General features: G+C 74.6%; 52 protein-coding genes (1 of these 52 cut by a window edge). 20 read left to right on the top strand and 32 right to left on the bottom strand.

Features of this window, described 5'->3' with window-relative positions; genetic code table 11:
• The 3 genes from BM223_RS00260 to aat form a co-directional block, all read right to left on the bottom strand.
• Positions 1-519: the 5' portion of a hypothetical protein gene (locus BM223_RS00260; RefSeq protein ID WP_038682516.1), read on the bottom strand. The gene continues 99 nt to the left of window position 1, outside the view; only the first 519 of its 618 coding nucleotides appear in the window; it begins with the start codon at positions 517-519; the stop codon falls past the left edge of the window.
• 56 nt (positions 520-575) lie between these two features.
• Complete coding sequence (locus BM223_RS00255) at positions 576-1,013, bottom strand: hypothetical protein (protein ID WP_038682518.1); 438 nt, start codon at positions 1,011-1,013, stop codon at positions 576-578.
• 162 nt (positions 1,014-1,175) lie between these two features.
• Positions 1,176-1,946, bottom strand: a complete 771-nt coding sequence (gene aat / locus BM223_RS00250; protein WP_075018427.1) for a leucyl/phenylalanyl-tRNA--protein transferase — start codon at positions 1,944-1,946, stop codon at positions 1,176-1,178.
• A 23-nt stretch (positions 1,947-1,969) separates the two neighbouring features.
• On the opposite strand from aat, the gene BM223_RS00245 reads away from it, so the two are divergent.
• On the top strand, positions 1,970-2,683 hold the full coding sequence (locus BM223_RS00245) for an EcsC family protein (protein WP_038682520.1): 714 nt from the start codon (positions 1,970-1,972) through the stop codon (positions 2,681-2,683).
• On the opposite strand, the gene BM223_RS00240 is transcribed toward BM223_RS00245, so the two are convergent.
• From BM223_RS00240 to BM223_RS00215, 6 genes are read right to left on the bottom strand one after another with little or no spacing between them, the layout of a single operon-like run.
• The gene (locus BM223_RS00240; protein ID WP_038682522.1) at positions 2,644-3,882 is read right to left on the bottom strand and encodes a hypothetical protein; all 1,239 of its coding nucleotides are present in this window, start codon (positions 3,880-3,882) and stop codon (positions 2,644-2,646) included. The genes BM223_RS00245 and BM223_RS00240 overlap by 40 nt on opposite strands.
• Positions 3,879-5,018 (bottom strand): hypothetical protein, encoded by a 1,140-nt coding sequence (locus BM223_RS00235; RefSeq protein WP_038682524.1) that lies wholly within the window; start codon positions 5,016-5,018, stop codon positions 3,879-3,881. The genes BM223_RS00240 and BM223_RS00235 overlap by 4 nt, the downstream gene beginning before the upstream one ends.
• A gap of 34 nt (positions 5,019-5,052) precedes the next feature.
• The gene (locus BM223_RS00230; RefSeq protein WP_038682526.1) at positions 5,053-6,000 is read right to left on the bottom strand and encodes a hydroxymethylglutaryl-CoA lyase; all 948 of its coding nucleotides are present in this window, start codon (positions 5,998-6,000) and stop codon (positions 5,053-5,055) included.
• Entirely contained in the window at positions 5,997-7,796 is a 1,800-nt protein-coding gene (locus BM223_RS00225; protein WP_038682528.1) for an ATP-binding protein, read from the bottom strand. Before BM223_RS00225 ends, BM223_RS00230 begins: the two co-directional genes overlap by 4 nt.
• A gap of 8 nt (positions 7,797-7,804) precedes the next feature.
• Entirely contained in the window at positions 7,805-9,355 is a 1,551-nt protein-coding gene (locus BM223_RS00220; RefSeq protein WP_235319075.1) for an acyl-CoA carboxylase subunit beta, read from the bottom strand.
• Between the two features lie 57 nt (positions 9,356-9,412).
• Positions 9,413-10,576: a ScyD/ScyE family protein gene (locus tag BM223_RS00215; RefSeq protein WP_052139135.1), complete on the bottom strand. Its 1,164-nt coding sequence runs from the start codon at positions 10,574-10,576 to the stop codon at positions 9,413-9,415.
• A 90-nt stretch (positions 10,577-10,666) separates the two neighbouring features.
• On the opposite strand from BM223_RS00215, the gene BM223_RS00210 reads away from it, so the two are divergent.
• Together BM223_RS00210 and BM223_RS00205 are read left to right on the top strand one after the other, a co-directional pair.
• Positions 10,667-11,146 carry a hypothetical protein gene (locus BM223_RS00210; protein ID WP_052139136.1) on the top strand — a complete coding sequence of 160 codons (480 nt, stop codon included), beginning with the start codon at positions 10,667-10,669 and terminating at the stop codon, positions 11,144-11,146.
• A gap of 38 nt (positions 11,147-11,184) precedes the next feature.
• On the top strand, positions 11,185-11,754 hold the full coding sequence (locus BM223_RS00205; RefSeq protein ID WP_038682530.1) for a TetR/AcrR family transcriptional regulator: 570 nt from the start codon (positions 11,185-11,187) through the stop codon (positions 11,752-11,754).
• Between the two features lie 251 nt (positions 11,755-12,005).
• Here BM223_RS00205 and BM223_RS00200 read toward each other — a convergent pair whose 3' ends face one another.
• Positions 12,006-13,637 (bottom strand): acyl-CoA dehydrogenase family protein, encoded by a 1,632-nt coding sequence (locus BM223_RS00200; RefSeq protein WP_038682532.1) that lies wholly within the window; start codon positions 13,635-13,637, stop codon positions 12,006-12,008.
• Between the two features lie 56 nt (positions 13,638-13,693).
• Here BM223_RS00200 and BM223_RS00195 point away from each other — a divergent pair, with 56 nt between their 5' ends.
• Complete coding sequence (locus BM223_RS00195) at positions 13,694-14,413, top strand: PaaX family transcriptional regulator C-terminal domain-containing protein (RefSeq protein WP_038682534.1); 720 nt, start codon at positions 13,694-13,696, stop codon at positions 14,411-14,413.
• Here BM223_RS00195 and BM223_RS00190 read toward each other — a convergent pair.
• Positions 14,371-14,940 (bottom strand): hypothetical protein, encoded by a 570-nt coding sequence (locus tag BM223_RS00190; protein WP_052139138.1) that lies wholly within the window; start codon positions 14,938-14,940, stop codon positions 14,371-14,373. The genes BM223_RS00195 and BM223_RS00190 overlap by 43 nt on opposite strands.
• A 38-nt stretch (positions 14,941-14,978) precedes the next feature.
• Here BM223_RS00190 and BM223_RS00185 point away from each other — a divergent pair, with 38 nt between their 5' ends.
• Positions 14,979-15,581, top strand: a complete 603-nt coding sequence (locus BM223_RS00185; protein WP_038682536.1) for a TetR/AcrR family transcriptional regulator — start codon at positions 14,979-14,981, stop codon at positions 15,579-15,581.
• 25 nt (positions 15,582-15,606) lie between these two features.
• A complete protein-coding gene (locus BM223_RS00180; protein WP_235319076.1) occupies positions 15,607-17,193 on the top strand; it encodes a phospholipase D family protein in 1,587 nt (528 codons plus the stop codon).
• A 16-nt stretch (positions 17,194-17,209) separates the two neighbouring features.
• Here BM223_RS00180 and BM223_RS00175 read toward each other — a convergent pair whose 3' ends face one another.
• The 5 genes from BM223_RS00175 to BM223_RS00155 form a co-directional block, all read right to left on the bottom strand.
• The gene (locus BM223_RS00175; protein ID WP_052139139.1) at positions 17,210-17,905 is read right to left on the bottom strand and encodes an SWIM zinc finger family protein; all 696 of its coding nucleotides are present in this window, start codon (positions 17,903-17,905) and stop codon (positions 17,210-17,212) included.
• Positions 17,905-20,745: a DEAD/DEAH box helicase gene (locus tag BM223_RS00170; protein WP_038682540.1), complete on the bottom strand. Its 2,841-nt coding sequence runs from the start codon at positions 20,743-20,745 to the stop codon at positions 17,905-17,907. Before BM223_RS00170 ends, BM223_RS00175 begins: the two co-directional genes overlap by 1 nt.
• 71 nt (positions 20,746-20,816) lie before the next feature.
• Positions 20,817-22,028: a hypothetical protein gene (locus tag BM223_RS00165; protein WP_038682542.1), complete on the bottom strand. Its 1,212-nt coding sequence runs from the start codon at positions 22,026-22,028 to the stop codon at positions 20,817-20,819.
• A 48-nt stretch (positions 22,029-22,076) separates the two neighbouring features.
• Positions 22,077-23,135, bottom strand: a complete 1,059-nt coding sequence (locus BM223_RS00160; RefSeq protein ID WP_038682544.1) for an NAD(P)H-dependent amine dehydrogenase family protein — start codon at positions 23,133-23,135, stop codon at positions 22,077-22,079.
• Between the two features lie 60 nt (positions 23,136-23,195).
• The gene (locus BM223_RS00155; RefSeq protein ID WP_038682545.1) at positions 23,196-25,325 is read right to left on the bottom strand and encodes a RecQ family ATP-dependent DNA helicase; all 2,130 of its coding nucleotides are present in this window, start codon (positions 25,323-25,325) and stop codon (positions 23,196-23,198) included.
• A gap of 62 nt (positions 25,326-25,387) precedes the next feature.
• On the opposite strand from BM223_RS00155, the gene BM223_RS00150 reads away from it, so the two are divergent.
• The gene (locus tag BM223_RS00150) at positions 25,388-25,972 is read left to right on the top strand and encodes a hypothetical protein (RefSeq protein ID WP_038682547.1); all 585 of its coding nucleotides are present in this window, start codon (positions 25,388-25,390) and stop codon (positions 25,970-25,972) included.
• Here BM223_RS00150 and BM223_RS00145 read toward each other — a convergent pair.
• Positions 25,961-27,598: a LuxR C-terminal-related transcriptional regulator gene (locus BM223_RS00145; RefSeq protein WP_038682549.1), complete on the bottom strand. Its 1,638-nt coding sequence runs from the start codon at positions 27,596-27,598 to the stop codon at positions 25,961-25,963. The two genes, BM223_RS00150 and BM223_RS00145, sit on opposite strands and share 12 nt — an antisense overlap.
• Before the next feature lie 102 nt (positions 27,599-27,700).
• Here BM223_RS00145 and BM223_RS00140 point away from each other — a divergent pair, with 102 nt between their 5' ends.
• A complete protein-coding gene (locus BM223_RS00140) occupies positions 27,701-28,273 on the top strand; it encodes a hypothetical protein (RefSeq protein WP_038682551.1) in 573 nt (190 codons plus the stop codon).
• Between the two features lie 12 nt (positions 28,274-28,285).
• Here the strand turns inward: BM223_RS00140 and BM223_RS00135 are convergent, their stop codons facing one another.
• Both BM223_RS00135 and BM223_RS00130 read right to left on the bottom strand, forming a co-directional pair.
• A complete protein-coding gene (locus BM223_RS00135; protein ID WP_038682552.1) occupies positions 28,286-28,600 on the bottom strand; it encodes a DUF2470 domain-containing protein in 315 nt (104 codons plus the stop codon).
• A complete protein-coding gene (locus tag BM223_RS00130) occupies positions 28,597-30,570 on the bottom strand; it encodes a M13 family metallopeptidase (protein ID WP_038682554.1) in 1,974 nt (657 codons plus the stop codon). Before BM223_RS00130 ends, BM223_RS00135 begins: the two co-directional genes overlap by 4 nt.
• Before the next feature lie 97 nt (positions 30,571-30,667).
• On the opposite strand from BM223_RS00130, the gene BM223_RS00125 reads away from it, so the two are divergent.
• The 3 genes from BM223_RS00125 to BM223_RS00115 all read left to right on the top strand — a co-directional run bounded on the left by BM223_RS00125 (position 30,668) and on the right by BM223_RS00115 (position 32,383).
• Positions 30,668-31,198: a CAP domain-containing protein gene (locus BM223_RS00125; protein ID WP_075018426.1), complete on the top strand. Its 531-nt coding sequence runs from the start codon at positions 30,668-30,670 to the stop codon at positions 31,196-31,198.
• A 121-nt stretch (positions 31,199-31,319) separates the two neighbouring features.
• Positions 31,320-31,850, top strand: coding sequence for a CAP domain-containing protein (locus tag BM223_RS00120; protein WP_052139141.1), 531 nt, complete (start codon positions 31,320-31,322; stop codon positions 31,848-31,850).
• Between the two features lie 44 nt (positions 31,851-31,894).
• Positions 31,895-32,383 carry a CAP domain-containing protein gene (locus tag BM223_RS00115; protein ID WP_052139142.1) on the top strand — a complete coding sequence of 163 codons (489 nt, stop codon included), beginning with the start codon at positions 31,895-31,897 and terminating at the stop codon, positions 32,381-32,383.
• A gap of 21 nt (positions 32,384-32,404) precedes the next feature.
• Here BM223_RS00115 and BM223_RS00110 read toward each other — a convergent pair whose 3' ends face one another.
• Positions 32,405-33,367: an NADPH:quinone oxidoreductase family protein gene (locus BM223_RS00110; protein ID WP_038682556.1), complete on the bottom strand. Its 963-nt coding sequence runs from the start codon at positions 33,365-33,367 to the stop codon at positions 32,405-32,407.
• A 58-nt stretch (positions 33,368-33,425) separates the two neighbouring features.
• Between BM223_RS00110 and BM223_RS00105 the strand changes: the two genes are divergently transcribed.
• Entirely contained in the window at positions 33,426-34,955 is a 1,530-nt protein-coding gene (locus BM223_RS00105) for a hypothetical protein (protein ID WP_038682558.1), read from the top strand.
• On the opposite strand, the gene BM223_RS00100 is transcribed toward BM223_RS00105, so the two are convergent.
• Positions 34,945-36,291: a GH1 family beta-glucosidase gene (locus tag BM223_RS00100; RefSeq protein WP_038682559.1), complete on the bottom strand. Its 1,347-nt coding sequence runs from the start codon at positions 36,289-36,291 to the stop codon at positions 34,945-34,947. The two genes, BM223_RS00105 and BM223_RS00100, sit on opposite strands and share 11 nt — an antisense overlap.
• A gap of 62 nt (positions 36,292-36,353) precedes the next feature.
• Here BM223_RS00100 and BM223_RS00095 point away from each other — a divergent pair, with 62 nt between their 5' ends.
• Positions 36,354-37,049: a pirin family protein gene (locus tag BM223_RS00095; RefSeq protein WP_038682561.1), complete on the top strand. Its 696-nt coding sequence runs from the start codon at positions 36,354-36,356 to the stop codon at positions 37,047-37,049.
• A 12-nt stretch (positions 37,050-37,061) separates the two neighbouring features.
• Here the strand turns inward: BM223_RS00095 and BM223_RS00090 are convergent, their stop codons facing one another.
• The 4 genes from BM223_RS00090 to BM223_RS29600 all read right to left on the bottom strand — a co-directional run bounded on the left by BM223_RS00090 (position 37,062) and on the right by BM223_RS29600 (position 40,983).
• Complete coding sequence (locus BM223_RS00090) at positions 37,062-37,529, bottom strand: MarR family winged helix-turn-helix transcriptional regulator (RefSeq protein WP_038682563.1); 468 nt, start codon at positions 37,527-37,529, stop codon at positions 37,062-37,064.
• A complete protein-coding gene (locus BM223_RS00085) occupies positions 37,526-38,203 on the bottom strand; it encodes a GTP cyclohydrolase II (protein ID WP_052139144.1) in 678 nt (225 codons plus the stop codon). The genes BM223_RS00090 and BM223_RS00085 overlap by 4 nt, the downstream gene beginning before the upstream one ends.
• A 273-nt stretch (positions 38,204-38,476) precedes the next feature.
• Positions 38,477-39,394 carry a YegS/Rv2252/BmrU family lipid kinase gene (locus BM223_RS29605; RefSeq protein WP_038682565.1) on the bottom strand — a complete coding sequence of 306 codons (918 nt, stop codon included), beginning with the start codon at positions 39,392-39,394 and terminating at the stop codon, positions 38,477-38,479.
• Positions 39,391-40,983, bottom strand: a complete 1,593-nt coding sequence (locus BM223_RS29600) for an FAD-binding oxidoreductase (RefSeq protein WP_235319077.1) — start codon at positions 40,981-40,983, stop codon at positions 39,391-39,393. Before BM223_RS29600 ends, BM223_RS29605 begins: the two co-directional genes overlap by 4 nt.
• 17 nt (positions 40,984-41,000) lie before the next feature.
• On the opposite strand from BM223_RS29600, the gene BM223_RS00070 reads away from it, so the two are divergent.
• Positions 41,001-41,597 carry a TetR/AcrR family transcriptional regulator gene (locus BM223_RS00070; RefSeq protein WP_038682567.1) on the top strand — a complete coding sequence of 199 codons (597 nt, stop codon included), beginning with the start codon at positions 41,001-41,003 and terminating at the stop codon, positions 41,595-41,597.
• Positions 41,594-43,156 carry a glycerol-3-phosphate dehydrogenase/oxidase gene (locus BM223_RS00065; RefSeq protein WP_038682569.1) on the top strand — a complete coding sequence of 521 codons (1,563 nt, stop codon included), beginning with the start codon at positions 41,594-41,596 and terminating at the stop codon, positions 43,154-43,156. The genes BM223_RS00070 and BM223_RS00065 overlap by 4 nt, the downstream gene beginning before the upstream one ends.
• 28 nt (positions 43,157-43,184) lie before the next feature.
• Here BM223_RS00065 and BM223_RS00060 read toward each other — a convergent pair whose 3' ends face one another.
• A complete protein-coding gene (locus BM223_RS00060; protein WP_038682571.1) occupies positions 43,185-43,757 on the bottom strand; it encodes a TetR/AcrR family transcriptional regulator in 573 nt (190 codons plus the stop codon).
• 148 nt (positions 43,758-43,905) lie between these two features.
• Between BM223_RS00060 and BM223_RS00055 the strand changes: the two genes are divergently transcribed.
• From BM223_RS00055 to BM223_RS00040, 4 genes are all read left to right on the top strand, one after another.
• On the top strand, positions 43,906-44,838 hold the full coding sequence (locus BM223_RS00055) for an NAD-dependent epimerase/dehydratase family protein (RefSeq protein ID WP_038682573.1): 933 nt from the start codon (positions 43,906-43,908) through the stop codon (positions 44,836-44,838).
• Positions 44,839-44,929: 91 nt separating this feature from the next.
• The gene (locus BM223_RS00050) at positions 44,930-45,955 is read left to right on the top strand and encodes a sigma-70 family RNA polymerase sigma factor (protein WP_052139467.1); all 1,026 of its coding nucleotides are present in this window, start codon (positions 44,930-44,932) and stop codon (positions 45,953-45,955) included.
• A gap of 5 nt (positions 45,956-45,960) precedes the next feature.
• Positions 45,961-46,542, top strand: a complete 582-nt coding sequence (locus tag BM223_RS00045) for a TIGR03086 family metal-binding protein (protein WP_052139145.1) — start codon at positions 45,961-45,963, stop codon at positions 46,540-46,542.
• Between the two features lie 15 nt (positions 46,543-46,557).
• On the top strand, positions 46,558-47,811 hold the full coding sequence (locus BM223_RS00040) for a low temperature requirement protein A (protein WP_038682575.1): 1,254 nt from the start codon (positions 46,558-46,560) through the stop codon (positions 47,809-47,811).
• 3 nt (positions 47,812-47,814) lie between these two features.
• Here BM223_RS00040 and BM223_RS00035 read toward each other — a convergent pair whose 3' ends face one another.
• The 6 genes from BM223_RS00035 to BM223_RS00010 form a co-directional block, all read right to left on the bottom strand.
• Complete coding sequence (locus BM223_RS00035; protein ID WP_235319078.1) at positions 47,815-49,134, bottom strand: MFS transporter; 1,320 nt, start codon at positions 49,132-49,134, stop codon at positions 47,815-47,817.
• The gene (locus tag BM223_RS00030) at positions 49,131-50,603 is read right to left on the bottom strand and encodes an NAD-dependent succinate-semialdehyde dehydrogenase (RefSeq protein WP_038682577.1); all 1,473 of its coding nucleotides are present in this window, start codon (positions 50,601-50,603) and stop codon (positions 49,131-49,133) included. Before BM223_RS00030 ends, BM223_RS00035 begins: the two co-directional genes overlap by 4 nt.
• A gap of 437 nt (positions 50,604-51,040) precedes the next feature.
• Complete coding sequence (locus BM223_RS00025; RefSeq protein WP_038682578.1) at positions 51,041-51,544, bottom strand: STAS domain-containing protein; 504 nt, start codon at positions 51,542-51,544, stop codon at positions 51,041-51,043.
• A gap of 116 nt (positions 51,545-51,660) precedes the next feature.
• Positions 51,661-53,598 carry a penicillin-binding transpeptidase domain-containing protein gene (locus BM223_RS00020; RefSeq protein WP_038682580.1) on the bottom strand — a complete coding sequence of 646 codons (1,938 nt, stop codon included), beginning with the start codon at positions 53,596-53,598 and terminating at the stop codon, positions 51,661-51,663.
• Positions 53,599-53,638: 40 nt separating this feature from the next.
• A complete protein-coding gene (locus tag BM223_RS00015) occupies positions 53,639-54,448 on the bottom strand; it encodes an SGNH/GDSL hydrolase family protein (RefSeq protein ID WP_038682582.1) in 810 nt (269 codons plus the stop codon).
• A 45-nt stretch (positions 54,449-54,493) separates the two neighbouring features.
• Entirely contained in the window at positions 54,494-54,934 is a 441-nt protein-coding gene (locus BM223_RS00010; protein WP_075018424.1) for a MerR family transcriptional regulator, read from the bottom strand.
• A 63-nt stretch (positions 54,935-54,997) separates the two neighbouring features.
• Here BM223_RS00010 and BM223_RS00005 point away from each other — a divergent pair, with 63 nt between their 5' ends.
• On the top strand, positions 54,998-55,933 hold the full coding sequence (locus BM223_RS00005) for an NAD(P)/FAD-dependent oxidoreductase (protein WP_038682586.1): 936 nt from the start codon (positions 54,998-55,000) through the stop codon (positions 55,931-55,933).
• The last annotated feature ends 207 nt before the right edge of the window (positions 55,934-56,140 follow it).

Here is a 56,140-nt window from a genome sequence, read left to right as displayed (position 1 = left end):
GGTCGGGAGACCGTCGGTGGGCAGGCCGTCGGTGGGCAGACCGTCGGTCGGCACCTCGGTCGGCACGTCCGGGGTCGGGACGCTGTCCGCGTCGGAGCAGGTCTCGGACTCGTACTTGGTGTACGCCTCGACCTTCTTCTTGTCGTCCTTGGAGATCTTGTCCTCGAACGGGTCGGAGTCGCCGTTGGACTCGAAGGCCTTCTTGACGTCGTCGCCGTCGATGTCCTTGATCGCGTCGAGCTGGATCTCGAAGCCCTCACGCGCGTCGTCGGAGATGTCCTTCGGCGTGCCGACCTCCTCGACCTTCTCGGCCTGCTCCTTGAACAGGTCGACGATCTTGTCGTAGTCCTTGTCCTCGAGGGCCTTGGCGAACGCCTCGTTGTTGGTGTCGCCGCGGACGGCGTCGCAGTAGTCCTTGACGGACGCGTCGCTCGGCGAGTCGCCGCCGCAGGCGGTCAGCGAGAGGGCCAGCAGGACCGCGGCGCCGGCGGTGGCCAGCGGGCGCTTGGGGAGAAGCATGATGTGTTTCCTTCCGGTGGAGCTCAGGGTCTGGGGGGTGGCCGTGCCGGGGAGGGTCAGCTGCCGGAGAGGGCGTCCGCGCACGTCGTGCCGACGTACTTGGTGAACTTCTCGATGTTGTCCTCGTCGTCCTTCGAGACGCCGGGCACCGAGCTGGAGCCGTCCTTGTCGCCGAAGGCCTTCTTGGCGTCCTTGTAGTCCAGGCCGGAGATCGCGTCGACCATGGCCTCGAAGCCCTTGCGCTCGTCGTCGCCGATGCCCTTGGGCGTGCCGACCTCACCGAGGTCCTCGTAGGACTTCTGGATCTTCTTCCACTCGTCCTCGTTGGGCTCGTCGCCCTTGACGGAGGTCGTCGTGGAGACGATGTCCTTGAAGCTGCCGCAGAAGTCGTCCTTCGACGCGTCGGTCGGGGAGCTGCCACCGCAGGCGGTGAGCGTCAGGCCCATCAGGACGGCGGCGCCGGCAGCGGCCAGCGGGCGCTTGATGGAGGTCATGTCGGTTCCTTTCCTAGGGGTGCGGCACCCACACGTGCCGCCAACAGGGCGCTTCCGAGCCGGCGACCCGGGGGTCACCCTGCCCTGTCGCTCTCAGACTATTCACAGTGAAGGCGAACTGCTGGTAGCCGGACCGTGACGCGGACGGGTGCCCGGCGTCGCTCAGGACGGCCAGCAGGCTGCCGGGGGGACCTCGACCAGGCGGGCCAGGCGGGCGGCGTACTCGGCCCGGGTGATCTCGCGCACACCGAGTCCGGAGAGGTGCCGGGTGGCCCACTGGACGTCGATCAGGCGGCGTCCCGCGGCACCGTCGGCGTCGCCGGAGAGGCTCTCGACCAGGCCGACGAGCGCGACCTTGGAGGCGTCGGTGACGTGGTGGAACATCGACTCGCCCGCGAACAGACCGCCCACGGCGACGCCGTACAGGCCACCGACGAGACGCCCGTCCTGCCACGTCTCGACCGAGTGCGCCCAGCCCAGACGGTGCAGATCGCCGTACGCGCGGGCGATCCGGCGGTCGATCCACCCGTGCGGACGGCGCGGGTCGGCGCAGGCGGCGACGACCTCGTCGAACGCGGTGTCGATCCGGATCTCGAAGCGCCGCACCGAGCGCCGCAGGGAGCGCGAGACGCGCAGCTCGTCGAGGGGCAGCACGCCGCGGTAGGCCGGGCACCACCAGCCGATCGAGCGGCCTTCGGGCATCGGGAAGAGCCCGGCGCGGTAGGCCGCCAGGAGGGTCCCGGGGGCGAGGTCGGCGCCGATCGCGACGAGGTCGCTGGCGTCGTGCGTGCCGTCGTCGGGCTGGTCCAGACCGCCGGGCTCGTCATCGGGCTCGTCGGGCTCGTCGTCGGGGTCCGGGCCGACGACGGGCAGCGCGGCGAGCTCCGCACGGCTCGGGAAGGCCCAGGGTGACGCAGGCGGCTCGACGGGCATGGACCGAATCCTAGGATTGAGCCATGGCACCGCGTCTCAAGCCGTCCGGACTCACGAAGGGCCTCGCCGTCGAGGCCGCCCGTCAGCTCGCGCCGCGCGCGGTCCAGCTGGCGCCGGGGCTGACGCAGTCGTTCGTGCGCGAGGCGCTGCACCGCGCCATCCAGGGGGTCGGGCCGCTGCCCCCGGCAGCCGCGGCGGCCGACGAGCAGCTGCGCGAGCAGCGCGGCAACGTCGACAAGGCGATCCGCGAGGTGATCGAGAACCACGTCGCGTACGCCGGCGTCGAGGGCCTGGCGACCAACCTCGGCGGCCTGATCACCGCGACGGTCGTGGCGCCGGCGAGCATCGCCGGCCTGGCGCTGATCCAGTGCCGGATGGTCGCCGGGATCGCCCACCTGCGCGGACACGACCTCGACGACCCGCGGGTGCGCAACGCGATCCTGGTCTGCATCCTCGGCGAGGACGTCGTCACCAAGATGGTCAAGCGGCACCAGGTCCCGGCGCCGCCGATGGCGATCGCGACCGCGCCGCACCACGACCCGACGCTCGACCGCACGGTGTCGGCGGTCCTCGCGGGCGAGCTGGTCGGCCGGGTCGTCGGCAAGCGGATGGTGACGACCATCGGCAAGCGGGTGCCGCTCGTCGGCGGCGCGGTCGGCGGGGTCGCCGACGCGTGGAGCACCTGGCGGGTGGGGCGCTACGCCGGGCGCGAGTTCCTGCCGCGCGCCGCGCGGTAGGCGCCGAGCGCCTTGCGGCCGGGCGGGCTGGCCTCGAGCCGCTCGACGGTCCACTCCATCGAGCGGAGCAGGCGCGGGGTGCGGGCCCGGACCAGGTCGCGGCGAGCCTCGTCGAGCTTGGCGCGGAGCCGCTCGTTCTCGGTCTCGGTCTTGGCGTTCTCGAGCAGCAGCGCCCGGATCGCGTCGACGGCGGCCGCGGCCACCTGACGCTCCGGCGGGGCGTCCGGGTCGACCCACTTGCGGGTGGGCGCGGGGGCGCCGCGCAGGTCCTCGAGGTCGCCGACGACGTCGTACCCGCGCTCGGTGAGCTCGGTGATCCAGCTGTCGGTGAGCGCGTGCACCCAGGGGAACTGGTCGGGCGGCAGGCCCAGGCGCGCGGACTTGGTGCGCTTCGAGAGCGTCTGGTGGGCGAGCAGCTCGCGCACGAGCGGGCGGTAGTGCTGGGGCGGCAGGTCGCGAGCGGCGACGCGATTGATCCGCCGCAGCAGCGCCGACTCGGGGACGCCGAGGCTCGGGTTGGCGCGCTCGGTGGTGAGCTCGAGGTCGAGCCGGTCGAGGTCGAAGGCCTCGCTGAACCGGCGCCAGAGCAGGTCGGGCGGCCCACCGGCGGGCGGCACGGTGACCAGGTGCACGCGCTCGGGCGGCAGGTCGGCACCCCAGCGGGCGAGGATGTCGGGGATCTCCTGGACGCCCCAGAACCACGCGCCCACGCGGTGCCCGCGGTCGGGGTCCTGGATGAGCTCGAGGAAGCGGCCGAAGCCGAAGCCCGCGCGGTGCTTGACGTTCTCCTGCCACTCGGCGGGGATCTGCCGGACCAGGTCGCGCACCGAGACGATCAGGTGCACCTCGGTGCCGCCGTCGCTGGTGTCGCCGCCAGGACGGTGCCCGAGCGAGGCGAGCGCGCGGGCCACCTGGGTGCGCGAGGCCGTCGCGAGGATCTCGTGGCTGATGATCGACGTGCCGTCGTGCTCGCGGACCTGGGCGGCGAGCCGGTCCCAGGAGCCGACGGCCTCACCCTCGAGCCCGCCCCAGCGCAGCCGCATCAGGTCGAGCGCGGCGAGGAAGTGGGCGTCGAAGCGGTCGGCCGGGTAGCTCACGCCCTGCTTGAGGAGGCGCGGCCGGTTCTGGAACAGCACGTCCTGGAGGTACGACGTGCCGGTCTTCGGCGTACCGACGTGCAGCAGGACCCGCCGACTCACCCTTCCTCCTGCACCGGCGCCGTCACGGGGGTCAGGAGCAGTCCCAGCGCCAGGGAGAGCACCTCGGCATCGACCGGGAGGACGCCGTCGGTCCCGAGGGGACGCGGCAGCAGCTGGTCGAGGTCGCCGAGCACAGGGTAGCCAGCCGCGGCGATCTCGTGGCGCGTTCGCTCGGCCTCCGAGCTCAGCCAACCGGCCCAGCGCGGCGTCACGGTCGGCGCGGGACCGCCCTGGCCGGCCAGCCGGACGCCGAGGGTGTCGAGGAGCAGACCGGGACGGGCGTCGTTGGCGACGAGCAGGCCGAGCGGCTCGCCGACGCGGCGGACGAGGTCGACGGCGTGGGCGCCGAGGTGGGGCGGTCCGGCGATGGCGCGCACGCCGAGCTCGTCGGCGAGCAGCGCGGGGTCGAGGACGACGCGGACGTTGCCGGCGCCGTACTTGTGGGCGGCGGAGCGGGCCATCCGGGCCAGGTCGGCGCGCGGAGGCAGGTGCCCGGCACCGGCGAACGAGCGCAGGAAGTGGCGCCAGGTGACGCCGCCCTGGTCGAAGGAGCGCGCGGTCCAGGCCTGGGCGAGGACGGTGCCGAGGTCGTCGGCGAGCAGGTACGCCGTGGGCCGGCGCCCGCCCGGACGGTGCCCGTGCGCGACCAGCTCGGCGCGGACGGCGTCGGCCCGCCACTGCATGCCGACGATCACGAACGAGCGCACCCACGGGCGGCGGACCGCCCGGGCCCGCTCGATCAGGGACCGCTCCGGCGCGGGCTCGCCGGCCGTCGCGGCGACGTCGTCGGCGATGAGCGCCGAGGCGACCCGCAGCAGCTCGTCGTCGGGGAGGGTGTCGGGGTCGACCGGGCGCGGGCCGAAGCGCTCGTCGTCGACGCCGGCGATGGGCAGGTCGCTGCGGCCGCGTCCGGAGACGCCGGCCGCGAGGATCCGCGCCGCGGTCGCGGCCGGGACCGTGCGGCCGGCGGCTGCGGCGTGGACGTTGAGCCGGCGCAGCAGCGCGAGCTGCTGGGCGCCGGGAAGTCGTTCGGCGAAGGGCTCGCCGACGCCGTCCTCGGCCCAGGCCTGCCACGGGGTCGTCGAGCCGCCGCGCAGCGCGGCCGCCCACCCCCAGGCCCTCCCCCGTCCGCTCATGCGGTCAACCGTAAGGGGGCGGGGCGAACGACCCTCAGCCGGGCGTGCCGCCGAGCGCCCGCACCACTGCGGAGGGGCTGGGCCGCCCGAGCTGTCCGGCCATCCAGACACTGGTGCCGACGACGGCGTCGAGGTCCACGCCGTGCTCGATGCCGAGCCCGGTGAGGAACCAGACGAGGTCCTCGGTGGCGAGGTTGCCGGTCGCGCTCTTGGCGTAGGGGCAGCCGCCGAGGCCGCCGGCGGAGGCGTCGAAGGTGGTGATCCCCGCCTGCAGGCCGGCGTGGACGTTGGTCAGCGCCTGGCCGTAGGTGTCGTGGAAGTGCAGCGCGAGCCGCTCGCAGCCCACGCCCGCGTCGGCGAACGCGGCGACGAGGGACCTCACGTGGCCGGCGGTGGCGACGCCGATGGTGTCGCCGAGGCTGAGCTGGCCGACGCCGAGGTCGAGCAGCCGCTTGCCGACGGCGACGACCTGCTCGACGGGCACGGCGCCCTCCCACGGGTCGCCGAAGCACATGGAGACGTAGCCGCGCACGTCCATCCCGGCCGCCAGCGCGGCCGCGATGGTCGGCTCGAACATCTCGAACTGCGACTCCAGCGTGCGGTTGAGGTTCTTGCTCGCGAAGGTCTCGGTCGCCGAGGCGAACACGGCGACGTGGCGCAGGCCCAGCTCGACGGCGCGGTCGAGGCCGCGCTGGTTGGGCACCAGGACGGGCAGCTGGCGGGCGGCGTCGCCGAGCTCGGCGGTGAGGCCGGTCATCAGCTCGGCGGCGTCGGCGAGCTGCGGCACCCACTTCGGGTGCACGAAGCTCGTCGCCTCGACGATCGGCAGGCCCGCACCGAGGAGACGGCGGACGAACTCCGCCTTGACCTCGGTCGGGACCGACGTCTTCTCGTTCTGCAGGCCGTCGCGGGCGCCGACCTCGTAGATCGTGACCTCGGTGGGCAGCCCCGGCTCGGGGACCACCATCGGCAGCGCGCTCATTCCGCGGCCTCCTCGACGACGAACAGCACGGCGCCGAGCGCGACCTGCTGGCCGGTGCCGGCGGTGACGCTGGTGACCACACCCGCGTAGGGGGCCTTGAGCGCGAGCTCCATCTTCATCGCCTCGACGACGCCGAGCACGTCGCCCTCGGCGACCTGCTGGCCCTCGGTGACGCGGACGTCAAGCACCGTGCCGGGCATCGGCGCAACGACGGTGCCGTCGCCGGCGGCCGCGCCGTGGTCGGTGCTCGCGTCGGGGCGGACGAAGACGTGGCGCTGGCCCTGGAGGACCAGCTCGACCTCGTGGGCGCTCACCCGGGCGACGACGCCGTCGGGGACGCGCGCGGCCGGCGTGGCCTGCTCGTCGAGCTCGACGGTCGGGACCGCCGCGGGCCCACCCATCCGGAAGCCGTCGCCGGCGAACGGGCCGTGGGTCGCGGTGTTGGCGTCGAGCCACAGGCGCGCGGCGATCGCCCGGGCGGGCGCCGGATCGGGCGGGGTCAGCTCGGTGCGGTCGAGCCACGCGGTGTCGATGCCGCCGGGCTCGGCGAACTCCGGGCCGGCGGCGAGCGCACGCAGGAAGCCGGTGTTGGTGGTCAGCCCGAGGATCGCGGTGTCGTCGAGCGCCGCGACGAGCGCCCGGCGCGCGGCCGTGCGGTCGCGGCCCGACACGATCACCTTGCCGAGCATCGGGTCGTAGGAGGTGCTCACGACCTGACCCGACTCGAGCGCGTGGTCGACCCGGGCCGACGCCGGCCAGTGCACGACGCTCGCCGTGCCGGCCTGCGGCAGGAAGCCGCCGAACGCGTCCTCGGCGTAGATGCGCGCCTCGATCGCGTGGTCGTAGAAGCGCAGCCCCGACTGGTCGAACGGCAGCGGCTCGCCCGCGGCGACCGCCAACTGGGCCTGCACCAGGTCGATTCCTGCATGCAGCTCGGAGACCGGGTGCTCGACCTGGAGGCGGGTGTTCATCTCGAGGAAGTAGAAGTCGCCGGTGCTCGCGTCGAGCAGGTACTCGATGGTGCCGGCGTTCTCGTAGCCCACCGACGCCGACAGCGCGACCGCGGAGTCGTGGATCCGGGCCCGCAGGTCGTCGTCGAGCGCCGGGGCGGGCGCCTCCTCGATGACCTTCTGGTGGCGGCGCTGGACCGAGCACTCGCGGGTGCCGAGGTGGACGACGTTGCCGTGGCTGTCGCCCAGCACCTGCACCTCGATGTGGCGGCCGCGCTCGACGTACTTCTCGATGAGGATGGTGTCGTCGCCGAACGCGCTCGCCGCCTCGCGCTTGGCCGCGGCGATCGCGCCCTCGAGGTCGGCGGCCGCGCGGACCACGCGCATGCCCTTGCCGCCGCCACCGGCCGCGGCCTTGACCAGCACGGGGTAGCGGAACCCGGCCGGGTCGTCGTCGAGCGCGTACGACGGGACGACCGGGACGCCCGCCGCGACGGCGAGGTCGCGGGCGGCGTCCTTGCGGCCCATCTGCTCGATCACCTTGGGCGTGGGGCCGACCCAGGCCAGGCCGGCGTCGGTGACGGCCGCGGCGAAGCCGGCGTTCTCGGAGAGGAAGCCGTAGCCGGGGTGGATCGCGTCGGCGCCGGCCTCCTTGGCGGCGGCGAGCACGGCGTCGGCGTCGAGGTAGCTCGGGACCCGGACGGCGACGTCGGCGTCGCGCACGTGGAGCGCGTCGGCGTCGAGGTCGGTGTGGATCGCGACCGTGCGGATGCCGAGGTCGCGGCAGGTGCGGAAGACGCGGCGGGCGATCTCGCCGCGGTTGGCCATGAGGAGCGTGGTGATCATCGGGTGACTCACATCCGGAAGATGCCGTAGGAGGGGTCGGGCGTGGGCACCGGCGCGACGACGTCGAGCGCCATGCCGAGCACCCGGCGGGTGTCGGCGGGGTCGATCACGCCGTCGTCCCAGAGCCGCGCGCTCGCGTAGTAGGGCGAGCCCTGGCGCTCGTACTGCTCCTTGATCGGGGCCTTGAACTCCTCGTCGTCCTCGCGGCCGGCGACGGTGGCGAGGACGCCGGCCGCCTGGTCGCCGCCCATCACGGAGATCCGGGCGTTGGGCCACATCCAGAGGAAGCGCGGGTCGTAGGCGCGCCCGCACATGCCGTAGTTGCCGGCGCCGAAGGAGCCGCCGATGACGACGGTCAGCTTGGGGACGACGGAGCAGGCGACCGCGGTGACGAGCTTGGCGCCGTCGCGGGCGATGCCGCGGTTCTCGTACTCGCGGCCGACCATGAAGCCGGAGATGTTCTGCAGGAACAGCAGCGGGATGCCGCGCTGGTTGCACAGCTCGACGAAGTGGGCGCCCTTGAGCGCCGACTCGCTGAACAGGATGCCGTTGTTGGCGACGATGCCGACCCGGTGGCCGTGGATGCGGGCGAAGCCGCAGACGAGCGTCTCGCCGTAGAGCTGCTTGAACTCCTGGAACCGGCTGCCGTCGACGAGGCGGCGGACCACCTCGCGGACGTCGTACGGCGTGCGGGTGCTGGTGGGCACCACGTCGTAGAGCGACTCGGGCGGCTCGAGCGGGTCCTCGACCGGCGCCAGGTCGGTGGCGCGCGGCTGGTCGGGCAGCGTGGCGACGATGCCGCGCAGGATGCGCAGCGCGTGCGCGTCGTCGTCGGCCAGGTGGTCGACGACGCCGCTCTTGCGGGCGTGGACGTCGCCGCCGCCGAGGTCCTCGGCACTGACGACCTCACCGGTCGCGGCCTTCACCAGCGGCGGGCCGCCGAGGAAGATGGTGCCCTGGTTCTTGACGATGACGGTCTCGTCGGACATCGCCGGCACGTAGGCACCGCCGGCGGTGCACGAGCCCATCACCGCGGCGAGCTGCGGGATGCCGCGCGACGACATGTTGGCCTGGTTGAAGAAGATCCGGCCGAAGTGCTCCTTGTCGGGGAACACCTCGTCCTGCATCGGCAGGAAGGCGCCGCCGGAGTCGACGAGGTAGACGCAGGGGAGCCGGTTCTCGGCGGCGACGGTCTGCGCGCGCAGGTGCTTCTTGACCGTCATCGGGTAGTAGGTGCCGCCCTTGACCGTCGCGTCGTTGGCGACGACGAGGGTGTTGCGGCCCTCGACCCGGCCGATGCCGGCGACGACGCCGGCGGCGGGGACGGCGTGGTCGTCGCCGTCCCCCTTGCCGTACATGCCGTAGGCCGCGAGCGGCGCCAGCTCGAGGAAGGGGCTGCCCGGGTCGAGCAGGCCGTCGACCCGGTCGCGGACCAGCAGCTTGCCGCGGTCGGTGTGCTTGGTGCGCGCCGCCTCGCTGCCGCCCTGGCGCACGCGCGCCAGGCGGTCGCGGAGGTCAGCGGCGAGGTCCCGGAGGGTGGGCTCGGCGTTGTCGGACACGCACCCCAGGTTAACGATCGTTAACCTGGGGTGCAAGAGCCGCGCGGCGGTGAGGTGTCAGCGCAGGCGCATCAGCGCCCCGGGGCCGAACAGCGGGCCCACGACGTAGACATGATCGCTCACGTCGACGCCACCGGGAAGCATCAGCTTTCCGGGGACGAGCTCACGGACCCGCGGGTGCTGTCCGGGCCGGCGGACCAGGAACAGCCCGCCCTCCTGCGCGCCCGGCAGTCCCAGCTCGAAGCCGAGCCAGCTCTTCTTGGACAGCTCCAGCGCGTAGATCCCCTTCGGGCCGGCGGCCAGGTCGGTGATCGAGGTGAAGCCGTCGGCGTACCGCTTGCAGGCGCCCTTGCGCGGGTGCAGCGGGTCGCAGGTGGCGTTGCGGGTGCCGGGCTTGATCCGCCAGATCTGCGAGGTGCCCGGGGTGGCCGGGAAGCCGCGCAGCTCGCCGACGTACCAGTAGCCGTCGGCACCGACCGTCACCGAGGTCGCGACGGGCTCGGACAGGATCGGCGTCCCCGCGGGCGGCAGCGGGCCCCCCTCCTCAGGCGGGACGTCGGGCAGTCCGGCCGGCACGCGCACCAGGCGGGGCATGAGCCGGGCGACGGTCTTGATCCTGCCGGTGCGCGGCCAGACCCGCAGCAGGTCGTTGCCGGCCGCGTCGGAGACCAGCACGGTGCCGTCGCGCAGGGCGACCAGACCGAACGGGTTGCTGTCGGCCGGGAAGCCCTCCTGGTCCCACGGGTCGGGGTCGTGCGCCTGGTAGGCGCTGATGTCGGCCACCGGCCTCGGCGCCTTCCAGCCCGGGCGCCACTTGAAGAGCGTCGTGCCCGGCGCCGGCGTCGGCGCCGCGGCCGAGCGCGCCAGCAGGCGCGGTGCGGTGCGGTCGGACGGCGGCGGTCCGGAGGCCCCCGTCAGCAGGTAGATGGTGCCGTGCGGCCCGCGGGAGATCGCGGGCGGGAAGTCGGTGGGCAGGTTGCCGAGCCGGATCACCCGGGCCGGCTTGTGCCGGCGCTCGACGACCAGGCTGAAGTCACCGTTCGTCTCGGTGACCAGGGTGCGGCCGTGGCCGAGGGCGTCGATGCCCCGGGGACCGTTCAGGGGCGCGATGGTGCGCAGGGTGTGATGGCCGTGCGTGTCGCCCGCGAGTGCCGGGGTCGTGGCAGCCGCCAGTGCGACGGCGACCACCCCGATCCCGAGCCGTGCGGTGATCTTCCACATGTCGTCTCCTCTGGGTGGGCGGTGCATTCCTCCCCGTCCTAACAGCGCCCGCTGGCCGGGTCATGACCAAACTGGGCGATACTCGGGCGCATGCGCCGCCCCCACGCAGCCCTCGGAGCAGTCCTCACGCTCCTGCTCTCCGTGACCCTCACCGCCTGCGGCAGTGACGGCAGCGAGCCGGGCGCGGCGCCCCCGACCACCTCCCCCACGACCACCGCGAGCGGTCAGAGCGAGGCCGAGGCCCTCGACGCCGCCGCCGCGCAGTCCGGCTTCGCGATGGGTGCCGACGTGGCGTCCTTCTGCACCGCCATGCAGGATGCCGACGACGCCGTGGACGGCGCCCGGCCCGGCAACGCCGGCGACTGGAAGCGCGTCGTCGCCGCCCTCGACCGCATCTACGAGGTCGGCGTCCCCGAGGACTTCCCCGCCGCCGCGCTCACCGAGCTCGACGTCCTCGACCGGCTCGTGCGCGCCAGCTCGTCCATCGACGACCTCGGCGCGGGCGTGAAGAAGGAGCAGGCCGGCACCGGGGCCATCGACGCGTACCTCACCGAGGCCTGCACGGCCTGATCCGCGGACGCTCCCGCGCGGTGCCCTAACCTTCGGGGGTGACCGAGACCAGCAGGCGGGAGCAGATCCTCGCCACCGCGGCCGAGATGTTCGCCGCCCGCGGCTTCCACGGCGTCTCCGTCGCCGACCTCGGTGCCGCGTGCGGCATCTCCGGACCGGCCCTCTACAAGCACTTCTCCTCCAAGCAGGCGATGCTCGCCGAGATGCTCACCTCGATCAGCGAGCGGCTGCTCTCGGTCGGCCAGGAGCGGGTCGCGGCCGGCGCCGGCGACCCGGCCGCCGCGCTGCGCGGGCTCGTCGACTGGCACGTGGAGTTCGCGCTCTCGCACCGGCCGCTGATCGTCGTCCAGGACCGGGACTGGGAGTCCCTGCCCGCCGACGCCCGCGAGCAGGTGCGCCGGCTGCAGCGCTCCTACATCACCCTCTGGGCCGACCAGCTCCGCGCCCTGCGCCCCGGCCTCGACCGGGCCAGCGCCCACGCGGCCGCGCAGGCGGCGTTCGGGCTGCTCAACTCCACGCCCCGGGCCGGCCACGCCATCCCGGACGGCGCGCTGCGCGACCTGCTCGCCTCGATGGCGCTCGCCGCGCTCGACGTCCCCGCGGCCTGAGCCGGGCCCACCGCGCCCTCCCGCGCGGCAGGCCCGACCCGGACCCGGGTGCGGGGGCGCGCGGCGTACGGGGAGGTACGGGCGCGGCCCCCGCCGGAGTGGTCCGGACCGGATTCTTGGGGACACCGTCCGGACCTGCGGCAGCCGGTGGTCGAGCGCAGGAGAGCTCGGCTCGAGCCGCGGCCACCCTCCGCCAGGAAGGACACCGCGGCGCCCATTTCCTTACGGTCCCGGTGGCGGCCCCGCCGGTCTCAGAAGCCGGGCTCGGTCCGCTCCAGGAGCGGAGCGAGGTCGAGCCCGGCCGGCATCGTCCCGAACGCGCTGCCCCAGTCGCGCGCCAGCCGGGTCGCGCAGAAGGCGTCGGCGACGGCGGTGGGCGCGTGGCGCAGCAGCAGCCCGGCCTGGAAGACGACGGCGATCTGCTCGACCAGGCGGCGGGCGCGCAGCTCGATGTCGTCGAACTGGGTGAGCTCCTTCTTGAGCGACGACACGGCGTCGTCGTAGCGGGCGTCGGCGCCGAGCGCGAGCTCGGCCTCGCCGAAGAACGCGTCGAGCGACTCGGGCTCGCGGCCGATGGCGCGCAGCGCGTCGAGGGCGGCGACATTGCCGGAGCCCTCCCAGATCGAGAGCAGCGGCAGCTCGCGGTAGATGCGCGCGAGGTCGAAGTCCTCGATGTAGCCGTTGCCGCCGAGGCACTCGAGGGCCTCGTTGGCGAGGACCGGCCCGCGCTTGCACACGTAGTACTTGGTGGCGGCGAGCGCGAGGCGGCGCAGGGCGGCCTCGCCGGTGTCGCCGTGGATGGCGCGGTCGTTGGCGCCGGCCAGGCGCATCATGGCGGTGGTCGCGGCCTCGGACTCGACGGCGAGGTCGGCGAGCACGTTGCGCATCAGCGGCTGGTCGATGAGCAGCTTGCCGAAGGCGGCGCGGTGGCGGGCGTGGTGGGCGGCCTGGACGAGCGCGCTGCGCATGCCGGCGGCGCTGCCGATGACGCAGTCGAGGCGGGTCATGTTGACCATCTCGACGATGGTCTTGACGCCCTTGCCCTCGTCGCCCACGAGCCAGCCGACGGCGTTGTCGTACTCGATCTCGGACGAGGCGTTGGACTTGTTGCCGAGCTTGTCCTTGAGCCGCAGGAAGCGGATCGGGTTGGCCTCGCCGCCGGGCAGCACCCGCGGCAGCAGGAAGCAGGAGAGGCCGCCGGGCGCCTGGGCGAGGGTGAGGAACATGTCGGACATCGGCGCCGACGTGAACCACTTGTGGCCGACGATCCGGTAGGTGCCGGGCTCGCCGGCGACCGGCGTCGCGGTCGTGGTGTTGGCGCGGACGTCGGAGCCGCCCTGCTTCTCGGTCATCGACATGCCGGCGATGAGACCGCGCTTGGTCGCGGGGTCGCGCAGGCCGAAGTCGTACTCGCGGTTGGTGAGCAGGGGCTCGAAGCGGGCGGCGAGCTCGGGGTTGGCGCGCAGCGCCGGGACGACGGCGTAGGTCATCGAGATCGGGCAGCCGTGGCCGGCGTCGACGTTCCAGGCGTAGAACTTCGCGGCCCGCGCGACATGGGCGCCGGGCCGGTCGTCGGCCCACGGGGCGGCGTGGATGCCGTGACCGACGGCCGTCTCCATCAGCCGGTGGTACGCCGGCGTGTACTCGACCTCGTCGACCCGCCGGCCGTACCTGTCGTGGGTGTGCAGCCGCGGCGGCACCCGCTCGGCGAGCCGGCCCAGCTCGATCGCCTCCGGCGTGCCGGCCAGGCGGCCGACCTCGTGGATCTCGTCGAGGGCCCAGCCGGCGCCCTCGCGCTCGATGCCCTCGAGCAGGGCCGGGTCGGCGGCGGTGTCGTGGCCGACCAGCGGGGGGACCTGGTTGAAGACCTCGTGCGTCGTCATGGAGCGATATTACGATTTGCTCCACAACCGTGTCTAGATGTGTAGCATGGTCGCCCGTGGAGGACCTGGCCCCGCTCTCGGCCCGCTCGGTGATGCTGAGCCTGCTGCTCGGCTCGCACCCGGACCGGATGTCGGCCGCCGAGCTGGTCCGCGCGGGCGAGCACTTCGGCATCCCCGCGGCGACCGCGCGGGTCGCGCTGACCCGGGCGGTCGCCGCGGGCGACCTGGAGCGCGACGCCGGCGACTACGTGCTCGGCGCACGGCTGGCCGCCCGCCAGCGCCGGCAGGACGAGGCGGTGCTCGACGCCGAGACCGGGTGGGACGGCGGCTGGGAGATGGCGGTCGTCGTGGTCGCCGGACGCACCGGCGCCGAGCGCGCGGCGCTGCGGGACCGGCTCGCGTCGTACCGGCTGGCCGAGCTGCGCGAGGGCGTGTGGACCCGGCCCGCGAACCTGCGCCGCGCCCGGGAGTACGCCGACGACGAGGTGCTGAGCACCTTCCGGGTCACCCCCGACGAGGACCCGGTCGCGCTCGCCGCGCGGCTGTGGGACCTCGGGGCGTGGGCCGCGGAGGGTCGCGCCCTGCTGGCCCGGCTGGCCGCCACCCCGGAGCCCGCCGCGCGGCTCGCGGTGGCCGCCCACGTCGTCCGGCACCTGGCGGCGGACCCGCTGCTGCCGGCCGCGCTGCTGCCGGCCGGCTGGCCCGCCGGTGAGATGCGGACCGCCTATGCGGGCTACCAGGACGAGCTGCGCTCGCTCTCGGTCGGCGTGCGCTGACGAGGCGTGAGCAGCTCCCAGACGGGTCCGAAGACGAGCCAGAGGCCGACGAGCGTCCAGGGCGGGCGGATCCAGGAGATCAGGGCGGGGTCCTGGCTGTCGTCGGCGACGAGCACGACCAGGCCGAGCATCACGACCGAGGCGATCGCGGCGGCGAGGACGACGCGGAACCACTCGCGCCACAGCGCGGCCAGCCGCTCGGGGCCGTGCTTGGGCAGCTTGACCGGGGCCGGCCCGCCGGCGAAGCGGTGGGCGAACCGGACGTCGGCCCAGCGCACGATCGCAGGACCGAAGGCGAGCGAGAAGCCGAGGTAGAGCCCGGCGATGCCGTGCGTCGTCCCGGCCTCGGCGCCGCGGTGCAGGTCGAGCGCGACCGCGCCGACCAGCAGCGCGTCGAGGACCGGGATGAGCGCGAGCGTGACCGTGCTCGCCCGGCGCCGGCGGAAGACGTAGCGCAAGGCCAGGCCGAGCCCGAGCAGCACCCAGAGCCCGATCTCGGAGGCGGCGATGAAGGCGGCGACGAACACCCGATTGACGTTAGCACAGTCGTGCTAATATCGCCCTCGTGCCCCGGACGATCGACCACGAGGCGCGGCGCGCCCGGATCGGCGAGGCCGTGTGGCGCCTCGTCCTGCGCGAAGGGGTCGGCGCGGTGTCGTTGCGCACGGTCGCTGCCGAGGCCGGTCTGGTGCTCGGCTCGCTGCGGCACAGCTTCCCGACCAAGGCCGAGCTCCTCGCCTTCGCGATGGGCCTGGCCCACGAGCGCGCGGCCGCCCGGGTCGCCCGGCACGATGCCGAGCCCGACCCGCGCCGCCGGGTCGACGGCGCCCTCCACGAGCTGCTCCCCCTCGACGACGAGCGCACCGTCGAGATGCGCGTCCACCTGGCGCTGATGGCCGAGGGCCCGCGCCACGCCGAGCTGACCGCGCTCTCGGACGCCGCCCACGACGCGATCGCCGGGCTGTGCCGGCGCTGCCTCCACGAGCTGCGCGAGGCCGGACTCGTCGCCGGGCGCCGCGATCTCGCGCGCGAGGCGGTCGCCCTGCACGCGCTGGTCGACGGGCTGGCCCTGCACGCCATGCAGGACGCCGCGCGCCGCCCGGCCGCCGTCCGGGCGCTCGCCGACCACCTCGACGCGCTCGCGACCGAACCCCCGCGCCGACCCTGAACCACCGATGGTGTTGTCTACCGGGGTGCACGGCGACCATGCCTCCTGGTTCCTCAGCTCGGTCGAGCGGGGCAACCGGCACACCGTGCTCGACGCCGGCAAGCCCGGCGCCACCGCCTGGTCGCTCGGCAACCGGGCGACGCCGCTGGTGCACGGGGCGACGTACTTCGCCGAGCTGGCCGCCTGCCTGGCCCGGACCGGGCCGGGCGACCTGGTCCTCTTCACCGACTGGCAGGGCAACGGCGACGAGCGCCTGACCGGTGCCGCGGGCAGCGAGCTGGTCGCGGTGCTCGGCGCGGCGATCCGGCGCGGCGCCGACGTCCGGGCGCTCATCTGGCGCTCGCACACCGGCCTGTTCGGCTACAGCGCGGAGGACCACCTCGAGCTCGCCGACCAGCTCCAGGAGCTCGGCGCCGACGTCCAGCTCGACATGCGCGTGCGGCCTGCCGGCGCCCACCACCAGAAGTTCGTCGTGATCCGGCACCGCGACGACCCGGCCCGCGACGTCGCCTTCGTCGGCGGCATCGACCTGTGCCACGGCCGCCGCGACGACGGCACGCACCACGGCGACCCCCAGGCCATCGACATCGCCGCCGAGTACGGCGCCACGCCGCCCTGGCACGACGCCCAGGTCGCCCTCCACGGGCCCACGGTCGCCGACGTCGAGACCGTCTTCCGCGAGCGCTGGGAGGACACCAGTCCCACCACCCGCAACCCGGTCCGCCGGCTCCGCGACGCCCGGGCCGGCCACGACTCGTCCAACCGGCCGCTGCCGGCGCAGGCACCGCCGCCCCCGCCGGCGGGCACCCACGCCGTCCAGCTGCTGCGCACCTACCCGCGGCTCGGCATCGGCTGGGCCTACGACTTCGCGCCTGCCGGCGAGCGGTCGGTGGCGCGCGGCTACACCAAGGCGCTCGACCAGGTGCAGTCCCTGGTCTACCTCGAGGACCAGTTCCTGTGGGGCGACCAGATGAGCCGGGTGCTGGCCGACGCCCTCGAGCGGGCCCCCGACCTCCACGTCGTCGCCGTGCTCCCGATGCACCCGGACCAGGAGGGTGCGCTGAACCGCGACCCGCAGCTGCTGGGCCGGCAGCGGGCCATCCGGCGGCTGCGCGCGGTGGCCCCGGACCGGATCGCCTTCCTCGCCCTGGAGAGCCCCGCCGGGACGCCGGTCTACGTCCACGCCAAGGTCTGCGTGCTCGACGACGACTGGGCCACCATCGGCTCGGACAACTTCTGCCGGCGCTCGTGGACGTGCGACTCCGAGCTGACCGTGGCGGTGCGCGACGACGCCGACCTCCCCGCGGGGACCGGGTACGCCGCGCGGCTGCGCGCGACCCTCGTCGCCGAGCACCTCGATCGCTCGCCCGACGTCGAGGCCGGACCGCTCGACGGGCGCGCGCTGTTCACCACGCTCACCGAGGCCGCCGACGCGCTCGACGCCTGGCACGCCGGCGGTCGGCGTGGCCCGCGTCCACCCGGCCGGCTGCGCCGGCTGCCCGAGCCGGTGGTGCCGCGCTGGCGGCGTCCCCTGGCGGGCCTGCTGTACCGCTTCGTGCACGACCCCGACGGGCGCCCCTGGCGGGTCCGCCTGCGCGGCCCCTTCTGGTGACCGCCGGCGCCTTGCGTCAGAGCAGGGGCTCGGGCAGCTCGGCGCCAGCCTCGAACAGCGGCAGCAGCCGCTGGGCCCGCAGCGCCGCCTCGACGACGAGCTCGACGTCGTCGGCCAGGTCGGCGGTCGTGGCCGTGGTCGGCACCGTGGCGGCCGTGACGACGGGCGCGGTGCGGGCGTGCAGGGCGGCGAGGAGCGCCTCGCGGTCGAGGCCGCGCAGCGCGAACAGCACCAGCGGGTCGGCGTCGACCAGCCAGCCGGTCTGGAGGAGCAGCGCGAGCGCGTGGGAGCACGGCGCGAGGTAGTGCGGGCACGTGCAGGTGGCGACCAGCTCGCCGCCGTAGGGCAGGAGCTCGACGCCGACCTCCTCGGCGTGCTCGACCAGGTCGTGCGGGAGGTTGCCGGCGAGCAGCTCGGCGATCCGGCCCGCCTCGGCGGCGATCACCTCGACCAGCGCGGCGCGGGTCTCGTCGTCGAGGGTCGGGACGGCGACCTCGACGGTCCACGCGTCGTCCCCCTCGCGGACGGCGGCCAGCAGGCTGCCGCTGTCGACGCTGATCCCGCCCACGTCACCGCGCCGGGCAGCGGCGCGGCCCGGGCGCAGCTCGGCCTCGGAGTAGGCCGCCTCCTCGACCGCCCGCTGCCACGCCTTGCCCCACCAGGACCGGATGCCGCGCGAGGGCTGGGTCTGCCGCGCGAAGGTGACGCGCATCAGTCGTCGTCCTCGGCGAGGAGGGCCGCGTCGCGCTGCTCGCGGCGCAGGGTGACCAGGTCGCGCAGCTCCTCGTTGCTCAGCTCGGTGAGCGCGGCGTCGCCGCGCGCGAGGACGGCGTCCGCGAGCTGGCGCTTGCGGTCGAGCAGCTGGGCGACCCGCTCCTCGATGGTGCCGCGGGTGACCATCCGGTGCACCTGGACCGGGCGGGTCTGCCCGATCCGGTAGGCGCGGTCGGTCGCCTGCTCCTCGACGGCCGGGTTCCACCAGCGGTCGACGTGGACGACGTGGTCGGCGCGGGTCAGGTTGAGGCCGGTGCCGCCGGCCTTGAGCGAGAGCAGGAACACCGGGACGGCGCCGTCCTGGAAGCGGCGCACCATCGCCTCGCGCTGACCGACCGGCGTGCCGCCGTGGAGGAACTGGTGCGGCACGCCCGCCGCGGTGAGGTGCTGCTCGATGAGCCGGGCCATCGCGACGTACTGGGTGAAGACGAGCACCGCGCCGTCCTCGGACAGCACGGTGGCGACGAGCTCGTCGAGGAGCTCGAGCTTCTCGGAGCGGCCGGCCAGCCGGATCGCGCCGGACTGCTTGAGGAACTGCGCCGGGTGGTTGCAGATCTGCTTGAGCCCGGTGAGCAGCGCGAGGACCAGACCGCGCCGGGTCTCCTCGTCGGCACGCTCGATCCGCTCCATGGTGTCCTTGACGAACGCCTCGTAGAGGACGACCTGCTCGCGGGTCAGCCCCAGCAGGTGGTCGGTCTCGGTCTTGGGCGGCAGCTCCGGCGCGATGCCCGGGTCGGACTTGCGCCGGCGCAGCAGGAACGGCCCGATCAGGTCGGCGAACTGCCGCGCCTTCGTCGGCTCGGCACCGGACTCGATCGGCGCGCCCCACACCCGGCGGAACGCCTGCCGGCTGCCGAGCAGACCCGGCACGCACCAGTCGAGGATCGACCAGAGCTCGGTGAGGTCGTTCTCGACCGGGGTGCCGGTGAGCGCGACGCGCGCCCGGTGGGGCAGCTGGCGCAGCGCCCGGGCGGTCGACGTCCGGGAGTTCTTGACGTGCTGGGCCTCGTCGGCGACGACCAGGTCCCAGTCGACCGCGGCCAGGGTGGCGACGTCGCGGCGCAGGGTGCCGTAGGTCGTCAGCACGAAGCCGCCGCCATGCTGGTCGAGCCTGTCGAGCCGCTGGTCGAGCCTGTCGAGACCCTCGAGCGAGCGTGCGCCGCCGTGGAAGCGCCGGACCGGGACGCCGGGCGCGAACCGCTCGATCTCGGCCTCCCAGTTGCCGAGCAGGCTCGCCGGGCACACGACCAGCGTCGCGCCCTCGCGGGTCGCGGGCTGGGCGCGGCGGTGGAGGTGGAGCGCGATCAGGGTGATCGTCTTGCCCAGGCCCATGTCGTCGGCCAGGCACGCGCCGAGGCCGAGCCCGGTCAGGTCGGCGAGCCAGGTGAGCCCGTGGCGCTGGTAGTCGCGCAGCGTGGCGGCGAGGCCGGGCGGCTCGGGGAGCGGGTCGCGGGTGGCCGCGGCGAGCACCTGCTCGCGCACCTTCAGCAGGCTCGCGCCGACGACCACCTCGGCGCTGACCGCCTCCTGGTCGGCGCTCGTCGGTACGTCGGTCACCCCGGTCAGCGCCGCAGCCAGCGCCTGCGCCCCGCTCGCCTTGCGGATCAGCCGCTTGCGCGCCCGCCGGGCCGTCGTCGGGTCGACGACCGTCCAGGCGCCACGGAGCTTGATGATCGGGCTGGCCGCCGAGGTCAGCTCGGCCAGCTCGGCCTCGCTCAGCGCCTCGCCGTGGAGCGCGACCTGCCACGAGAACGAGAAGAGGCCCTCGGTCGAGAACGGGCTGTCCTGCAGGGGGAGCTCGTCGCCGCGCTTGCTGCCCTGGTCCTTGCTGCCCTGGTCCTTGCGGCGGTCGAGGACGGCGCGGGTGGTCAGCTCCGGCCCCAGCGCGCGCGGCCAGTGGACGTCGACCCGGACGTCGCGCAGCGCCCCCACGTGGTCGAGCAGGCTCGCGATGTCGTCGCCGTCGAGGGTCAGCTGGTCGGGGACGGCGAGCGCGAGCAACCTGTCGAGCACGGGCCACGCGTCGGCAGCCGCCCGCAGCGCGATGCTCGCGTGGATCCGGGCCCGCCCCCCGAAGCCGTGCTCGGCCGGGCCGGCCGTCCACAGCAGCGCCGCGTCGCACACGTGCAGCGGGTCGCGCTCGTCGTGGACCTGGAGGACGATCCGGACCGCCCCCGCGATCAGCTCCTCCTCGTCGGCCTCGACCCGCAGCGAGATGTTGACCAGCTCGGGCAGCACCGCGTCGTCGGCCCCGCGGTCGGGACGATCGCCCGCCCGCTCGGCGAGCCGGCGCCGGACCCGGTCGGCGAAGTCGTCGGGTGTGCGGGCCGCGGACGTGCCGGGTGCGGACGCCGGCGCCGGCGCCGGTGCCGGCGCCGCCCGGGGCAGCGTGGCCGCGACCGCGTCGAGCACCTGCCGGACGAGCACCGCGGCGTCGGCGGCCGGCAGGCCGTCGTACGCCCGGGCGTGGGCGAGGCGCTCGACCGCCTCGGTGTCGCGCTCGTCGAGACCGTCGACCCGCCAGGTGGGCACCGGGTCGGAGGCCGGCGCGACCTTGCCGGCCGCCACCAGCCGCAGCCCCAGCAGAGCGGCACCGCCGATCAGCGCGACGCTCGGATGGACGTCGTCGGCCCCCCGCGCCCGGCTCAGCACGGGGAGCGCGGCCGCCACCGGCAGCGCGACCCGGCGGCGCCCGGCCGCGTCGGTGAACTCGATCGTCGTCGGCTCACCCGCTCTGACCTGCAGGGCCGCTGGTCCGGAGACGGGAACGAAGCTCACAGAGGGACGCTAACGGCCGACGCCGACAGGGAGTTCCCCGGCCGCTCTCAGCCGTCGCCCCCGGCGCCGCCTCAGCCGCCGTACGCCGGGCGGGTCAGCGCCTGCCCCCGCCGCCGGGCGACCGCCGCGCCGCCGAGCAGCAGGACGCCGCCGCTCGCGGCGAGGACCGCCGCCCACCACGTCGGGTGCTCGACCGCGAGGACCGCGCTGGCCAGCGGCGCGATCACGATCGGCGCGGCGAGCGCGAGGAGGGCGAAGCCCGAGTGGTTCGACACCACCGCCGCCAGCGCCCACCCGACCGCGAGGACCCCCACGAAGCCGATCGTCCACCAGACGTCGGACTCCCGGAAGGACGTGTCGACGTCCGCCGCCATCCCCATCGGGCCGGAGCCGAAGGGCAGGTCGGCGAAGAAGCCGCCGATCAGGCGCAGCACCAGCATCGACAGCAGGATCACCGCATAGGCGACCAGGCCGGCCACGCCGACCGCGACGCCGGTGATCGCGCGGCTCGGCAGCAGCCAGCCGACGACGGTCACGGCGACGACGAAGACGGCGACCGCCGCCCCCACGACGACTGACGTGCTCTCGTCGCTGAGGTTGTCGGCGACGAGGTCGTTGAACGCGAGGGCGTAGAGGATCGCCAGGCCCACGATCGCGGTCACGGCGAAGGCCGCCCGGCGGGACGCCGCGTAGCCGGCCGCCGCGAGCACCACGATCACCGCGCCGATGAGGTAGCCGAGCCACTCGTCGTCGGAGTGGATCCCCACGTCGAGCATGAGCGCGACCCCGAGGATCCCGACCACCCCCGGCCAGGTGACCAGGTCGGTCCGCGCCCGGCTGCCCTCGCGGCGCCCGGCGGTCGCGGTGCCGACGAGCGCGATGAGGAGCAGCACCGCCGTCGCCCCGAGCCCGACGCCGAAGTTCGACCAGTCGAGGTCGCCGTCGGAGCGGCTCCGGGCCCGCGAGATGACCACCGCCGCACCCAGCAGCCCCGCGCCCAGCGCGACGAGCCCGCCGGTGAGCCCGGTCCGCCCGGCCTTCGCCGCGGCGCCCGGGTCACCGGGTCCGGGCGCGTCGAAGCCCGCTCCGGGCGGGGCCGGCGGACCGCCGTACCCCTGGCCGGCCGGCTGGGGGTCCGGGGCCGTCGCCACCACGGTCGCGCCGGGCGGCGGCAGGTCCGGGTCGGGGTCGCGGGGGCGCTGGACGGTCTGGTCGGGCTGCGGACCGCCGCCGGGCTGGTCCGGAGCGTCCGGGGTGCCGTTCGCGGGAGCGTCGTCGGTCATGTTCGGACTGTAGGACCGATCGCGCCCCGATCGCGGGAGGTGCGCGCCTCAGGCGCGGATCCGCCCGGTGATCGGCGGCAGGTCCGCGAGCGTCACGATGCCCGGCTCGGCCGCGACCACGTACGGCACGGCGTTGGTGACCGGCAGGGCGGTGTAGATCATCCCGAGGCCCATGTAGCCGGGCTCGGCCCAGTCCTTCGGCGGCAGGCACTGCACCACGGTGCGCATGTTGGGCCGGCCGAACACCTGGATCACGTGGCCGTGCGCCAGCGGCTTCGGCGGGTCGACGTGGCTGCCCATGGTCCAGTTGAAGCCGACGCTCACCACGTTGCGCTCCCCCACCCAGCCGCGGTGGTAGCCCATCACGCCGGCCACCGTGCCCTCCGGGATCGTCATGAAGCCGAGGTCGGAGTCGCCGGTCGCCGCGGTGAAGGTGACGTCGAAGGTCATCCGGTCGAGCCTCGCGCCCATCGCGTCGGCCATCATCGCTGCGGACTCGGCGAACACCTCGCTCTCGCGGCGCACCGACTCCGCCAGCCCGGGGGTGGCCGGGTCCTGGGAGAAGCCCATGGCGATCTGGGTCCCCGCGGACTCGTACGTCGAGCAGTCGACCGACTCGGTGATCCGGACCTCGTCCACGTGCTCGCACGACCCGCTGAGCACCATGCCCACCAGGTTGGTCATGCCCGGGTGGGCACCGCTGCCGAAGATCGAGGAGCCGCCACGGGCGCAGGCGTCCTCGATCCGGGCGCGATCGGCCGGGGACTGCTTGCCGCCGGTGATCCAGGCCGCGCTCGTGCAGACGTTGACGCCGTTCTCGAGCAGCCTCACGAGGGTGTCGACGTCCGGCCAGAGCGGGTTGTAGCAGCAGGCGTCGGGCTCCAGCGCGAGCAGCGCCGCGAGGTCGTCGGTCGCGCGGACGCCGGTCGGCTCGGGCCAGCCGCACAGCTCGGCTGCGTCCCTGCCGACCTTGTCGGCGCCGTGGGCGTAGACGCCGACCAGCTCGAGGTCGGGCCGGGACAGGATCGCGTGCGCCGACCGCCGGCCGATATTGCCCGTCGTCCACTGGACGACGCGGAGGGGACGGTCGAACCGGGGTGCGCTCATGCGGGCGAGACTAGAACGCGTTCTATTTTGTTGTCGAGGGGTCGTGCCCCGGAGATCAGCTCATCCGCTCACCCCCAGCACCAGCGGAAGGACGGCGGCAGCACCCGCCGCGTGGAGCGCGTCGGCCCCGAGCGTGAGCGACCAGCCGGTGACCAGCCGGTCGTCGACCAGCAGCACCCGGCGCTCGCGCACCGCGTCGGGCTCGTCGAGCTGGAGGGCGCAGCGCCGGCTCACCGCGGCCACCCGCTGCGCCGAGTTGGTCGCGCCGCGGTCGGGACCGACCGAGAGGTCGACCACGGCCCAGCGACCGACCACCGGGACGCCCAGGAAGCGGGACAGCCCGGCGGCGAGGTCGGCCACCAGCTGCGGCTTGCGCTCGGACTCGGCGACGACGATGGCGTCGACCTGGGGCTGCCAGTCGCGGAGCATGGTCACCATCGCCTGGGCGAGCGGCACCGGGACCGGTCCGTCGTCGGCGTCGGCCGCGAAGAGCCCGCGCAGGGCCGCGCCGTGGCCGAGGTCGGTGAGCCGGGCGATCGCACGGCCCTCGCCGGCCGGCTGCTTGATCTTGCCCGAGCGGCTGACGCCGATGGCGGCGAGGCCGGTGGGCCACAGCTTGCGCGGCTCGACCGGGACGCCGGGCCGGGCGAGCCGGTCGGCGGCCTGCTCGACGGCGTCGGCGGAGATCTCGGTGGGCAGGGAGAGTCCGCCGCAGTTGTCGCAGCGTCCACAGCGCCAGTCGAGGTCGGCGAGCACCTCGGGGTCGTCGAGCTGGGCGCGCAGGTAGCGCATGCGGCACTCGTCGGTGGCGAGGTAGTCGAGCATCGCCTGCTGCTCGGCGGCCCGGGACGCGGCGACCCGGGCGTAGCGGTCGGCGTCGTAGGCCCAGGCCTCGCCGGTGGACTCCCAGCCGCCCCGGACCCGCCGCACGGCGCCGTCGACGTCGAGCACCTTGAGCATGGTCTCGAGGCGGGTGCGGGAGAGGTCGACGCGCGGCTCGAGCGCGGCCGTGCTGAGCGCCCGTCCCTCGTCGGCGAGCGCGGCGAGGGTCTCGCGGACGACCTCCTCGCGCGGGAAGGCGAGCGAGGCGAAGTAGGCCCAGATGTCGCGGTCCTCGGTGGCCGGCAGCAGCACCACGGAGGCACCCCCGGCCGGCAGGTCGTGGCCGCGGCCGGCACGACCGACCTGCTGGTAGTAGGCGACCGGGCTGCTGGGTGCCCCGAGGTTGACCACGAAGCCGAGCGAGGCGTCGAAGCCCATGCCGAGCGCGCTGGTCGCGACGAGCGCCTTGACCTCGCCGTCGATGAGCGCCTGCTCGAGCGCGAGTCGCTCGGTCTGCTCGGTCTGGCCGGAGTAGGCCGCGACCTGGTGCCCGCGGGAGCGGAGGTAGTCGGCGACCTCCTGGGTGGCGGCGACGGTGAGGCAGTAGACGATGCCGCTGCCCGGCTGCTCGGCGAGGTGGTCGGCGAGCCAGGCCAGCCGCTGCTCGGCCGTCTTGAGACGGACCACGCCCAGGCACAGCGACGCGCGGTCGAGGCTGCCGCGCAGCACCAGCGTGTCCTTGCCGAGCTGCTCCGCCACGTCGTTCGTCACGCGCTGGTTGGCCGTGGCCGTGGTGGCGAGCACCGGGATGCCGGCGGGCAGGTCGTCGAGCAGCGTGCGGATGCGCCGGTAGTCGGGCCGGAAGTCGTGACCCCAGTCGGAGATGCAGTGCGCCTCGTCGACCACCAGCAGGCCGCAGGTCTCGGCCAGCCGGGGCAGCACCTCGTCGCGGAAGCCCGGGTTGTTGAGCCGCTCGGGACTGACCAGCAGGACGTCGACCTCACCGGCGGCGATCGCCCGGTGCACCTCGTCCCACTGCTCCATGTTGGTCGAGTTGACCGTGACCGCACGGATGCCGGCCCGCTCGGCGGCCGCGATCTGGTTGCGCATGAGCGCGAGCAGCGGCGAGATGATGACCGTCGGGCCGGCCTGCTCGGCACGCAGCAGCAGGGTCGCGACGAAGTAGACCGCCGACTTTCCCCACCCCGTGCGCTGGACGACGAGGGCCCGGCGCCGCTCGACGACCAGGGCGGCGATGGCGGCCCACTGGTCGTCGTAGAGCCGGGCGTCGGGGCGCCCGACCAGGGCGCGCAGGTGCTCCTCGGCGCGGGCGCGGACGGCGGCGTCGGTGGGTGCCTCGGAGGTCATGCCGTCGTGTCTACCAGCGGGGCCCGACGCAACCCTGCGAGGGCCCCGGCACAATCGGGGCCATGACCGACCCGAGCGCCCCGCCCGAGCCGCCGGCCCCCTGGCTGGTGCGCTGGCCCGCGCGGGTGGTCGCCGTCCTCGTGGTGCTGCCGGCGCGCGCGCTGTGGGACGGCTTCGGCGCGGCCGCCGGTCTCGTCGAGCGGTTCTGGGACGGCGTCGTGACCCGGCCGTGGCTGGCGTTCTGGCGCTTCGTCGGGCGGCTCCTGCGCCCGCTCGGCCGCCTCCTCCGCGCTCCCCTGCACTGGTTCGTCCGGTACGTCGTCCGACCCGCCGGCCGCGTCCTCGACCGGCTCTGGCAGCACCTCGTGCTCACCCCGACCCTCTGGCTGTGGCGGGTGCTGGTGGCGCCGTTCGGGCGCGGGATCCTCGCCCCGATCGGCCGCGCCCTGCGCTGGGCCTGGGAGCTCGCGGGCGGCGCGCTGCGTGCACTCGGAGGGGCGCTCACCGCACCCTTCCGCTGGGCGCACCGGACCCTCGTCGCGCCGGCGCTCCGCTGGGCACGCCGCGCGGTCGTGGCACCGGTGCGCCGGGCGCTCCGCGAGGTGCGCGAGCAGGTCCGCCGGGCCCTCGGCGGCTCAGCCCGCTGAGCCCGCCCACCAGATCCGGGCGATCTCGAACCGCGAGCCCGCCTCCCACCGCAGCAGCACGTCGCCGACGTGCTTCTCGACGCCCTTGACCGAGATCCCGAGGGCCTCGGCGATCTGCTGGTTGGTCCGGCCCGCCGCGACGTGCTCGGCGACCTCGGCCTGGCGGGGGCTGAGCCGGGCGCCCGCGGGCGCACCGGCAGCACCGGCAGCGCCGGCACCGCCCGCACCACCGACGGCCGCCAGCAGGCCGACCCGGGTGGCGACACCGAAGGCGCACAGCACCCGGGAGACGTGGGCGCGCACGGTGCTCGGCGAGAGGAACAGCCGGGCCGCGATCTGGTCGACCTCCAGGCCGGCGAGGACCGCCCGGGCGACCTCGGCCTCGCGCTCGGACAGGACGTCCCAGCCGGCGCCGGCCACGGGGGGCAGGCGGCGTCCGGAGGCGGCGAGGACGGCACCGGCCGCACGGCGTACGGCGGCATGGCCGGTGCGGTCGCTGCCCGCGACGAGCGCGCGCAGGGTGCGGGAGGCGGTGCCGAGGTCGTGCTGCTGGATCCGGGCCCGGGCGAGGAGGATCTGGCCCTCCGCGGCCTCGACCCCGCGGTCCTCGGCGAGGCAGCTCTCGACGCTGCTGGTGAGCAGCTCGACCGCGGTGCCCGCGTCGCCGGCGTCGAGCGCCGCGCGGCCGCGCGCCCGCTGCACCGACGGACGGGTGATGGGGTGCTCGGCCAGCTCGGCGAGCGTGCCGAGCCAGACCGCGACCGCGTCCGGGTCCTCGGCCAGGAGCGCGGCGTGGAGCAGGGTCTCGAAGGCGAGCGCCCGGTCGATGAGCGTGCAGCGGCTGAGCTTCTCGTCGGCGCCGGCACGGAAGACCAGGTCCGCGGCGGACGCGACGTCGTACCCGGCGATCGCACCGAAGGAGAGCAGCAGCAGGACCCCGCGGTCGATGAAGTCGCGCGGCCGGCGCGGGACGTGCTGCAGGATCTCGGCCGTGGCCCGGCCGATGTCGGCGTCCCCGGCATTGCCCTGGACCAGGACGGCGACCGCGCCGGCCACCGGGGCGACCCGGCTGCCCGGGACGACGGCCGCGCTGATCACGCCGAGCACCTCCCGGGCCTCCTCGATCCGCCCCGAGAAAGCGGCGATCCGCGCCTGGCAGACCCACATCAGCGGCGCGAAGGGGTGCCCCTCCCAGGCAGCCCCCGGTGGCGGACCGGCCGCGTCGAGCGCCGCGGCCTCCCGGATCCGGGCGCTGACGAGGGCGGCCTCCGCGGCGACGTACCGGACCGCCGACCACCACCGCGAGCCCGGCTCGTCGGCATCCGCGAGCAGCCGGCTCAGCAGTGCGCGGTCGGGCGGCGGGGCGTCGAGGTCCCCCGCCGCAGCCAGCACGGCGGCCGCGAGGCACCACGCCCGCGCGCGGTCGTCCTGAGCGGCGGCCAGTCCCGCGGCCGCCTGCGCGGTCGCCTCCGCGAAGTCGCCGAGCCAGAAGCCGGCGAGCGCCGCGAGACCGTGGGCCGCCGGGTCACCCTCGCCCGCGGCCACGAGGGCCATCTCGTGGCCCACCTCGGCGGTCCCCTCGGCGAGGTGCCGGAGCACCTCGGCCAGCAGCACCTCGCGGTCCATGCCGGGAACGTTCCCACGCCGGCGGCGTCCGCGCGCGCGGATCGCCGATTACGCACGATCCCTACCGACGCGGGCGGGGCCGCTCGGGGAGAGTCCGGTGCTGTGACCGTCTCCCGCGTCCTCGCCACCCTCGCCGGTCTCGTCCTGGTCGCCGCGACCGCCGCCGGCTGCGGGGAGGACGACCCGGCACCGACCGGCTCCGGCAGCACCGCCGGCAGCACCGGCAGCACCGGCAGCACCGGGCCCGCGGCGCTGCCCCGGTTCTGCGACCTCCTGACGCCCGCGCAGGTCACCGCCGCCGTGGGGGCGGCGGTGACGCTCGAGGCCGGCCCGCTGGACAGCTGCGAGTTCGGCCAGGACGACGACCCGCGCGCGGTCAGCGGCACGCTCGGCGCGGTCGAGGTGGACACCGGCAACGGCGGGTTCGCGGCGTACCGCACGGGCACCGCCGGGTCGCTCGAGGACGCCGTGGAGCACCCCGTCGCCGGCGTCGGCGACGAGGCGTTCGTGGCGACCGGCACGTTCGCCGGCGGCGAGAGCATCCAGGCCGCCGGCGCCGTCCGTGTGGGCGGGACCGCCTACACCCTCGCCCTCGCGCAGGGCGCCGGCCTCAGCGAGGAGGAGCTGGTCGCCGTCGGCGAGAGGCTCCTCCGGCTGATGGCCGACGCGGCCTGAGCTGCGACCGCCTCAGTGCGGGCGGGGCTCCTCGCCGAGCGCGACGCACGCCGCGTCGTACAGCGCGACGACCTCGCGGCGGATCTCGGCCCGCTCGGTGATCGGCCCGCCCGGCCACCGGATCCGGCGCTCGCCGAGCGGCCCCTCGGGGCCGATCACGGTCCACGTGCCGGCCTCGCCGTCGGCGTCGCTCATCGAGGCCGCGGTGGCCTCGGGCACCGCGTGCGCGCGGACGATGAGCAGGTTGTCGTCGAGGTGGTCGCTGTTCATGTGCGCGAGCACCGCGTCGACGACCTCGGGGTCGAAGGCGTGCGGGGCGGTGCTCACCAGATCCGCACCCGGTCGGCCGGGTCGAGCCAGAGCCCGTCACCGGGGGCGGTCGCGAACACCTCGTGGAACTCGTCGAGGTTGCGCACGATGTTGGCGCGGAACTCCGGCGGGCTGTGCGGGTCGATCGTGAGGTACTGCTGCTCCTGCTCGAGCCGCCGCTTCGTGCGCCACACGTAGGCCCAGTTGAAGAAGAGGTTCTTGCGGTCGTCGTCCGAGGCCTCGCGGCCGGCGGCCGCCTCGGCGATGAGGAACGCCGTGTGGGCGATCGTGAGCCCGCCGAGGTCGCCGATGTTCTCGCCGACGGTGAGCGCGCCGTTGACGTGCTCGCCGGGGAGGTTGCGCGGGGCGAAGCCGTCGTACTGGGCGATGAGGGCCTTGGACTTCACCTCGAAGGCGGCCTTGTCGTCGGCGGTCCACCAGTCGTTGAGGTTGCCCTCGCCGTCGTACTGGGCGCCCTGGTCGTCGAAGCCGTGGCCGACCTCGTGGCCGATGACGGCGCCGATGCCGCCGTAGTTCTCGGCCGCGAGCGCGTCGGGGCTGAAGAACGGCTTCTGCAGGATGCCCGCCGGGAAGCAGATCTCGTTGGTGCCGGGGTTGTAGTACGCGTTGACCGTCTGGGGCAGCATGAACCACTCGTCGCGGTCGACCGGCGAGCCGATCTTGGCGAGCTGGCGGTCGGTCTCGAAGCCGGCCGCGGCCTGCGCGTTGGCCACCAGGTCGTCCGGGACGACGACCAGCGCGCTGTAGTCGCGGAAGCGCTCCGGGTAGCCGATCTTGGGCCGGAACGTCTCGATCTTCTCGTAGGCGCGGAGCTTGGTCTCGTCGGTCATCCAGTCGAGCTTGCTGATCGACTGGCGGTAGGCCGCGAGCAGGTTGGCGACCAGCTCATCCATCATCGCCTTGGACGTCGGCGGGAAGTGCCGCGCGACGTACTCCTTGCCGACGGCCTCGCCCATCGCCCCCTCGACGAAGGAGACCGCGCGCTTCCAGCGGGCCCGCAGCTCCGGCGTCCCGGAGAGGGTGCGGCCGTAGAAGTCGAAGTTGGTCTGCACGAACTCGTCGGCCAGGTAGGGCGCCGCCGAGCGCAGCACGCGGGAGAGGAACCAGTCGCGCCAGGTCTCGATCGGGGTCGCCTCGAGGACGCCCGACAGGTGCTGGAGGTACGACGGCTGGCGCACCACGACCTCGGCGATCGTGGCGTGCTCGCCGTCGAGGTGACCGCCCAGGTTGGTGATGTAGGCGTCCCAGTCGAACGCCGGGCACAGCGCCTCGAGCTCGTCGGCGGTGAGCCGGTTGTAGGTCTTCTGGACGTCGCGCGTGTCGGCGCGCTCCCAGTGCCCCTTGGCGAGGTCGGTGTCGAGCTCGAGGATCCGCTGCGCCGCGCCCGTCGGGTCGGCATGACCGCCGAGGGTGAGCAGGCGGGTCAGGTAGCCGACGTACGCCTCGCGGATCTCGGCGAACTTGTCGTCGCGGTAGTACGACTCGTCGGGCAGGCCGAGGCCGCCCTGCGCGAGGTGGAAGAGGTAGCGGTCGGACTGCCGGTCGTCGGTGTCGACGTACGAGCCGAAGAGGCCGTAGCCGCCGATCCGCTCGAACTCGCCGAGGAAGGCTGCGACGTCGCGGACGTCGCGCAGCCCGGCGACGGCGTCGACCATCGGCTGGACGGGCGCGAGGCCGGCGGCCTCGACCCGCTCGGTGTCCATGAAGGAGTTGAAGAGGTCGGCGATCTTGCGCGCGTCGTCTCCGCCATCGGTCGCGCCGGTCGAGACCCCCTCGGCCAGCTCGGTGATGATCGCCTTCACGTCCTCCTCGGCCTGGTCGGCCAGCTGGACGAAGGGTCCCCAGCTGGAGCGGTCGGACGGGATCTCCGCCTCGTCCAGCCAGGTTCCGTTGACGTGACCGAAGAGGTCGTCCTGCGGACGGATGTCGGGGTCCATGCCCGGGCGGGCGTCGTCGAGGATGCTCACGGGGTCGAGCCTAGGACGTGGGTCAACGACCGGGACTTCGGTCCTGATTTCGCGCGGGTGGCTCGGATCCGGCGCGCCGCTCGCCGATGCCTGGTTCATGAAGCCCTCTCTCGGACTCCTTCCCGGGCTCGCCCTGTGCCTGACCTTGGGACTCACCCTGAGCATCGGCCCCGGCGCCCCCGCACCCGCGAGCGCCGCGCCGGTCTCGACAACGCCCGGCGTCCCGGCGCGGCTGCTGGTGCAGCGGCTGCTCGAGGACCGGGTGCTCGCGCTGACCAACCAGCAGCGCCGCAAGCACGGCTGCGGCGCGCTGCGGAACTCGGCCCCGCTCCGCAAGGCCGCCCGCGGCCACACCGTCAGCATGGCGCTGGCGGGGACGATGTCCCACCAGCTGCCCGGCGAGGCGCGGTTCTCGAGCCGGATCACCCAGTCCGGGTACAAGGGCTGGCGAATCGTCGCCGAGAACATCGCACGCGGCTTCTCCACCCCCAACGACGTCGTCGCGGCCTGGATGCGGAGCCCCAGCCACCGGCGCAACATCCTCAACTGCCGGCTGCGCGACCTCGGCGTGGGCGTCGTCCTGCAGAGCGGCCAGCTCTGGTGGACCCAGGACTTCGGAGTGCGCTGAAGAAAGTCCGGGCGATCCGCGTAAGGCAGCCGGACGCCGTGTCGCGATAGTCCGATCGGACTACCGGACGCCGCCCGGAGCGCCGAGGCGCGCGGGTGGGGTGAGATCCGAGGATTTCCGCATGCCGCGCCGCCGCTCCACGGGACTCCTGGCCGGGGTCCTCAGCCTGCTCACCGTCCTCGCCACGCCCTGGCTCGCCGCGGGGAGCACGGGCACGGCGCCGGCGGCGCCGGCGTCCCCCTCCGGCCGGGGGTACGCCGTGGACACGTCGTTCGAGGCGCGGGTGATCACGCTGACCAACCGTCGCCGGGAGCGCGCCGGCTGCCGGCCGCTGCGGCTGAGCCTGCCCCTCCAGGCCGCCGCGCGCTCGCACAGCGGCGCGATGGCGCGGGCGACGACGATGGCCCACGAGCTGCCCGGTGAGCTGGGCCTGGTCCGGCGGGTCGTCCAGGCCGGCTACACGCCGTGGCGCCGGCTCGCGGAGAACCTCGGCGCGGGATTCGTGAGCCCGCGCAGCGTCGTCCGGGCGTGGATGCGAAGCGCCGGGCACCGGCGCAACCTCCTCGACTGCCGGCTGCGGGAGGTCGGGGTGGGCGTGGTGCGCGCCGGCTCGGGTCAGCTCTGGTGGACCCAGGACTTCGGCCGCCGGTGAGCCAGGGGGTGTCGCGCGCCGCGCCGGACCGCCATGATGCAGCCGTGCGTCTCGCCGCCCTGCTCCCGACCGCGCTCGCCGCGGCCCTGCTCCTGGTCCCCACCCTCCCGGCGCACCCCGCCGACGCCGGTCCGTCCGCGACCGCGGCAAGCCCGCTCGAGCAGCGCCTCGCCGCCCACGTGAACCGCGCGCGGAGCCGCCAGGGCTGCCGTCCCCTCAAGCACCAGGCCGCCCTGCACGGGTCCGCCCGCGCGCACAGTGCCCTGATGGCCCGGCACCGCCGGCTGAGCCACCAGCTCCCCGGCGAGGCAGCCCTCGGCACCCGCCTCGCGAACGCCGGCTACCCGGGCAGCCGCCGGATGGGCGAGGTCATCGCGGCCGGCCCGATGAGCGCCCAGCGCACCCTGCGGATGTGGCTCGGCAGCCCGCCGCACCGCCGGCTGCTGCTCGACTGCCGGTTCCGCCTGCTGGGCGTGGGCGTCGTCGAGAGCGGCCCCGGTCAGCGCTGGTGGACGATCGACCTGGTCCGCTGACCGGGGACGGCGAGGCGCGGCTCAGCGCACGCTGACGACGAGCTTGCCGAGCGCGGCGCGGGCGTCCATGTCGAGCAGCGCCTGGCCGAACTCCTCGAGCGGGTAGACCTTGCCGACCGGCGGCTTGACCGCGCCCGACTCGATCATCGGGACGAGCTGGGTCCACTGCTCCTGCAGGTAGCCGGGCCGGACGAAGGCGTAGGCGCCCCAGCCGACCCCGCGCACGTCGATGTTGTTGAGCAGCAGCCGGTTGACCTTGACCTCGGGAATGCCCTCACCGGCCGCGAAGCCCACCACCAGGAGCCGGCCCTGCGGGGCGAGGCTGCGCAGCGAGTCGGTGAAGGCCGAGCCGCCGACGACGTCGAGCACGACGTCGACGCCCTTGCCGCCGGTGAGCCCGGCGACGGCGTCCTTGAAGCCGTCGAAGAGCACGGTCTCGTCCGCACCGGCGGCCTTCGCGAAGGCGGCCTTCTCGTCGGTGCTGACCACCGCGATGGTGCGAGCACCGAGGCCGCGCGCGACCTGCAGGGTGGCGGTGCCGACGCCGCCGGCGGCGCCGTGGACGAGCACCGTCTCGCCCGGGCGGACGCCGCCGCGCTCGTCGAGGGCGAACAACGCGGTGAGGTAGTTCATCGGGAGGGCGACGGCCTCCTCGAAGGTGATCGAGTCGGGCAGCGCGAACACGGAGTCGCGGTGGCCGGCGACCAGCTCGGCCGCGCCGCCGTACCCGCCGACGCCGGCGACCCGCTGGCCCGGCTCGAAGCCGGGACCCGACACGACGACGCCGGCGTAGTCGACGCCGAGCGTGAACGGCGGGTCGGGGCGCAGCTGGTACTCGCCGCGGCTCAGCAGCAGGTCGGGGAACGAGACGCCGACCGCGTGCACCTCGACGAGGACCTCCTCGGGGCCCGGCGTCGGGTCCGGCACCTCCTGGACGACGATGTCGGCGGGACCGGTGGTGGTGACGACCTGGACTGCGCGCATGGCGGGCAGGCTACGCCCGTCCGTTTCGCCCGGCGCCGGCGAGGGCAAGGAACCAGCCGTGAGCGACTGGACCGACTGGAAGCAGAACCGGCGTCTCGAGGAGACCGAGGCACAGCTGGCTGCCGAGCGCAGCGCACGCAGCCGGCTCGCCGACCAGATGCGGACCCAGCAGGGCAACCTCCAGGGCCAGATCGACCGGCTCACCCGCGCCTTCGTGGCGCTCGTCGAGCACGAGGACATCCGCGCCGAGCTCGGCCAGTACGCCGACGCGGCCGCCTGCCGGCGCTACGCCCGCGAGGTGGTCTCGACCGTGGTCGCCACCGGGACGGCGGCGCTGCGCGGGTCGGCCGAGCCCGACGACGTCCCCGGCTACTGGCTGGCGCCCGCCGCGCGCGGCATCGTCCGGATCGCGCAGGGCGAGCCCGGCGGACCCGAGCTCTTGGCCGAGGCCACCCACCGCGACCCGCGCCGGACCACCCTCCTGCTCACCCTCCTCGGCGCCCTCACCCGCGACCCGCGCTGGACCGGCGGGCAGGACCTGACCCGGGTGCTGCCCGACCGGCCCGAGGTCAGCCACGCCCAGCGGCAGGTCTGGCTCGCCGTCGCCGACGGCCGGGTGGCGCCCGACGGCGACGCTCTCGTGACCGCGCTGCGCACCCAGGTCGCCGCAACGGGCAGCGCCGGGCTCGACGAGGTCGCCGCGTGGCTCGAGGAGATCGCCCCGCCCGACAGCCGCCACCTCGCCGTCGAGCGCGCCACGGCCCAGCTCGCGGCGCTCCAGCAGGTGCTGCAGACCGGTGGCGCGACGGCGCAGGCCCCGACCGGCGACCCGATTGGCGACCAGACCGACAACCAGGCCGACGAGCCCGCCGAGGACCCCCTGGCCGACTGCGTGCGCTCGCTGGTCGACGAGGGCTCCCCCGGCGAGGCCGAGATCCTCGACCGGATGGCGACCGTCCGCGCCGACCTGGGCTTCATCGACGAGCGCACCGCCTCGCTGGCCCCGGCGTGGTCCGGCACCGCCGGCGACGTCGTCCGGCTGCTGCTCGACGACCTGGCCCAGCCGGCCGGCAGCCCGCGCCACACCCTCGCCCAGCAGGTGCTCGCGCCCACGCTCGGGGCGATCGGGGACGAGCTGGCCGCGCAGGCCGCCGTCCCGCCCCCGGAGACGCGGACCGTCGAGGTCGCCGGCGAGGTCCTCACCGTCACCCGGGACGGCGTGGCCGGCGACTGGCAGGCCCGCGTGGGTGCCGCGCTCGAGCGGCGCTACCCCGTCGACCGGCGGCTGCTGCCCGGCGGCGGGGCCCTCCTGGCGCTCGCCGTGGTGCTCGCCGGGCTGGGCTTCGTGGCCGGCGGCTGGTTCGTGCTCGCCGCGGCCGCCCTCGTGGGCGGTGGGGCACTGGTGGGCACCGCGCTGCTCAAGCGGCGCGCGCTGGCCGAGAACCGGACCTCCACGATCGCCGCGACCGAGCGCCGGATCGCCCAGGAGCGGGTCACCCTCGACCAGCACCGCGAGCGCAGCATCACGGCGTCGACCCGGGCGCGGGAGCTGCACCGCGGGGTGGGGACGGCTGCGCTCAGGTCGTGAGCCGGGCGTGCTCGGCGACCAGGTCGGCGTACCAGCTGAAGGACCGCTTGGGCGTGCGCTTCTGCGTCTCGTAGTCGACGTGGACGAGGCCGAACCGCTGCGTGTAGCCCTCGGACCACTCGAAGTTGTCGATGAGCGACCACGCGTAGTAGCCGCGGACGTCGACCCCGCGCTCGATCGCCTCGGCCACCGCGGTCAGGTGGAGCGCGTGGTAGTCGACCCGCTGGTGGTCGTCGACGACGCCGTGCTCGTCGGGTCCGACGGCGTAGGAGCAGCCGGACTCGGTGATCACGATCGGCGGGACGGCGGCGCGGAAGCGGGCGCGGAACATGATCAGCCACTCGCGCAGGGCGTCGGGGACCACGGGCCAGCCGAAGTCGGTCACCGGGTAGCCGAGCACCTCGCGGAACTCGAAGGGCAGCTCGGCGTTCTCGTCGGCGGCGGCGATCCGCATCGGGTTGTAGTAGTTGACGCCGTAGAAGTCGAGGGGCTGGCGCATGGTGGCGAAGTCGCCGTCGCGCACGTGCTGCTCGAGCAGCATCATCAGGTCGTCGGAGTAGCGGCCCAGCAGCATGCCCTCGAGGTAGTGGCCGTTCCAGAGCGCGTCGAACAGCTTGGCGGCGCCGACATCGGCGGGGTCGTCGCTGGCCGGCCAGATGGGCGCGTGGTTGTTGGCGCAGCCGACGCTCGTCGCACCGGCCGCACGCAGCGCGATCGCGGCGCGGCCGTGGGCGACGAGCAGGTGGTGGCCGACCGGGAGCGCGTCGAACATCAGCGAGCGGCCGGGCGCGTGGAACGGGACGGCGTACCCCATCAGGGTGACGACGCTCGGCTCGTTGACCGGCACCCAGTCGACGACCCGGTCGGCGAGGCGCTCGCCGACGATGGCGGTGTAGTCGGCGAAGCGGTCGATCGTGGCGCGGTTGAGCCAGCCGCCGTCGTCCTCGAGGGACTGGGGCAGGTCCCAGTGGTAGAGCGTGGCCATCGGCTCGATGCCGGCGGCGAGCAGCCCGTCGACCAGCCGGTCGTAGTAGTCGAGGCCGGCCTGGTTGACCGCGCCGCGGCCGGTCGGCTGGATCCGCGGCCAGGCGATCGAGAAGCGGTAGCCGGGCGCACCGAGGCGCCTCATGAGCTCCACGTCCTCGGGCCAGCGGTGGTAGTGGTCGCACGCGACCGCGCCGCTCGAGCCGTCGACGATGCGACCGGGCTCCGCCGTGAAGGTGTCCCAGATGGAGCGGCCGCGGCCGTCCTCGTCCGCCGCGCCCTCGATCTGGTACGCCGCCGTGCTGGTCCCGAACCGGAATCCGGCCGGGAACCGACCAGCGAGATCTCCCACCCTGTCTCCCACAGGCTCACCCTCGCATGCCGCAGTCCGCTGACACCGGCACAATCTGCCACGTGAGTGTGGAGATCCGCAGAGGTTCGGCCAGGTTCCTCGAACGCGCCCCGGGCCGGCTCAGCCAGCACGGGTTCTCGTTCGGGGCCCACTACGACCCCGAACGGCTCTCGTTCGGGCCGATGGTGTGCCACGACGACCACGTGCTGGGCCCGGGGACCGGGTTCGAGGAGCACCCCCACGAGACGCTCGAGATCGTCACCTGGGTGGTCTCCGGCGCGCTCGTGCACCGCGACGCGACGGGGACCGACGAGACGCTCGGGGCCGGCGCGTGCGGCGTGCTGTCGGCCGGCAGCGGCACCCGGCACTCCGAGATCGCGAGCGCCGACGGCCCTGCCCGCTTCGTCCAGGTGTGGCTGACGCCGGACCCCGACGCGGCCGACGCACCACCCCGCTACCGCCGCGCGACGGTCGACGCCGCGCCCGGTGCCGGACCGGTCCGGCTCGTCGGGGACGGCGGCCCGCTCGCGGTCGGCGTGCGCGGCGCGGCGCTGGACGTCGTCCGGCTGGCGGCGGGCGAGACCGTCACCCTGCCGGCTGCCGCGCGGATGCACGCCTTCGTCACCACCGGCGCGCTGCTGCGCTCGTCGCTGGCCGAGCCGCTCGCGGCGGGCGACGCCTTCTGCATGACCGACGAGGGCGCGCACGACGTCACCGCTGCCGTGCCGACCGAGCTGCTGGTCTGGACCTTCGCCTGAGCGACCGCCGGCTCAGCCCTCGCCGAGCTCGTCGATGCCGCCGACCAGTGCGCCGGCGATCTCGCCGAGGCTGCGCACCTGCTCGGGGGTGAGCCGGTCGAAGACGAGCTCGCGCACCTGCGCGAGGTGGGCCGGCGCGATCCGCTGGAGCAGCGCGAGGCCCTCGTCGGTGAGCACCGCGAACTGGCTGCGCCGGTCGTTCGGGCACTGCCGCCGGGTCACCCAGCCACGCCCCTCGAGCACCGAGATCGCGTGGGTCAGGCGGGACGGGCTGGTCGCCGTCAGCCGGGCCAGCTCGCCCATCGTGAGGGTGCGGTCGGGTGCGGCGGACAGGTTGGCGAGCATCGCGTAGTAGGTGTGCGTGATGCCCGCCTCCTCGCGCAGCCCCCGGTCGAGCGCCTGCGGCAGCGCCTGCACGAGCCGGACCAGCGGCAGCCAGGCCGCCAGCTCGTCGTCGTCGAGCCACCGCGGTTCGCTCACGCGATGTCCAGCGTGTGCGCGGTGTGGTCACGCTTGACGGTCAGGTAGCGCCGGTTGGCCGCCGACAGGTGGACACCGGTCGGCACCCGCTCGTCGACCGCGACCCCGTGCTCCTCGAGCTGCGCGGCCTTGTCGGGGTTGTTGCTCAGCAGCCGGATCCGGTCGGCCCCGACGGCCAGCAGCATCTGGACCGCGGCGCTGTAGTCGCGCTCGTCCTCACCGCGCCCGAGCGCACGGTTGGCGGCGTAGGTGTCGAGGCCGGCGTCCTGGAGGGCGTAGGCGTCGAGCTTCTCGTACAGCCCGATCCCGCGCCCCTCCTGGCGCAGGTAGAGCAGGAAACCACCCTCGGCGGTGATCCGCTCGACCGCCTCGCGCAGCTGCGGACCGCAGTCGCAGCGCTCCGACCCGAACACGTCCCCGGTCAGGCACTCGCTGTGCGGCCGGACCAGCGGCGCATCGCCCCCGAGCGGCAGCTGCGCGACCCGGGCGCGCCAGTCGCCGAGGCCGAGCAAGAGGTGCTCCTTGCCGTCGACGAGGTGGTGGAAGGTGAGCACGTCCGCGGTCGTCGCGTACCCGTCGGGGAAGCGCAGCGGGATGACGACCTGGGTGCGCACCTCGGCGCGCGGCAGGCGCGCGGCGTCGGGCCGCCGCAGCTGGAGGCAGTGAGTGGTCATCGTCGGTCCTTTATTTCAAGTTTGAAACGATAACCACTCAAGGCGTGCGGGGGGCGGGGCATTCCGGGTTGGGGGAGATTTCTTCCGGCGGGGGCGTGGTGGTGGGGACGACGCCCGGCCGCGGCTGGCTTGCTGGCAGTTTCACCGCCTAGGCGGTGAAACTCCCCCTAAGCACACCGAACTACCTGCGCCAAGGTCCAGTTTCGTTCGTTCAGTTCGGCAGTTTCACCGCCTAGGCGGTGAAACTGCCGAACGGCCGGACGACCCTCACCCTCACGCCAGCACCCGCACCGCCCCCGGCAGCAGCTCGACCGTGAGCGGCAGGTCGGCACCGGCGGGGAGCGCACCGAGCGCCTCCCCGTCGGCGCCGACCGGTACGGCGGCACCCCCACGGTGCCGCCCGGAGAGCCGCACCTGCCGGCCGGTCAGGACGGTGACCTCGTCGAGTGCGACATGGCTGCCGTCGTAGACCTTGGGCAGGGAGCGGATGAGGTCGAGGTGCGAGGCCGCCTCGATGACGACGACGTCGAGCAGGCCGTCGTCGACGACGGCGGCCGGGGCGATGGCCATGCCCTTGCCGTAGAAGCTCGAGTTCGCGACGACGACGGTCGCGGCCTGGTGCTCGGTGCGGACGCCGTCGACCTCGAGCACGCACTCGACGGGCCGGTACGTCGCGAGGGCGCGCACCGCGGCGTAGGGGTACTGCAGCTTCGACGGCAGCCAGTGGGAGCGGTCGACGATCTCGGCAGCGCGGGCGTCGACGCCGGCGTAGACCGATCCCGCCACGACGTACGACGACCCGTCGGCCTGGGTCACCCGGAGCAGGTCGATGGCGCGCTCGGCGCCCGAGAGCAGGAGCGCAGCCTGGGCCGCGGTGTCGTGGGGGATCTCGAGCATCCGGGCGAAGTCGTTGCCGCGCCCGGCGGGGACCATCGCGAGCACGCCACCGAGGGAGGCGACCGAGCCGGCGACCGACGAGAGCATCCCGTCGCCGCCGACCGACACCACGACCGCGCCCGCGGCGACGGCGGCCTCGACGAGGGCCGGGGTCTCGGCGGCCGAGGTCGTGTAGGTGACCTCGACCTCGGCGCCCGCCTCGCGCAGCGCCCGGGCCAGCGGGACGACGACGCGCGGCGCCGCGCCCCCGCCCGAGCTCGGGTTGACGAGGAAGGCGAACGACCGGGTGGTCACGGGATCAGCACCCCGGGGTTGAGGATCCCGGCGGGGTCGACGGTCTCCTTGACGGCGCGCAGCACCGCGGCGCCGACCTCGCCGATCTCGGCGGTCAGGTAGGGCTTGTGGTCGGTGCCGACCGCGTGGTGGTGGGTGATCGCGGCGCTGGCGGCGACGATCGCCTCGCTGGCGGCGGCCTTGGCGGGCAGCCAGCGGGCGAGCGGGTCGTCGTCCCCGCGGGCGGCGACGGTGAAGTAGAGCGAGCAGCCGGTCGGGTAGACGTGCGAGATGTGGCAGAGCACCATCGTGCCCTCGCCGAGGCTCTCCTCCAGCGCGGCCTTCACCCGGGCGTAGAGGTTCTCGCGGTTGCTCCAGAAGGTCGCGGTCTCGAGCGTCTCGACGAGCACGCCGACGTCGAGCAGGCTGTCGCGCAGGTACGGCGCGTTGAACCGGCCGTGCGCCCACGCCTCGCCGGGGCCGGCGCCCTCCGCGGTCCCGCCGAGGCCGCTCAGCACCGCGGTGACCGCGGCCCGCTTCGCGGCGACGGCATCCGCGGTCCCCTCGTAGCCGACGACCATCAGGCAGCCGGCGCTCCCCTCGCCGCCGATCCCGGACGGGTCGGCGAGGTTGATCGCGGTCTCGTTCTCGTCGGAGAGCCGGATGACCGTGGGCAGCAGGTCGGCCTGGGCGAGCGTCCGCATCGCATCGGCGCCCGCGGCGAAGGAGGCCCAGCGCCAGCCCTCGTACTGCTTGACCTCGGGCAGCGGCCGGACCCGCACCGTCACCTCGGTGATCACGCCGAGGGCGCCCTCGGAGCCGAGGAAGAGCTCGCGCAGGTCGGGGCCGCTCGCGTTGGCGGGGGCACTGCCGAGCCGGACCTCGCCGGCGGGCGTGGCGACGCGCAGGCCGACGACCATCGCGTCGAAGCGGCCGTAGCCCGCACTCGACTGACCGCTGGAGCGGGTCGCGGCGAAGCCGCCGATGGTGGCGTACTCGAACGACTGGGGGAAGTGGCCGAGCATCATGCCGTGCTCGGCGAGGAGCGCCTCGGCCTCGGGGCCGCGCAGACCCGGCTCGAGGGTCGCGGTCGACGAGACCGGGTCGAGCGCGAGCAGGCCGCGCATCCGGCCGAGGTCGAGCGAGACGACGCCCGCGAACCCGGTCGCATCGGCGACGAGGCCACCGGTGACCGCGGTGCCGCCACCGAACGGCACGACCGCGATCCGCTGCTCGGCGGCGTGGGCGAGCACCGCGACGACCTCGTCGTGCGAGCCCGGGCGGACGACGACGTCCGGCGCGTCGCCGAGGTCGCCGGCCCGCTGGCGGAGCAGGTCCGGCGTCGACTTGCCGCGCGTGCGCTGCCGGCGCAGCCCGTCGTCGAGCACCACGTTCTCGTCGCCGACGAGGGCGCGCAGCCCGGCCACGTGCTCGGCGGTGAGCCGCGAGGCGGGGACCGCGACGTCGGTGCGGGCGGGGGTGTCCTGGATCGGGAAGACCAGGCCGACGAGCTCGCGCACGCCGTCCGGGAGGCCGGTGGCGTGGGCCGGGTCGCCCCAGCGCGTGGCGGGCATCTCGGGCTGCAGGACGGCGGGGCGCTCGGTGGTCATGTGTTACAGTGTTACACATGTCGTCACATCGTCACAACGGTGAATCCGAGAGCAGCCCCCGCGACGGCTACCTCGACGCCGCGCGGGAGTGCATCCTCGACGTCGGGTGGCGTCGCACGACGCTGACCGAGGTCGCCCGCCGGGCCGGCGTCTCGCGGATGACGATCTACCGCGCCTGGTCCGACATGCCCGCACTGCTGGCCGACCTGATGACCCGCGAGTGGGGCGCGCTCGTCGCCGGCCGGCTCGACGAGGCGGCGCCGCCGACCCCCGGCTCGATCGCCGACACCGTGGTCGCGACCGTGTGGGCGCTGCGCGAGAACGAGCTGTTCACCCGGATCGTCGAGCTCGACCCCGAGCTGATCCTCCCCTACCTGCTGTCCCGGCGCGGCCGCTCGCAGGAGCTCATCCTCGAGGTGCTCGGCGCCGCGATCGCCGCCGGCCAGTCCGCCGGCGCGATCCGGGACGGCGCACCCCAGGCGATCGCCCGCGGTCTGCTCCTCGCCGCGCACGGCTTCGTGCTGTCGGCGCACACGATGATCGATGACGTCGTCGACGAGGCCGCCCTCGACACCGAGCTGCACACCCTCGTCGTCCGGAGCCTCCAGCCGTGAGCGCCGCCCCCACGCGGATCACGCCCGGCCTCGACGGCGTGCCGGCCGCGGTCGACGTGGTCGTGATCGGCCTCGGCGTCACCGGCGCCGGCGTCGCCCTCGATGCCGTCTCCCGCGGGCTGACCGTGCTCGCCGTCGACGCGCACGACCTGGCGTTCGGGACGTCGCGCTTCTCGTCCAAGCTCGTCCACGGAGGGCTGCGCTACCTGGCCTCGGGTCAGGTCGGCATCGCGCACGAGAGCGCCGTCGAGCGCGGCATCCTCATGGAGACCACCGCGCCGCACCTGACCCGCCCCCTGCCCTCGATCATCCCGCTGGCGGCGGGAGTGAGCCGGCCGATGGGGACGCTGGCCGGGGCCGGCTTCGTCGGCGGCGACCTGCTCCGCCGGGCCGCCGGGACGAGCAGCGACACCCTCCCCCGACCGCGCCGGCTCAGCGCCGCCGAGACCCGTCGGCTCGCGCCGCCGCTGCGCACCGACGGGCTGCGCGGCGCCTACCTCGGCTGGGACGGTCAGCTCGAGGACGACGCCCGCCTGGTCACCGCCATCGCCCGCACCGCCGCCGAGCGCGGCGCCCACGTCCGCACGCACGCCCGCGCGGTGAGCGCGACCGGCCAGCAGGTCGTGCTGCGCGACGAGCGCACCGGCGCGACCACCACCGTCCACGCGCAGGCGGTCGTCAACGCGACCGGCGTCTGGGCCGGCGAGCTCGTCGACGACGTCCGGCTGCGCCCCTCGCGCGGCACCCACCTGGTGCTGCGCGGCAGCGCCCTGCCCGGCCTCGACGTCGCCGTGTTCGCGCCGATCCCGGGCGAGACCAACCGCTTCGTCCTGGTGCTGCCGCAGCCCGACGGCCAGCTCTACGTCGGCCTCACCGACGAGCCCGTCGACGGCCCGGTCCCCGACGTCGCCGAGCCGACCGAGGTCGAGATCGGCTTCCTGCTCGACGTCGTCGCGGCCTCGTTCGCCCGGCCGCTGCGGCGTTCCGACGTCGTCGGTGCGTTCGCCGGGCTGCGCCCGCTGCTCGACAGCGGCGACGACTCCACCGCCGACCTGTCCCGCAAGCACGCGGTGCTCACCTCGCGCACCGGCGTGGTCACGATCGTCGGGGGCAAGCTCACCACCTACCGCCGGATGGCCGAGGACGCCGTCGACGCCGCGGTCGCCGCCGCCGGCCTGGGCGCGACCGCCGGTCCCTGCGTGACCGCCACCCTCCCGCTCGCCGGCGCCGCGCCGCGCACCGAGCTCGCCGACCGCGCCGCCCAGGCCGGCTCCGCCGGGGAGGCCCGGCTGATCCGCCGCTACGGCGCCGACGCCGGGCTCGTGCTCGACGCCGCCGTCGCGGCGAGCGGCTGGAGCCCGGCCGAGCTGCTCGCGCCGATCGCCGAGGGGGTGCCCACCGTGGCCGCGGAGCTGTTCTTCGGGGTCACCCACGAGGGCGCCGCCGACGTCGCCGACCTGCTCGACCGCCGGACCAGGATCGGGCTGGTCCCGGCCGACCGGGCGCGCGCCGTCCCGGTGGCGGAGCGGGTGCTGGCGGCGACCAGGGCCACGCCCTAGCCACGTAGCCGGCTCGTCAGCTAGCCGGCTAGCCCGCCTCGCGGGCGAGCGCGGTCATCTGGGCGACCACCATCTGCCGCCGCACGGCGACCGCGTCGGGGTCGGTCAGCACCACCTCGGCGAGCCGGGACAGTCCCCACCACCCCACGACGACCGAGATCGCCGTCAGCAGCAGGTGCTCGGACTCCACGCGCCCGAGCCCGCGGACGGCGTCGCAGATCCGGGTCGCGTTGACCGCGCACACCGGCTGCCGGCTGTCAGCGGCGACGGGCGCCTCGAGCTCGAGGCTCTCCCAGATCAGGAGCCGCGGGAGCTCGGGCCGGGCCAGGCAGCGGTCGAACATCCGCCCGGTAAACTCGCCGATGCCCTCGGGCGTGGTGACCTCGACCTCGAGGCCGTCGAAGAGCGCGTCGAGCTCGTGCTCCAGCACGGCCGAGAAGAGCCCCTGCTTGTCGCCGAAGTAGCGGTAGACGCGCTCCTTGTTGATGCCCGCGTCCCGGGCGATCGCGTCGATCCGGGCGCCGGCGAAGCCGAGGGCGGCGAACTGGCGCACGCCCGCGTCGAGCAGGCGGCTGCGCGTCGCTTCGGTGTCCCAGGCCACGGGACCGAGGATACGCGATCCCAACCATCCGTTTGGAATTGCGGCCGCGCCTCGCTACGGTCATCTCCAACCAACCGTTTGGAGTTCTCGTGCCTGTCGCGCACCCCCACCCGTCCACCCCGTCCACCCCGTCCGCCCGGAGCCCGCGATGAAGGCGCTCGTGCTCGGCGCCCGCGGCGCGGTCGGCCAGGTCATCACCACCGAGCTGCGCCGCCGCGGCCACGACGTCACGCCCGCGGGGCGCACCGCCCCTCCCGGCGGGGTCGCGGTCGACCTGAGCCGGCCCGAGGACGCCGCCGTCCGCGCCGCGCTCGTCCGGGCGGCCGAGGGGCACGACGTGGTCGTCAACGCCGCCGGCGTCGAGAGCACGGTGCTCGCGGCGGCCGGCGCGCCGGTCGTCGTCGACATCTCGGCGACGGGCTCCTACCTGGCCGCGCTGCGGGCGGCGGCGCCGGCCGCGGGCACCGTCGTCCTCGGTGCCGGGCTGGCGCCCGGCCTGAGCACCGTGCTGGTCACGGCTCTCGACCGCCGGCCGGACGACCAGGTCGACGTCGGCGTCCTGCTCGGGACGGCGGAGCGCCACGGCGACGCCGCCGTGCAGTGGACCGCGGACCTGGTCGGCGCGCCCGTCCACGCCCCGCCCGAGGGCGGCCGGGTGCTCAACCTGCGCACCCGGCGCCGCCTGGTCGGCCCCGACGGGCGGACCCGGACCTACCTGCGCGCGGACTTCCCCGACCACGTGCTCGTCGGCGAGCGGCTCGGGGTGGCGATCCGCAGCCACCTGACCCTCAGCAGCCGGGCGGCGACCGCCGGCCTCGGGCTCGCCGCGCGCACCGGCGCGGGCGGGCTGCTGCGCTACTCCCCGCATTTCGGGTCGGCGGCCTGGCACGTCGTCGCGGTCAACCGGCGCACCGGCCAGACGCTCGGCGCCGCCGGGACCGGCCAGTCGCACGCGACCGGCGTCCTCACCGTGCTCGCGGCCGAGCGCGCCGTGGCCGGCCCGGCACGCGGCCCGGTCACGATGGCCGACCTCGTCGACCGGACGGCCGCGCTCGACCGCTTGGCGGAGACGGAGAGCTGATCACGACCGGACCGATGAGTTTTCCCCCTGCCCCTGGTCGGTGCATTCAGGCAGACTGACGAGCACTCAGGGACGGGCAGCGATGGGGAACATGGTGACCGAGCAGACGCAGGCAGCGGCGGCGAGCGACGAGCTGGCCGACTTCGACACGTTGACGGGGCGCTACCAGCGCGAGCTGATGGCGCACTGCTACCGGATGAGCGGCTCGGTGCACGAGGCCGAGGACCTGGTCCAGGAGACCTTCCTGCGGGCCTGGAAGGCGTCCGCGAGCTTCCAGGGCCGCAGCTCGGTGCGCACGTGGCTCTACAAGATCGCCACCAACGTGTGCCTGACCAACCTCGAGAGCAAGCCGCGCCGGCCGCTCCCGACCGGCCTCGGCACCGCCGACTCGGCGCCCTCCGACGAGCTGCTCGAGGACCACGAGGTCCCGTGGCTCGAGCCGATCCCGGACGCCGCCGTCGAGGTCGCCGAGCGCGACACCATCCGGCTCGCGTTCGTCGCCGCGCTCCAGCACCTGCCTGCCCGGCAGCGCGCCGTCCTCATCCTGCGCGACGTGCTGCGCTGGTCGGCGGCCGAGACCGCGACCGCGCTCGACACCACGACCGCGGCGGTCAACTCCGCCCTCCAGCGCGCGCACGCCCAGCTCGCCGAGCGCGGGCTCACCCCCGAGACGGTCGAGCCCGATCTCGACCCGGCCCAGCGCCAGCTCCTCGACGCCTACCTCGCCGCCTTCTGGCGCAAGGACATCGACCAGATCGTCCAGCTCCTCAAGTACGACGCCACCTGGGACATGCCGCCCTTCCTCAACCACTACCGCGGCGCCACCGCGATCGCCGAGCTCATCGGCACCAAGTGCCCCGGCGGCTGCAACGACATGCCGATGGTCGAGACGATCGCCAACGGCCAGCCCGCCTTCGGCCTCTACATGCGCCACCCCGAGGGCCACTTCGAGCCCTTCCACCTCCAGGTGCTGCAGATGACCGGCACGGGCGCCGACCTGCGGGTCGAGCACGTCACCGCCTTCTTCGACCACCGCCTCTTCGCGCGCTTCGGCCTGCCCGAGCGGCTGCCGGCCGACTACGTGCCCGTCCCGGACGCCCCCGCCTGCGCCGGGTGAGCCCGATGACCGCCGAGCCGACCCCGGCCGGCCTGGTCGCGGGTCTGGACGTGCTGCAGCGCGCCCTCGACTACACCCGCGCCACGCTCGGCACGATCACCTGCGCGGACGTCGACCGCCCGACCCCTTGCGCCGGCTGGGACCTCGCCGACCTGCTGGCCCACATGGAGGACGCCCTCGACGCTTTCGCCGAGGCCGCCGACGGCACCGTCGCCCTCCACAGCGCCGCCCCGGCGCCCCTCGAGGCGCGCGTGACGAGCCTCCAGGTGAAGGCCTGCGGACTGCTCGCGGCCTGGATGCACGCCACCTCGCCGTACGTCGACGTCGGCGGGCACCCGCTTCCCGTCGACGCGGTCGCCCGGCTGGCGGCGGTCGAGATCGCCGTCCACGGCTGGGACGTCGGTCAGGCCACCGGCCGCGGCGGACCGCTGCCCGAGCGGCTCGCCGCCGAGCTGCTGCCCACCGCGCTCCGGATCGCGCTCGAGGGAGACGACCGGTTCGCACTGCCCGTCCCGGTCGCCACCGAGGCGCCGGCCGCCGACCACGTCCTCGCGCTCCTCGGACGGCGACCCGGGACCCGGTCCTGACCTAGACTCCGGCGCATGCCGGAGCAGACCGCCGCGCCGCACGTCCGCCACCGCCCCCGGAGGATGCTCGGCCGCGACCCCCACGAGAGCCACCGCGCCGCGACCCCGCTCGAGCTCCTCTTCGACCTGGCGTTCGTCGTCGCCTTCGGCACCGCCGCCAACGAGCTCGCCCATGCCGTCGCCGAGGAGCACGTCTGGGCGGGCGTCCTCGGCTTCTGCTTCGCGACCTTCGGCATCTCGTGGGCGTGGATCAACTTCACCTGGTTCGCGTCGGCCTACGACACCGACGACTGGATCTACCGGCTGACCACCATGCTGCAGATGGTCGGCGTCCTGGTCTTCGCGATCGGCCTCAAGCCGATGTTCACCTCCATCTACGAGCACGGCGAGACCCTCGACAACGACGTCATGGTCTGGGGCTACGTGATCATGCGGGCGGCGATGGTCCTGCAGTGGTGGCGCGCCGGCCGGCACGACGCCGCGCGGCGCGGCGCCTGCCAGGTCTACATCGTCTCGATCCTCGTGGCCCAGGTGGCGTGGTGCGCGCTGGCGATCGTCGACCTCCCGGTCGCGACGACGTTCGTGCTGATGGCCATCCCGTTCCTGATCGAGATCGGCGGCCCGGCGTACGCCGAGACGCGACGGGGTGGGACGCCCTGGCACGCCCACCACATCGCCGAGCGCTACAGCCTGATGGTCATCATCGCCCTCGGCGAGGGGATGATCGGCACGATGGCCTCGATCAGCGAGCTCTCGGCCGAGGGCCTCACCTGGGACATCGGCCTGCTCGCCCTGGCCGGGACCGCGCTGACGTTCGGCATCTGGTGGAGCTACTTCGTCGTCCCGTTCGCCGACATCCTGCACGCGCACCGGGAGCGCTCGTTCTCGTTCGGCTACGGGCACATGCCGCTCTTCGGCAGCATCGTCGCCGTCGGCGCCGGCCTCCACGTCGGCGCCTACTACCTCGGCCACGAGTTCCACATCGGCCTGGTCGGCGCCGTGCTCGCGGCCGCGATCCCGGTCGCCCTCTTCACCGCTTTCCTCTACGCCGGCTACACGATCCTGACCCGCAACTTCGACTCCCTCCACCTGCTGCTGATCGCCGGGTCGGCGGCGCTCGTCATCGCCTCGGTGCTGCTCGCGACGGCCGGCGTCTCCCTGGTGTGGTGCCTGCTGGTGCTCGCGCTCACGCCGTGGGTGACGGTGGTCGGGTACGAGCTCCGGGGCTACCGGCACAACCTCGAGGTGCTCGGCTCGCTCGACGAGTGAGGCTCAGCCCTCGTCGCGCAGCGGGTGCGCGAGCTCGTCGGCGGGCAGCCGCGCCGCGACCACCGCGACGACCGCCACCACCACCGGGACGACGGCCGCGATCGTGAACGTCGCCTCCAGGCCGATCAGCTCCGCGACCGGACCGGCGAGCGCCATCGACACCGGCATCAGGCTGATCGAGACGAAGAAGTCGAGCGAGGCGACCCGGCCCAGCAGCTCGGGCGGCACCCGGCGCTGCAGCAGCGTCCCCCACAGCACCATGGGCGCGGCGAAGAGCGCCCCGACCACGGTCGCCGCCGCGACCACCTGCCACACGGCGGTCGCGAACCCGACCACGAGGAACGGCAGGCAGCCCGCGCCCCACATCAGCATCATCCAGGTCAGGTAGCGCCGCGGCATCGGGCGCGACGCCGTCACCAGCGAGCCGACCGCACCGCCGATGCCGAAGCCGGCCATCACCAGCGCGTGGTCGCCCGGACCGCCACCGAGGTCGTCCTTGATCAGGAACGGGACCAGGACCTCGAGCGGCCCCATGATCACCAGGATCATCACCGACGCGAACAGCAGCGAGGCCAGCAGCCACGGCGTCCGCACCATGTAGGCGAAGCCCTCGCGGATGTCGGCCAGCGCCGTCGCGAGCGCGGCCGGCGGCGGCTCCGCGTCGTCCCCGGTCGCGGCCGGCCGCTCCCGGCGGATGGCGGTCAGCGGCACCCGGGTCAGCACCAGCAGCCCACCCAGGTAGGCCACCGCGGCCACCGTGATCGCCGCCGAGGACGACGCCGCGCCCACCACACCGCCCGCCACCGCGGGCCCGAGCGCCTGGCCGATCGTCGGGCGGACCATGCCCTCGAAGCCGTTGACCGCGAGCAGGTCCTCCTCCGGCACCAGCGCCGGCAGCCACGCCGAGTAGGCCGGGTAGTAGAACGCCATCGCCATCCCGGCGACCGCCGCGACGACGGCGAGGTGCCACAGCCGGGTCAGGTCGGCGTACGACAGGACGGCGACCAGCACCATCCCCGCCAGCTCGACCGACGTCGTCGCGAGCAGGATGAGCTTCTGCGGCACCCGGTCGGCCACGACGCCGCCCAGCAGCGCCGGGATCAGGACGCCGACCGCGCCGGCCGTCGTCACCAGCGACAGCGCGCTGGCGCCGCCGCCGATCCGGATCACCTCCCAGACCAGCGCCACCACCCACACGCCACCGCCGAAGCTGGTCAGCACCAGCGCCGACCCCAGCCGCCGGTAGGACGCGTGCCGGAACGGCCGGAACGCCCGCAGCCACCCGCGCGGGGCCGGCGCGGGTGGCACCAGCTGGTCGGTCACGTGACCGGCAGGGCGACGTACGTCGTGTCGAGGTACTCCTCGATGCCCTCGAACCCGCCCTCGCGCCCGAACCCGCTCGCCTTCACGCCGCCGAACGGCGCGGCCGGGTTGGAGACCAGACCGGTGTTGATGCCGAGCATCCCCGTCTCGAGCCGCTCGGCCAGCCGGATCGTGCGGGCCAGGTCGCGCGTGTAGGCGTAGGCGGCCAGGCCGTACTCGGTCGCATTGGCCAGCCGGATCGCCTCGTCCTCGTCGGCGAAGGTCGTGATCGGCGCGACCGGGCCGAAGATCTCGTTGCGGACGGCGTCGGCGTCGGCCGGGACGTCGGCCAGCACCGTCGGCGGGTAGAAGAAGCCCGCCCCGCCCTCGGGCGCCCGGCCCCCGGTGAGCAGCCGCGCCCCACGGTCGACGGCGTCGTCGACCAGCGCCGCGACCGAGCTGACCGCCTTGTCGTCGATGAGCGGACCCACCTGGACGCCGACGTCCTGGCCGCGCCCGACCTTGAGCCCACCCATCCGCTCGGCCAGCCTGGTCCCGAACTCCTCCGCGACCGACGCCTCGACCAGGAACCGGTTCGCCGACGTGCAGGCCTCGCCCATGTTCCGCATCTTCGCGATCATCGCGCCCTCGACCGCCGCGTCGAGGTCCGCGTCGGCGAACACCAGGAAGGGCGCATTGCCGCCCAGCTCCATCGACACCCGCTGCAGCTCGCCCGCCGACTGCTCCACGATCCGCTTGCCCACCGACGTCGAGCCGGTGAAGCTGACCTTCCGCAGCCGGGCATCCGCCTGCAGCGTGCTGCTCAGCCCGCCCGAGTCGGTCGTCGTCACCACGTTGAGGACGCCGGCCGGCAGCCCCGCCTCCTCGAGCAGCGCCGCCAGCAGCAGCATCGTCAGCGGCGTCTGCCCCGCCGGCTTGACCACCATCGTGCAGCCCGCCGCGATCGCCGGGCCGATCTTGCGCGTGCCCATCGCCAGCGGGAAGTTCCACGGCGTGATGAACAGGCACGGCCCCACCGGCTTGCGCACCGTCAGCAGCCGGCTCCCACCCGCCGGGTTCTGCATCCACCGGCCGTGGATCCGCACCGCCTCCTCGGAGAACCACCGCAGGAACTCCGCGCCGTACGTGACCTCGCCCTTCGCCTCCGCGATCGGCTTGCCCATCTCGAGGCTCATCACCAGCGCCACGTCGTCGGCGTGCTGGGTGACCAGCCCGAACGTCCGCCGCAGGATCTCGCCCCGCTCCCGCGGCGCCGTCGCCGCCCACGCCTCCTGAGCACCCGCCGCGGCATCGAGCGCCGCGCGCGCGTCGTCCAGCGTGCCGTCGGCGACGTCGGCCAGCACCGACCCGTCGGCCGGGTCGAGGACGTCGAACCGCGCCCCGCTCCCGGACGGCACCCACGCGCCCCCGACGTACAGCTGGCGGCGCGACTCGGGCAGCAGGTGGTGCAGGCGCTCACGGAAGCTCATGCGCCCACTCTGGCACCCCGGTCCTCGCCGAGGCAGGGGCAACGACGCAGAATCCGGTCGGTTACGCCGGACGCCGAGAAAATCGCCGATTCGGCTTTGACCCTCACGACCCACGCGCTATCGTGAGTCCAGTCGTACTTCGGAGGGAGCACCGATACGACATGAGCCCCTTGTCGACCCCATGCGACGAGGGGCTCGCTCCGTTTTGGTCGGCGCGAGCGCGTCTTCGGTCTCTCGAGGGGGCAGCAAGCTGCCCGGCGGATACCTCTCGACGCGCTGCCGCGCTCGCGGTCGGGGTTTGCTCGGGGCGGGGCTTCCTGGCGGCCTGCGGTGGGTTCGGCTCGGCGGCGCGAGCTCGTCTTCGGTACCTCGTGGGGGCAGCAAGCTGCCCGGCAGATACCTCTCGACGCGCTGCCGCGCTCGCGGTCGAGGTTTGCTCAGCCGGCGGCGTTGCCCTCGGGGCAGCGGGTGCAGCGCCACCACTGGACCAGCACGCTGCCGTCGGGACCGACGGTGGTCTCGCCGGGGACGTGCTCGGTCAGGGCGGCGCAGGCCAGGCACTCCAGCAGGCGGGTCCGGTCCTGGCCGACGCCGACGCCGACGCCGACGCCGAGGGCGAGGCGGGTGGCGGGATCGAGCAGCCGGGTCACGGCGGGACTGGGGTGGATGACGGTGAGCAGGGCGCCCTGGGCGCGGGTCCGGGCCCGGCACTCCAGGAGGGTGGTCAGGGCCGCGCAGTCCATGAACCGCACGGCGTGCAGGTCGACCCTCACCCGGAGCGGACGCTCGTGCAGGCAGTGCGTCACGGCCGCCTCGAGGAGGCCTGTCGTCGAGACGACCAGGTCTCCGACCACCGCGATCTCGGCCACCGCGTCGCGGATGCCGGTCGCGACCGAGCAGTCGGCCGGTGGCCGGAGGTGGCGGGTGGGATCGGTGGTCATCTTCGGCCCGTGCTGCTCGTCGGTGTCCTCGACGCTACGTTCGGTGCCGGGACGTCACCATCCCCATTCCAGGGCATTCCGCCGCCCACCAGGCCGGCGACGGGCCGCGACCGGGTCTAGCGGGCACCCCGCAGGAAGGCCTCCAGCAGCGGGCCCGCCGTCTGCGAGCCGGAGGCACCGGTCTGGACGAAGACGGCGACGGCGAGGTCGCCCTGGGCGGCGATCATCCAGGCGTGGGTCTTGATGGTGCCGCCGTCGGAGTACTCCGCGGTGCCGGTCTTGGCGATCACCGGCGGCCCCGGTACGTCGAGCAGGCCGCGGCCGCTGCCGTCGGTGACGACCCGGCGCAGCATCGCCTTGAGCTGGTCGGCCTCGCCGACGGTGAGCGGAGTGGCGGCGGAGGGCACCGACACCTTCACCTGGTCGACCAGCCGCGGCACGACGGTCTTGCCGGCCTGGACGCTCGCGATCACGGTCGCCATCGCCATCGGTGAGGCGAGCACCTTGCCCTGCCCGATCAGGTCGGCCGCGCCCTCGGTGTCGCTGGCGGGCTTGGCCGGCACCTCGCCGAAGTACGACGGGAACCCGAGGTCGTGGTCGATGCCGAGGCCCAGCGTGGCCGCGGCCCCCGAGAGGTCGCCGTCGGAGAGGTCGCCGCGCTGGTTGATGAGCGCGGTGTTGCAGGACTGGGCGATCGCCTCGCGCAGCGGGATGGTCCCGATCGCGGACGCCGGGTAGTCGGAGTAGTTCTTGAACTGCTTGCCGTTCACGGTGACCGTCGGCGTGCAGCGCACCGTCGAGTCGGGGGTGAGCCCGGCGCGCAGGAGCGCCAGCGAGGTGACCGCCTTGAACGTCGAGCCCGGGGCGAGCTGCCCGAAGGTGGCGTAGTTCTGGCCGCCGGTGCCCGCTCCGTTGGCCGCGGCGAGGATCGAGCCGTCACTGGGCCGGATCGCGACGAGCGCGCTGGCCGGACCGACGTCGGCCAGGGTCTGCTCGGCGAGGGTCTGCAGCCGCTCGACGAGCGTGATCGCGAGCGGCTTGCCGGCCACGGGGTCGTGGCGGTAGAGCTCGCGGCTCTGCGCCTCGCCGGCGGCGGGCACCGCACGGACGACGCGTCCCGGCGCACCGCGCAGCTGCTCGTCGTAGCGCGCCTGGAGGCCGGACAGGCCGGCGACGTCGCCACTGCGGTAGACGTCGGGGTCCTTCTCGACCATCTCGGCGGTGACTGGGCCGACCCGGCCCAGGATCGGTGCGGCGAAGTCGCGGGACGGGCCGAGGGAGAGCCGGCCGCTGACCTGGTGGGCGCCCGTGATGGACGAGATGCGGCTGCGCACCGCGGCCGGTACGGCGTCGGCGCGGTAGGTGATCGCCTCGACGAAGGCGCGCGGCCCGGCGCCCTCGACCGCCTTGACGAAGGGGGCGGGGTCGACGTCGACCAGCCGGGCCAGGGCCCGCGCGGAGGCCGGCGCCTCGGCGGCGGGCACCCGGCTGCGGTCGATGCCGACCCGGACCACGGCGCGCTCGGTGACCAGGACGGAGCCGCCGGCCCCGGTGATGTCGCCGCGCTGGGTCGGCAGGGTGACCGCGTCGAGGGTGTCGCCCTCGGCCAGGTCGGGCGCGACGACGTCGGGCGCCCAGGTCACCGACCAGCGGTCGCCCTCGTGGACCAGGCCGACGGTGGTCTCGTAGGCCCACGGGTCGGCGCCCTCGACCACGGGCCAGGACCAGGCGAGGGTGGCGGTCGGCCGGTCGGCCTCGTCGTCGACCTTGCCGACGGTGATCTTGGGGGCGATGCCGTCCATGCCGGCGACGAGCTCGGCGTAGGACTTGCTGACGGCGGCGCCCTCGGCGCCGGTGAACGGCACGGTGGCCAGCGGGTCGGGCGCCGTCGAGGCGTCGGCGCCGCCCGGGGTGGGCGTCGCGGCGACCGTCAGCGCGCCCGCGAGCTGGGCGACCACGGCCTGGGCACGGTCACCGGAGTCGCTCCCGGAGCAGGCGCTCAGCGCACCCGCCAGGACGAGGAGGGTGCCGAGGGCTGCCGAGGATCGCCGCATGCGACGGTTCTACCAGCCGGGCCCGACGGATCCGGAACGCTCAGCCGACGAGCAGCCCCGCGACCAGCGGCTGGTAGCCGGACGCGTGGCCGAGCCGGTTGGGGTGGTAGCTCTCGCTGACCGGGCTGGACAGCCCGTTGAGCCACTCCGGCGAGTCGCAGACGGCGTGCCCGGTGAAGCGCGACGTCGGATTGGCCCACTTGAAGCCCTTCGCGCTCGCCGCCGCCGCGAGCCGGCCGTTGAGGAGGTCGGCGGTCGCGTTGAGCCGGGTCTCCTCGGCCGGGGAGAAGAACGTCGCGGCATTGCAGTCCTCACCCATGAACAGCCGCGGGTAGCCGACGACGACCACCACGGCGCTGGGCGCCTTGGCCTTGATCGCGGCGTACAGCGTGGCCAGCCGGCCCGGCAGCGTGCCGGTGATGAACGCCTGCGCCTTGTCGATCGCCGCGTTGCAGTTCGACATCCAGCCCGGCTTCGCGCACTCGGTGAGCACCCCGGTGAAGCCCGCGTCGTTGCCGCCGACCGAGAGCGTCACGTAGTCGGTGCCGCTCGACAGCGCGCTCAGCTGACCGCTCGTGACCGTGCTGACGGTCGCGCCGGAGCAGGCCTGGAAGCTGAGCGCGTAGCCCTTCTGCGCGGCGACCAGCCTCGGGTAGGCGTACGACGAGCGCTGGCAGCCGGTGCCGTCGCTCAGGTAGCTGCGGGTGCCGACGCCCGAGGAGTAGGAGTCGCCCAGCGCGACGTACGACGGCGCGGCGGCGTGCGCCGTCGTCGGGACGCCGATGACGGAGGCGAGCGCGGCCGCGAGGCCGGCGCCGAGGGAGAGCAGGGCACGAGGGGTCCGAGACATGGCGCCGCCTTCACACGGGAGCGGAATGTGAGCCAGGTCACTCCATCACGAGTGGCGGACTCCTGACAACGGCAGGCCGCGGCGGGTTCCCTCGACCACGTCGGCCACGTGCGAGCGGAAGCCCGGGCAGGTCGCGATGTCGTGCGCGCGGCACTCCAGCGCGTGCTCGGTCATGTGCCGGGACCGCTCGAGCTCGGCCTGCCGGCGGTCGAGCTCGACGAGGTGCTCCTTGAGCGCGGCCCGCCGTCCGTCGGCACTGGCGTCGACGAGCACCCGGATCTGGTCGAGGCTCATCCCGGACGCCTTGCTCGCGAGGATCACCGCGACCCGGTAGGCGTCGTCCTCGACGTAGACCCGGCGCCCGGCGCCGTCGCGCGCCGGCTCCAGCAGCCCCTTGTCCTCCCAGTGCCGCAGCACGTGGGGCTCCAGCTCGAACCGGTCGGCCAGCTCGCCGACCGACCACTTCACCTCGCGACTTGACTTCATGTTGACATGAAGTCACAGGCTGGTGACCTGCGCAAGTCCACGATCCCGTGCTAGGAGACTCCCATGAACACCGTCCGCCCCCCGCAGTACGACGTCGCCGTGATCGGCGCCGGTTCGGCCGGCCTGCAGGCCGCCCAGACCCTCGGCCGGATGCACCAGCGCACCGTCGTCCTCGGCACCGACCGCTACCGCAACGACCCCGCCACCCACATGCACAACTTCCTCGGCCACGACGGCGAGCCGCCCGCCGTGCTGCGGCTCGCGGCGCGCAAGGACGCGGAGCAGTACGACGACGTCGACTTCCGCGATGCCGAGGTGCTCCGGATCTCGGGCGCGGCCGGCGACTTCGCCCTCGAGCTCGCCGGCGGGGACGTTGTCCGCGCGGCCCGGGTGCTGCTCGCCACCGGCGTCACCGACCACCTGCCCGACGTCCCCGGCGTCGCCGAGCAGTTCGGGGACCTCGTCGCGCACTGCCCGTTCTGCCACGGCCACGAATTCGCCGGCCAGACCGTCGGCATCCTCGGCACCGGCCCCCAGGCCGCCCACTTCTCCGGGATGCTCGCCCCCATCACCGCCGAGCTCGTCGTCCTCGCCGACGGCGCGGAGCCCGACGAGGCGACCTGCGCCGCACTCGCACGGGTAGGCGCCCGCGTCGTCGCCGAGCCGGTGCGGGCGGTGCGTCGTACGGACGACGGGCTGGAGGTCGACCTCGACGGCACCGACGTCCCGGTCGCGCTCGGCGGCCTCTTCGTCCGGACCGACTGGACCCAGGCCACCCCCTTCGCCGAGCAGCTCGGCCTCGAGATGACCGAGCTCGGCGCGGTCGTCGTCGACGTCATGGGCCGCACCAGCGTCCCCGGCGTCTTCGCCGCCGGCGACCTCGCCGCCCCCGCCGGCCTGCCGATGCCGATGGCCTCGGTGCTCATCGCCGCCGCGGCCGGCATGGCCGCCGCCGCGGGGTGCGTCGCGGACGCGGCGGCCGCGCGCACCGCGGGCTGAGCAGGACGGCTGGCGGCTGGGGCCGGAAGCGGCGCTCGGCGCGCGGCGCGCGGCGCTCGGCGAGGCACGAGCGACCGAAGCGGAGGGAGGCGCCGTCCCGAGCGCCGTCCCGCAAGGCGCCCGACCACCCCAACCGAAGACCACCTCGACAGCGCGCGCGGCAGCGCGGCGCGAGGCACGAGCGACGCAAGCAAGACGGCCGCACGG

The organism is Pimelobacter simplex (assembly GCF_900114845.1).
GTDB lineage: Bacteria > Actinomycetota > Actinomycetes > Propionibacteriales > Nocardioidaceae > Nocardioides > Nocardioides simplex.
This window is presented reverse-complemented; position numbering and strand designations above follow the sequence as displayed.

Excerpts from the sequence above, each read along its gene's own strand:
- BM223_RS00120 (WP_052139141.1), top strand. The coding sequence starts at position 31,320 with ATGCCGCGCCGCCGCTCCACGGGACTCCTGGCCGGGGTCCTCAGCCTG.
- BM223_RS00235 (WP_038682524.1), bottom strand. The coding sequence starts at position 5,018 with ATGAGCGGACGGGGGAGGGCCTGGGGGTGGGCGGCCGCGCTGCGCGGC.
- BM223_RS00200 (WP_038682532.1), bottom strand. The coding sequence starts at position 13,637 with ATGACGACGCACGAGGTCTTCAACCAGGTCCCCCCGCTGGTCGGCCAC.
- BM223_RS00125 (WP_075018426.1), top strand. The coding sequence starts at position 30,668 with ATGAAGCCCTCTCTCGGACTCCTTCCCGGGCTCGCCCTGTGCCTGACC.
- BM223_RS00040 (WP_038682575.1), top strand. The coding sequence starts at position 46,558 with ATGCCGGAGCAGACCGCCGCGCCGCACGTCCGCCACCGCCCCCGGAGG.
- BM223_RS00045 (WP_052139145.1), top strand. The coding sequence starts at position 45,961 with ATGACCGCCGAGCCGACCCCGGCCGGCCTGGTCGCGGGTCTGGACGTG.
- BM223_RS00155 (WP_038682545.1), bottom strand. The coding sequence starts at position 25,325 with ATGACCTCCGAGGCACCCACCGACGCCGCCGTCCGCGCCCGCGCCGAG.
- BM223_RS00145 (WP_038682549.1), bottom strand. The coding sequence starts at position 27,598 with ATGGACCGCGAGGTGCTGCTGGCCGAGGTGCTCCGGCACCTCGCCGAG.
- BM223_RS00050 (WP_052139467.1), top strand. The coding sequence starts at position 44,930 with ATGGTGACCGAGCAGACGCAGGCAGCGGCGGCGAGCGACGAGCTGGCC.
- BM223_RS00215 (WP_052139135.1), bottom strand. The coding sequence starts at position 10,576 with ATGTGGAAGATCACCGCACGGCTCGGGATCGGGGTGGTCGCCGTCGCA.
- BM223_RS00225 (WP_038682528.1), bottom strand. The coding sequence starts at position 7,796 with ATGATCACCACGCTCCTCATGGCCAACCGCGGCGAGATCGCCCGCCGC.
- BM223_RS00005 (WP_038682586.1), top strand. The coding sequence starts at position 54,998 with ATGAACACCGTCCGCCCCCCGCAGTACGACGTCGCCGTGATCGGCGCC.
- BM223_RS00245 (WP_038682520.1), top strand. The coding sequence starts at position 1,970 with ATGGCACCGCGTCTCAAGCCGTCCGGACTCACGAAGGGCCTCGCCGTC.
- BM223_RS00025 (WP_038682578.1), bottom strand. The coding sequence starts at position 51,544 with ATGACCACCGATCCCACCCGCCACCTCCGGCCACCGGCCGACTGCTCG.
- BM223_RS00055 (WP_038682573.1), top strand. The coding sequence starts at position 43,906 with ATGAAGGCGCTCGTGCTCGGCGCCCGCGGCGCGGTCGGCCAGGTCATC.
- BM223_RS29600 (WP_235319077.1), bottom strand. The coding sequence starts at position 40,983 with ATGACCACCGAGCGCCCCGCCGTCCTGCAGCCCGAGATGCCCGCCACG.
- BM223_RS00015 (WP_038682582.1), bottom strand. The coding sequence starts at position 54,448 with ATGTCTCGGACCCCTCGTGCCCTGCTCTCCCTCGGCGCCGGCCTCGCG.
- aat (WP_075018427.1), bottom strand. The coding sequence starts at position 1,946 with ATGCCCGTCGAGCCGCCTGCGTCACCCTGGGCCTTCCCGAGCCGTGCG.
- BM223_RS00230 (WP_038682526.1), bottom strand. The coding sequence starts at position 6,000 with ATGAGCGCGCTGCCGATGGTGGTCCCCGAGCCGGGGCTGCCCACCGAG.
- BM223_RS00150 (WP_038682547.1), top strand. The coding sequence starts at position 25,388 with ATGACCGACCCGAGCGCCCCGCCCGAGCCGCCGGCCCCCTGGCTGGTG.
- BM223_RS00165 (WP_038682542.1), bottom strand. The coding sequence starts at position 22,028 with ATGACCGACGACGCTCCCGCGAACGGCACCCCGGACGCTCCGGACCAG.
- BM223_RS00030 (WP_038682577.1), bottom strand. The coding sequence starts at position 50,603 with ATGAGCTTCCGTGAGCGCCTGCACCACCTGCTGCCCGAGTCGCGCCGC.
- BM223_RS00110 (WP_038682556.1), bottom strand. The coding sequence starts at position 33,367 with ATGCGCGCAGTCCAGGTCGTCACCACCACCGGTCCCGCCGACATCGTC.
- BM223_RS00210 (WP_052139136.1), top strand. The coding sequence starts at position 10,667 with ATGCGCCGCCCCCACGCAGCCCTCGGAGCAGTCCTCACGCTCCTGCTC.
- BM223_RS00175 (WP_052139139.1), bottom strand. The coding sequence starts at position 17,905 with ATGCGCGTCACCTTCGCGCGGCAGACCCAGCCCTCGCGCGGCATCCGG.
- BM223_RS00010 (WP_075018424.1), bottom strand. The coding sequence starts at position 54,934 with ATGAAGTCAAGTCGCGAGGTGAAGTGGTCGGTCGGCGAGCTGGCCGAC.
- BM223_RS00085 (WP_052139144.1), bottom strand. The coding sequence starts at position 38,203 with ATGACCACTCACTGCCTCCAGCTGCGGCGGCCCGACGCCGCGCGCCTG.
- BM223_RS00070 (WP_038682567.1), top strand. The coding sequence starts at position 41,001 with ATGTCGTCACATCGTCACAACGGTGAATCCGAGAGCAGCCCCCGCGAC.
- BM223_RS00255 (WP_038682518.1), bottom strand. The coding sequence starts at position 1,013 with ATGACCTCCATCAAGCGCCCGCTGGCCGCTGCCGGCGCCGCCGTCCTG.
- BM223_RS00020 (WP_038682580.1), bottom strand. The coding sequence starts at position 53,598 with ATGCGGCGATCCTCGGCAGCCCTCGGCACCCTCCTCGTCCTGGCGGGT.
- BM223_RS00160 (WP_038682544.1), bottom strand. The coding sequence starts at position 23,135 with ATGAGCGCACCCCGGTTCGACCGTCCCCTCCGCGTCGTCCAGTGGACG.